Source organism: Streptomyces sp. NPDC046349, from assembly GCF_055587885.1.
In genome coordinates, this window is the sequence record NZ_JBVJFK010000013.1 from 57,672 (window position 1) to 115,342 (window position 57,671).

The 57,671-nt window shown below is 68.7% G+C and carries 35 protein-coding genes and 1 pseudogene (2 of these 36 cut by a window edge); 11 read left to right on the forward strand and 25 right to left on the reverse strand.

Going from position 1 to position 57,671, the window contains the following annotated elements; translation table 11 throughout:
* The 11 genes from ACZ6JS_RS28130 to ACZ6JS_RS28180 all read right to left on the reverse strand — a co-directional run.
* Window positions 1–981: the 5' portion of a type IV secretory system conjugative DNA transfer family protein gene (locus ACZ6JS_RS28130; RefSeq protein WP_469302005.1), read on the reverse strand. 753 nt of this gene lie to the left of the window's left edge; the window shows 981 of its 1,734 coding nt (coding positions 1–981); the start codon lies at window positions 979–981; its stop codon lies beyond the left edge, outside the window.
* A 2-nt stretch (window positions 982–983) separates the two neighbouring features.
* Window positions 984–1,817, reverse strand: a complete 834-nt coding sequence (locus tag ACZ6JS_RS28135) for a hypothetical protein (protein ID WP_469302007.1) — start codon at window positions 1,815–1,817, stop codon at window positions 984–986.
* Window positions 1,818–1,821: 4 nt separating this feature from the next.
* The gene (locus ACZ6JS_RS28140) at window positions 1,822–2,991 is read right to left on the reverse strand and encodes a C40 family peptidase (protein WP_469302008.1); all 1,170 of its coding nucleotides are present in this window, start codon (window positions 2,989–2,991) and stop codon (window positions 1,822–1,824) included.
* Window positions 2,991–3,770, reverse strand: a complete 780-nt coding sequence (locus tag ACZ6JS_RS28145; RefSeq protein ID WP_469302010.1) for a YqhG/Tai3 family protein — start codon at window positions 3,768–3,770, stop codon at window positions 2,991–2,993. The genes ACZ6JS_RS28140 and ACZ6JS_RS28145 overlap by 1 nt, the downstream gene beginning before the upstream one ends.
* A complete protein-coding gene (locus tag ACZ6JS_RS28150) occupies window positions 3,767–5,725 on the reverse strand; it encodes a hypothetical protein (protein ID WP_469302011.1) in 1,959 nt (652 codons plus the stop codon). The genes ACZ6JS_RS28145 and ACZ6JS_RS28150 overlap by 4 nt, the downstream gene beginning before the upstream one ends.
* Window positions 5,726–5,758: 33 nt before the next feature.
* On the reverse strand, window positions 5,759–6,322 hold the full coding sequence (locus ACZ6JS_RS28155) for a hypothetical protein (RefSeq protein WP_469302012.1): 564 nt from the start codon (window positions 6,320–6,322) through the stop codon (window positions 5,759–5,761).
* On the reverse strand, window positions 6,319–8,871 hold the full coding sequence (locus tag ACZ6JS_RS28160) for an ATP-binding protein (RefSeq protein ID WP_469302014.1): 2,553 nt from the start codon (window positions 8,869–8,871) through the stop codon (window positions 6,319–6,321). The genes ACZ6JS_RS28155 and ACZ6JS_RS28160 overlap by 4 nt, the downstream gene beginning before the upstream one ends.
* The gene (locus ACZ6JS_RS28165; protein WP_356811663.1) at window positions 8,868–9,437 is read right to left on the reverse strand and encodes a hypothetical protein; all 570 of its coding nucleotides are present in this window, start codon (window positions 9,435–9,437) and stop codon (window positions 8,868–8,870) included. Before ACZ6JS_RS28165 ends, ACZ6JS_RS28160 begins: the two co-directional genes overlap by 4 nt.
* Window positions 9,437–9,691 (reverse strand): TcpD family membrane protein, encoded by a 255-nt coding sequence (locus ACZ6JS_RS28170; RefSeq protein WP_030650654.1) that lies wholly within the window; start codon window positions 9,689–9,691, stop codon window positions 9,437–9,439. The genes ACZ6JS_RS28165 and ACZ6JS_RS28170 overlap by 1 nt, the downstream gene beginning before the upstream one ends.
* A gap of 85 nt (window positions 9,692–9,776) precedes the next feature.
* Complete coding sequence (locus ACZ6JS_RS28175; protein ID WP_469302233.1) at window positions 9,777–10,889, reverse strand: conjugal transfer protein; 1,113 nt, start codon at window positions 10,887–10,889, stop codon at window positions 9,777–9,779.
* 1,540 nt (window positions 10,890–12,429) lie between these two features.
* Window positions 12,430–14,838 (reverse strand): CHAT domain-containing protein, encoded by a 2,409-nt coding sequence (locus tag ACZ6JS_RS28180; protein WP_469302015.1) that lies wholly within the window; start codon window positions 14,836–14,838, stop codon window positions 12,430–12,432.
* Between the two features lie 590 nt (window positions 14,839–15,428).
* On the opposite strand from ACZ6JS_RS28180, the gene ACZ6JS_RS28185 reads away from it, so the two are divergent.
* Both ACZ6JS_RS28185 and ACZ6JS_RS28190 read left to right on the forward strand, forming a co-directional pair.
* Complete coding sequence (locus tag ACZ6JS_RS28185; RefSeq protein ID WP_469302016.1) at window positions 15,429–16,190, forward strand: DUF6338 family protein; 762 nt, start codon at window positions 15,429–15,431, stop codon at window positions 16,188–16,190.
* Between the two features lie 448 nt (window positions 16,191–16,638).
* Window positions 16,639–18,530: pseudogene (locus tag ACZ6JS_RS28190) on the forward strand (DNA/RNA helicase domain-containing protein).
* Window positions 18,531–18,709: 179 nt separating this feature from the next.
* On the opposite strand, the gene ACZ6JS_RS28195 reads toward ACZ6JS_RS28190, so the two are convergent.
* From ACZ6JS_RS28195 to ACZ6JS_RS28210, 4 genes are read right to left on the reverse strand one after another with little or no spacing between them, the layout of a single operon-like run.
* Window positions 18,710–20,839, reverse strand: coding sequence for a DEAD/DEAH box helicase (locus ACZ6JS_RS28195; RefSeq protein WP_469302018.1), 2,130 nt, complete (start codon window positions 20,837–20,839; stop codon window positions 18,710–18,712).
* A complete protein-coding gene (gene brxD / locus ACZ6JS_RS28200) occupies window positions 20,836–22,170 on the reverse strand; it encodes a BREX system ATP-binding protein BrxD (protein WP_469302019.1) in 1,335 nt (444 codons plus the stop codon). Before brxD ends, ACZ6JS_RS28195 begins: the two co-directional genes overlap by 4 nt.
* A complete protein-coding gene (gene pglZ / locus ACZ6JS_RS28205) occupies window positions 22,167–24,962 on the reverse strand; it encodes a BREX-2 system phosphatase PglZ (RefSeq protein WP_469302021.1) in 2,796 nt (931 codons plus the stop codon). The genes brxD and pglZ overlap by 4 nt, the downstream gene beginning before the upstream one ends.
* Window positions 24,962–28,921 carry a BREX-2 system ATPase PglY family protein gene (locus ACZ6JS_RS28210; protein ID WP_469302022.1) on the reverse strand — a complete coding sequence of 1,320 codons (3,960 nt, stop codon included), beginning with the start codon at window positions 28,919–28,921 and terminating at the stop codon, window positions 24,962–24,964. The genes pglZ and ACZ6JS_RS28210 overlap by 1 nt, the downstream gene beginning before the upstream one ends.
* 231 nt (window positions 28,922–29,152) lie before the next feature.
* On the opposite strand from ACZ6JS_RS28210, the gene ACZ6JS_RS28215 reads away from it, so the two are divergent.
* Entirely contained in the window at window positions 29,153–32,446 is a 3,294-nt protein-coding gene (locus ACZ6JS_RS28215; protein ID WP_469302024.1) for an AAA domain-containing protein, read from the forward strand.
* Window positions 32,447–32,458: 12 nt separating this feature from the next.
* On the opposite strand, the gene ACZ6JS_RS28220 is transcribed toward ACZ6JS_RS28215, so the two are convergent.
* Window positions 32,459–32,902 (reverse strand): ATP-binding protein, encoded by a 444-nt coding sequence (locus tag ACZ6JS_RS28220; protein ID WP_469302026.1) that lies wholly within the window; start codon window positions 32,900–32,902, stop codon window positions 32,459–32,461.
* 155 nt (window positions 32,903–33,057) lie between these two features.
* Here ACZ6JS_RS28220 and ACZ6JS_RS28225 point away from each other — a divergent pair, with 155 nt between their 5' ends.
* Entirely contained in the window at window positions 33,058–33,903 is an 846-nt protein-coding gene (locus ACZ6JS_RS28225; RefSeq protein WP_469302027.1) for a helix-turn-helix domain-containing protein, read from the forward strand.
* Window positions 33,900–34,085, forward strand: coding sequence for a DUF397 domain-containing protein (locus tag ACZ6JS_RS28230; protein ID WP_469302029.1), 186 nt, complete (start codon window positions 33,900–33,902; stop codon window positions 34,083–34,085). The genes ACZ6JS_RS28225 and ACZ6JS_RS28230 overlap by 4 nt, the downstream gene beginning before the upstream one ends.
* A 61-nt stretch (window positions 34,086–34,146) precedes the next feature.
* On the opposite strand, the gene pglX is transcribed toward ACZ6JS_RS28230, so the two are convergent.
* Entirely contained in the window at window positions 34,147–37,884 is a 3,738-nt protein-coding gene (gene pglX, locus ACZ6JS_RS28235) for a BREX-2 system adenine-specific DNA-methyltransferase PglX (protein WP_469302030.1), read from the reverse strand.
* Window positions 37,885–38,032: 148 nt separating this feature from the next.
* Here pglX and ACZ6JS_RS28240 point away from each other — a divergent pair, with 148 nt between their 5' ends.
* The 3 genes from ACZ6JS_RS28240 to ACZ6JS_RS28250 are packed head-to-tail and all read left to right on the forward strand — an operon-like array spanning window position 38,033 to window position 41,381.
* Entirely contained in the window at window positions 38,033–38,563 is a 531-nt protein-coding gene (locus tag ACZ6JS_RS28240) for a hypothetical protein (protein ID WP_469302031.1), read from the forward strand.
* Window positions 38,560–39,930 carry a KGGVGR-motif variant AAA ATPase gene (locus ACZ6JS_RS28245; RefSeq protein WP_469302033.1) on the forward strand — a complete coding sequence of 457 codons (1,371 nt, stop codon included), beginning with the start codon at window positions 38,560–38,562 and terminating at the stop codon, window positions 39,928–39,930. The genes ACZ6JS_RS28240 and ACZ6JS_RS28245 overlap by 4 nt, the downstream gene beginning before the upstream one ends.
* The gene (locus ACZ6JS_RS28250; RefSeq protein ID WP_469302035.1) at window positions 39,927–41,381 is read left to right on the forward strand and encodes a hypothetical protein; all 1,455 of its coding nucleotides are present in this window, start codon (window positions 39,927–39,929) and stop codon (window positions 41,379–41,381) included. The genes ACZ6JS_RS28245 and ACZ6JS_RS28250 overlap by 4 nt, the downstream gene beginning before the upstream one ends.
* Window positions 41,382–41,448: 67 nt before the next feature.
* Here the strand turns inward: ACZ6JS_RS28250 and pglW are convergent, their stop codons facing one another.
* Both pglW and ACZ6JS_RS28260 read right to left on the reverse strand, forming a co-directional pair.
* Window positions 41,449–45,870, reverse strand: coding sequence for a BREX system serine/threonine kinase PglW (pglW, locus tag ACZ6JS_RS28255; RefSeq protein WP_469302037.1), 4,422 nt, complete (start codon window positions 45,868–45,870; stop codon window positions 41,449–41,451).
* 111 nt (window positions 45,871–45,981) lie between these two features.
* Window positions 45,982–47,103, reverse strand: a complete 1,122-nt coding sequence (locus ACZ6JS_RS28260) for a hypothetical protein (protein WP_469302039.1) — start codon at window positions 47,101–47,103, stop codon at window positions 45,982–45,984.
* Window positions 47,104–48,247: 1,144 nt separating this feature from the next.
* Between ACZ6JS_RS28260 and ACZ6JS_RS28265 the strand changes: the two genes are divergently transcribed.
* Window positions 48,248–48,853 (forward strand): hypothetical protein, encoded by a 606-nt coding sequence (locus ACZ6JS_RS28265; RefSeq protein ID WP_469302040.1) that lies wholly within the window; start codon window positions 48,248–48,250, stop codon window positions 48,851–48,853.
* 263 nt (window positions 48,854–49,116) lie between these two features.
* Here ACZ6JS_RS28265 and ACZ6JS_RS28270 read toward each other — a convergent pair whose 3' ends face one another.
* Entirely contained in the window at window positions 49,117–50,448 is a 1,332-nt protein-coding gene (locus ACZ6JS_RS28270; protein ID WP_469302042.1) for a class I SAM-dependent RNA methyltransferase, read from the reverse strand.
* 114 nt (window positions 50,449–50,562) lie between these two features.
* Window positions 50,563–52,617, reverse strand: a complete 2,055-nt coding sequence (locus ACZ6JS_RS28275; RefSeq protein ID WP_469302043.1) for an APC family permease — start codon at window positions 52,615–52,617, stop codon at window positions 50,563–50,565.
* A gap of 273 nt (window positions 52,618–52,890) precedes the next feature.
* Here ACZ6JS_RS28275 and ACZ6JS_RS28280 point away from each other — a divergent pair, with 273 nt between their 5' ends.
* Both ACZ6JS_RS28280 and ACZ6JS_RS28285 read left to right on the forward strand, forming a co-directional pair.
* Complete coding sequence (locus tag ACZ6JS_RS28280; RefSeq protein ID WP_469302235.1) at window positions 52,891–53,559, forward strand: potassium channel family protein; 669 nt, start codon at window positions 52,891–52,893, stop codon at window positions 53,557–53,559.
* Window positions 53,556–54,218 carry a potassium channel family protein gene (locus tag ACZ6JS_RS28285; RefSeq protein ID WP_030650639.1) on the forward strand — a complete coding sequence of 221 codons (663 nt, stop codon included), beginning with the start codon at window positions 53,556–53,558 and terminating at the stop codon, window positions 54,216–54,218. The genes ACZ6JS_RS28280 and ACZ6JS_RS28285 overlap by 4 nt, the downstream gene beginning before the upstream one ends.
* A 511-nt stretch (window positions 54,219–54,729) precedes the next feature.
* Here the strand turns inward: ACZ6JS_RS28285 and ACZ6JS_RS28290 are convergent.
* The 4 genes in view from ACZ6JS_RS28290 to ACZ6JS_RS28305 are tightly spaced (at most 25 nt apart) and all read right to left on the reverse strand, a layout consistent with a single transcriptional unit that may run on beyond the window.
* On the reverse strand, window positions 54,730–55,461 hold the full coding sequence (locus tag ACZ6JS_RS28290; RefSeq protein ID WP_469302045.1) for a DUF3159 domain-containing protein: 732 nt from the start codon (window positions 55,459–55,461) through the stop codon (window positions 54,730–54,732).
* A 6-nt stretch (window positions 55,462–55,467) separates the two neighbouring features.
* The gene (locus ACZ6JS_RS28295) at window positions 55,468–55,887 is read right to left on the reverse strand and encodes an OB-fold nucleic acid binding domain-containing protein (protein WP_136229447.1); all 420 of its coding nucleotides are present in this window, start codon (window positions 55,885–55,887) and stop codon (window positions 55,468–55,470) included.
* Window positions 55,888–55,912: 25 nt separating this feature from the next.
* Complete coding sequence (locus ACZ6JS_RS28300; protein WP_469302047.1) at window positions 55,913–56,599, reverse strand: response regulator; 687 nt, start codon at window positions 56,597–56,599, stop codon at window positions 55,913–55,915.
* A protein-coding gene (locus tag ACZ6JS_RS28305; RefSeq protein ID WP_469302048.1) for a DUF4118 domain-containing protein crosses the window boundary here: on the reverse strand, window positions 56,596–57,671 show its 3' end. It continues 1,639 nt past the right edge of the window; only the last 1,076 of its 2,715 coding nucleotides appear in the window; the start codon falls outside the window, past its right edge — the gene reads right to left on this strand; it ends in the stop codon at window positions 56,596–56,598. Before ACZ6JS_RS28305 ends, ACZ6JS_RS28300 begins: the two co-directional genes overlap by 4 nt.

The window sequence follows — 57,671 nt, forward strand, 5'->3', positions numbered from 1 at the left end:
GTAGATGCCGCCGCGCTGCTTGTCCGGCGCGGTGATCACTCCGAACAGGGCGTCCGCCGGCATGTGGTGCCCCGCGCCGCGCAGGATGCGCTCCGGGCTGTCGTCCTTCGGGTTGGCGAGCCAGCGGTAGACCTGATTGATTGGTGCCTTGGCGGTCGCGGCGGCGAGCAGGAGGTGGGCGAGCAGGTCCCGGCCGGCGGGGTCGAAGTACGCGTCGGTGGAGGCGTCGGCGTCGCGGGAGCCCGAGGCGAAGTGCTCGGCCAGCTTGCGGGCCCGCGCCACGTCCGTCACGTAGGAGAGGGGGTTCCACCACCAGGTGGGCGCCTCCTGTGCCACCTGCTGCGGGTCGAAGACCCAGACGGTGCCCCGCGCGCCGCGCGGTCCGCGGGTGGCGTCGACGATGTCCCGCTTGTTGGAGGTGACGAGCACCGCGCCGGGGGCGTCGAGGATCGCGGGGATGGCGCGCCGGGTGGTCTTACCGGTGCGCGGTCCCCAGATGTCGACGTGCATGTCCTCGAAGGAGCCGTACAGGGGCTGCCGTCCGCGCACCGAACGGCCGATGAGGACACCGGGCACACGGCTTCGCACACCGAGGCGCGCGGCGGTCGCGGCGGCGCCCTTGGCGCTGAGGCGGCCGAGTTCCTCACCCTGCGCGAGGTGCTGGGCGGCGTCGTCGACGTCGGGCGTGCGGCGTCGGCGCAGGCGGATCCGGTACACGGCGACCGCCGCCGCCGCGAGCACCAGCAGCTCGCCCGCCGCGTAGGCGTTCGCAGTGCCGCCGGGCCAGGTGTACGCGCCCGTGGCCAGCCCCACGGTGAAGGAGACCAGGCTGCCGGGGTCCGGGCCGTCGTCGGCGGAGGCACCGAGGCCGGCGGCGATCCAGGCCCCGCATGCGACGACCAGGAGCGCGGCGGCGATCAGCGCGGCCTCCTTGGCCCATGCGTCGCCGGGGCGGGGCTCCTTCTGCGGTTCGGTGGTCATCGTCATGTTCTCCCTTCCGGGGAGGCGGGGTCTTCCGGGAGGGTGAGCCGACGTGTGGCCTCCTCCACCCGGCGGGCGACGTCCTGGGCGCGGCCGGGCCACCCGAGTTCCCCGAGCATGTCGGTCAGCGGTCCGCTCAGTTCCAAGGCTTGTCGCGGGTCCGTCGCGGCCAACGAGCGCCACGCGGCATGAGCGTTGCGCGCCACCTGCGCGGTCTCGCTCCTCGGCTCCGCTCCGGCCCGGCGGCGGCGCAGAGCGGTCCGGACGAGCAGCCGCACGGTGGCGGACAAGTCGTCGCGTCGGCCCAGTACGAGCCAGGCCCGCGCGCTCAGGACCTGCACGGTGTAGGGGTGCAGGGGCCCGTACTCGGCCTCCAGTGCGGCCTCGGTCCGCTCCGCCTGGGCGATCGCGGTGGCGGTGTCCCCCGCCCCGTGCGCCGTCAGGAGCCGCGCCCAGGACTCCTGGTGGGCGGCCGGCAGCGGCGCTCCCCACGTCACGGCCGGTTCGGGCCGGGCAGGCACGGCTGACGGGCCGGAGCCCTCGGCGGGCCGGGCCGGCGCGGGCACGACGGGGTGCGGCACGGACAGCGTCGTCACGTGGCCGTCGGGGTCGACGACGAGGGGCCAGGCCGAGCCGTCCGGCTCCTTGGCCGTGACCCGGACGGGCCGGCCCCGTAGCGCTGCGCGGACACGGATCTCCGCGAGCGCGGCCAGCCGGGCGGCCGGGAGGTCGCCGGAGGCGACGCCGACCGGCTCCCCGTCGATGCTGACTCCGGAGCCGGTGAGGGTGATGGTGTAGAGCGGGGTGGCCGGCACCTGGCCGGCGTCGGTGGTCACTGCGTCATCCGCCCTTGGGGAAGTAGGGGGGCGCCCATCCGAGGTAGGTGGCGCCCCACTTCGACTCGATCTCCGTCGCCGGGACGACGTCGATGTACCCGGGCCTGCGGATGTCGTTGCTCGCGATCTGGCCGTCCCCGAGGTAGACGGCGACGTGGCCGGCCCGCTGACCGGTGTCCCAGTACATCAGCGCCCCCGGGGGCGGGGTCCTGTCCTTGTCGTGCTTCATGCTGGTGGGCATTTCCCGGTAGTGGTCGATGGCGTAGGGGACACCGGAGAAGGACCATCCGTACGTGACGGCCGTGAAGGCGAGGCACATCTGGTACCACTTCTTGGGACCGCTGCGCGCCTCTTCGCGGGCCGCCGCGATGGCCTCCTTCGTGCTCCGCGGATTCTTGACCTCGGGCGGCCAGCCTGCGGCGCCGTCGTGGAAGGGCTGGCCCGGTTCACCGGGCTTGCCCCCGTCGTCCCCACAGCCCTTGTCCCGGGGCTTCTCCGACTCGCCCCCATCCGGAGGGCTTCCGTCCGTGCCGCGCCGGTTCAGGTCGATCTTGGCCTCGCCCGCGAGCTTGCGGGCGTAGTCCTCGTGCTGGTCGTAGAGGTCGGGGTATGCGCTGCGCTGGACCGCCTGGGCGGCGGCGCCGTACTTCATGGACTCCCAGCCGCGGATGTCGGTGAGCCCCGGCGGGTCGCCGTCGTCCCCGCCCCAGAAGAACATCTTGGCGGCGTACTTGGGCCGCATGATCTGTTCCTTGGTGCCCCAGCCCGCGACGGGGCGCTGCTGGAACAGGCCGACCGAGTCGCGGTCGCCGTAGTCCAGGTTGAGGAGCGTGCTCTCCTGCAGCGCCGTCATCAGGGCGATCAGGGTGGCCCGTCCGGACAGTCCGCCCTCCTTGGCGACGGTATCGATGATCTCCGCGTTCGCGAGCTGTGCCTTGCGCATGCCCTCGCCGGGCCGCTGCGCCCCGCCGCCGCCCTCTGAGTCCCCCGGGTCCACTCCTGGACGGCCCCGGCCGCCGCAGCCGACGGCCGAGGCGTCGCCGCCCATGGCGGCGACCAGCCCGAGCAACAGCAGGCAGAAGACCATGACGACGGACAGCAGGGCCGCCGCCTTGAGCTTGAAGACGATCCCCTTGGCATCGAGCAGGAGACCCGCCGCATCACGGGCCCGCACTAGACGCCCAGGATTCGCGTGATGTGCCACTTCCCGCCGGAGGTCATCAACTCCAGTTGCAGGACGGTGGTCTCGCTGTAGTCGGTGTAGCCGTCGACGGCCACGACGGTGGTCGCCTGGCGCCAGACCCGCAGCGGGGTGTCCCCGGGCAGATCCTTGCCCGCGGGGGTCACCGCGACGGAGCTCACCGTGGAGATGCCGCCCTGGCTGACGAGCTTGTCCCAGGCCGGGTCGGTGTGTTCGGAGAGGTTCGCGGCCAGGGCCGGCGCCAGGAAGGGGCGCACCCGCTCCACCACCGTCCTGTGCGTCTGGTCCTGAGGGGGGTTGCGGGTGAGGTAGACGCGCGCGAACTGCTCGGCGACCCGGTCGGGGTTGTCCAGGCCGGCCGGCGACGGCAGCGCCGCGGGCGTCGCCGAGGGCGCGCCGGGAGAGGCGGAGGCCGCCGGGACCTCCGCCGCACCGTCCCCGCGCGCCGGTGCCGCGGGGGCCGGGCCGGCTGTGGCGGCGGGCTGCTTCTCGCCGAGCAGGCCCGGCCACACCCAACGGGTGCCCACTCCGAGCGCCAGCAGCACGACGACGATGATCGCGGCGCCGGTGGGGCGGATCGGGTCGCTGCGGCGCTGTTCGCGCACCCACTCGTGGGACCGGCGCCGCATCTGCTGGTGGTGCACCGCCTTCGCACGGCGACGCGCCCGGCGGCTGTCCGCCTTCCGGACCTCCTCCGGGTGACGGATGTCGGCCAGGATCTCGCGCCACTCCTGTGGCGTTCGGTGACTCATGCTTGCCTGACCGGGGGGCGGAAGGAATGGGGCGAGGTGCTCGCGGACCTGCGCGGGGGCCGGTTGGGCGTACTGCGGATGACGGTCGCCGAGATGAGGCGGGGCTCGCCCGGCGACTGCGGTACCGGGGCCTGGCGGAAGGCGAAGTTCGGCCGGCTGCCGGACTCCGGGCGCATGGTCGGCGAAGCCGGGCTGCCGGAAGGCACGTTCGCGCTGCCGGGGCCTCGGTCGCCTGGAGCGGTGGCCACGCTCGAGGGGCCCGGGGGCAGGGCCGGACGCGACTGCGGGGCCTGTACGGCGGGCGTCGGGCGCGGTCCCGGCCCGGAGATCGCTGCGGCGCCGGTCTTCGTGCCACCGGTCGTCCCTGCGGCGGATCCGCCGACGGCTTCGGCGGACCTTCCCGGCGGGAGTGCGATCTTGGGGCGGTGGCCGGCCGGCAGGGGCGCCGGGGCGGGCGGACGCGCCGGGGGAACGCGGGTGACCGTGACGTCGCCGCCGTCACCCGAACCGCCGGAACCCGTGGGAAGCCTCGGGCGGTTCCTCCCCCCGCCTCCGCCGCCACCGCCGCTCCGGCCCGGCAGGGTCTCCACGGGACGGTGGTTGTAGCCGGAACCGGCGCCCTTCCCGCCGCCCTTGCCGACGGCGCTGAGGGCGCGGGAGGCGAGCATGCCGGCGATCGATCCGCCCGTCGTGCCGCGCACGCCGAAGATCTGGGCGAGCACGGACCGGAACTGGAAGGCCACGACGGACAGGGCGATGGACAGGCCCATGGTGGGCAGCCATCCGTACTTCCCGAACATCTGCATCGTCGCGGTCTGCGCCGAGAGCACGGCGCCGAGCACCAGCGTCGCGATGAAGCTCTCCAGGGTCCGCGCGAGGAGCTGGTCGAACCAGGCGAGCCCCCACTGCCGCGGCCGTCCGGGAATGACCCAGAGGCAGGCGAAGAAGACGCCGGTCAGGAGGAGCAGCAGCGAGCCGAGGAAGGCCGCCAGGGATGTGAACGCGAGAACCAGGAGCAGGATCGCGAACATCAGGGCCACGATGATCGAGGGAATCAGCACCATGAGGCGGCCGACCGGGGTGTCTCCCTTCACCCAGTCGACGGAGGCATCGCCGACATTGCTCCCCTTCAGGTTCTTGTCGATGTACTTCTCGCGGGTGTCGGCATTCGATCCCTGGTCGAGGACCTGTCTTCCGTACTTCTCGCAGACCTCCAAACTCCCGAATTCGGCGATGCACCACGGGGTGGCCACAAACCCGCGCCAGATGGAGTCCTGGGACTTCCGCAGCAGGGTGTCACGGCCGTTGTTCGTGAACTTCGGCTGGTTCTTGAGCGCGAACGGGTAGTCGCTGGAGCCGTTGCCCAGGCCTTCCGCGGTGGCGGACATGGTGACGCTGGCACCGACCTGCCGTGCCGAATCGATCCCGCTCACCCAGGACTGGGGGCTCGTCAGGAGGGATACGGACACCACGCCCGAGATCAGGACCCAGGCGATTTGTGACAGCCCGCCTCCGCCTCCGCCCTTGCGGTGCTGCACGAAGGCGATGAAGCCACCGACGACGAGGCAACTCGGGAGGATAAACTCCATCAGGCTCTGGGACGCACCGCCGATCATGCCCGAGATGGAGTTCTCCATCTCGGGGATCGACGTGAAGCGGAACACCCAGCCCACGATCACTGTCATGGCGAGGCCGATGATGACCAGAACTCCCATGAGGATCGAGCAGATGAGGTACGCGGTTCCGTCGACCATCTCGAAATCCCAGAGATCGGCATCGAGGAACCAGCGCCCGGGGTCGTACAGCTCGTACATCGTTTCCCCGCCGTCGGGGACGTTCGCGTCACTCGGCGACCAGAAGAGGTCGCCGATCCCGACCGGGTCGATGGTCTCGGCATGTGCCTGACCAGCGAAAACCATCACGGAGGTGGCGGCGAAGAGCGCGGGAATGGCCATGCTTCTCAGCCGCGGCGCGCGTATGGGCATCCGCTACTTCCCTCCTGCGGTGAGCAGGGCGCGGACCAGCGACGGCATGTCGGGCTCGGCCGCCATGTCCTTCGGGCGCACCCGCTCGCGCTGGTCGACGTGCCAGGAACCGCCCTGCTCGACCAGACGCAGTGCCACCCGGTCGGTCTCGGTGGGTTTGCCGGGCCACGTGTAGGTGTAGGTGACCAGGACGCCGTACCCGGCGGGATGCTTCCCCACGGCGGCGAGTTCGACGGCGTCCGAGGCTTTGAACTCCCCGGGCTCCGCACGGTCCGGTCCACTGCCGGCGGACGGGGTTGGCGTGTCGCCCTCCGAGTTGGTGGCGACGCAGTTCTCGACCGTTCCTGACAGGTATCCCTGGGACTCGAGCGGGCAGGCCGTCTTCCAGTCGCCGTGTTCGGCCGCGTCCATGTAGCTGCGGGCCACCGCCATCGCGGCCGCTTTCGGGTCCTTCGGCGCGGGGAGGCCCCCCGCGTCGCCACCGTCCTCCCCGGACGAGGAACAGCCGGCCGCCAGTAGCGAGGCGGCCAGGGTCAGGGCGGCGACGTGGGTCGTGCGACGGGTCATGCGGGCACCTTTTCGGAGTCGTCGGAGTCCGCGGCCTGGCGAGCGGCCTTGGGCGAGGTGTCGAGGAGTTCGAGGAGTTCGAGGCTGGGGACGTCCCACTGGACGGTGGCGCAGTTGAAGCGGCGGTCGCGAATGATGCAGTGGCCGTGGCGGATCTCGCCGTCGGGCAGCAGCCCGACGGAACGGATGAGGGCGCGGGTGTGGTCGTCCTTGGGCAGGCCCAGGAGTTCCGCGAGACCGTCCTGCTGCCCCTTGGTGGTGAGCTGGAACCCGGCGACGGTGGTGAGCTGTTCGGTGATGCCGACGAGTTCGACGAGGCTTTCCGGATCCTGGGTGTCCAGGAGCAGGGAGGTTCCCAGGGCGCGGCCGACCCGGGCGATGTACTGGAGGAAGTTGGCGCCCTCGCGGGTCGCGGTCAGGACGTGGACCTCGGGGACGCAGACGCTCTTGCGCAGGTGGCGCAGGTCGCGGCGGCCCGCGGTGGTGATGCCGTAGGCGAGCATGCTGTGCATCAGGGCCACCGACAGCCGCTGCGTCGGGGTCCACTCGTGACGGCCCGCCTCGACTCCGGGCAGGCTCAGGCCCGGCATCTGCACCACCCAGATGCCCGGTCCCGGGCTGATGAGGGGCGCGTCCCCGGTCGGGCGCCCCATGAAGGGGGCGCCCAGGGAGGACTGGGCCAGCTCGTACAGGGCCTCTCCGGTCTCACGGGCGAGCGGGTCCTCCATCATGCGGAGGTACTCGATCACCTTCCACGTCGCCGGCTCCCCCGCCTTGACCACGGAGTTGACGGCGTGGGTGATGGGAGTTTCGGCGCCGCGCTGGCGCAGGTGCTCGGGGGCGGCGATGCTCAGCTGAGCGGGGACCTCACCGCGGGCGGCGTCGATGCCGTCGGCGGCCAGCAGGGTGAACAGGTCGCAGGAGCCCGCGAAGCGCGGACCGGTCTCCACCAGATGGGCGTTCAGCCCGTAGCGGCGGGCCGCGTTGACCACTCCGCCGAGGTCCCCCTTGAAGTCCAGGGCGATCTCGTGCGCGCCGCGGAACGCCGCGTCCAGCATCGACAGCATCATCGCCATGGTCTTGCCGCGCCCCGAACGGCCCACGTAGGCCGTGGTCGTGGCGTCACCGCGGTCCGAACCCGAGGTCACGTCGTTGCGGAAGACCCCCGGCGTGGAGCCCGTCAGGTAGCCGACGATCGGCCCCGTGTCGTCACCGACCTGGGCCCCGCCCCACCACCACGATCCCGCCAGCGCGGTCACGTCCCGTACGTGCCCCAGGTCGGGCACGCGCAGCTGGTCGCCGGGCTGGGTCTCGATGAACAGCTCCCTCTGCTCCTCCTCGCCGACGACCACCTCGATGCCGATGCCGCCGTAGTGGGTGATGACGGCGTCCACCCGGTCGCGCAGGTCACCGAGCGAAATCGTGCTGGTGACGACGAGCCGCGGGTGGTCCTCGACCAGGGTGAGGTCCTCACGCCGCATGTCACGCGTGAGGCCGGCCATCACCTGCTCGGTCTCCTCGATCTCGCGCCCCGGGTCCTCCGCGGACTGACGGGCCGCCGAACGCCTCTGCTCCTTGGCCAGCCGCCGCGCCTCGTCGACCAGCTTGAGCGCGTCCCTCTTCGGCTGGACGCGGAAACGGACGCTCGCCTCCGGGGAGACCGGCAGGATCAGCGCGGTGGGGTCGGTGCCCGGGTCGAGGTCGTCCTCGTCCACGTCCGGCACGTAGTTGATCTCGGAGAGGACCCGCAGCCACTCGCCGTTGCCGGGGCTCTGCATCTCCTCCGGGAAGCCCGTCATGGTCAGCACGGCCGTCCAGGCGCACACTTCGCCGTCCGCGTCCACCACCCGCAGGTGGTCGGGATGGGGCAGGATCCGGCCCCGTGTGAGCGCGGCCAGCTTGGCACCCGCGATCACACCCGCGTTGGCCGCCGGCAGCGGCGCCGCACGATGCTGCTCCCGGGAGATCATCCACGCCAGCGTCTCGACCGCGGCGGGTCGTGCCTTCCACGGGCTGGCCTCCAGCCTGCGGCCGAGGCGGCGCATCTGCGCGTCGAGCTTGCTGAGTTCGCGCGTCGAGACCGTCGTCGAGGTGAGGCCGAGCCCCTCCTGCACCCCTCGCTTGCCTGCCGTACGGACCGTGCCCGCGCGCTCGGTCATGCGTACGCCGAGCAGCAGGTGCCGGGTGGGCAGGCCGATCTGTTCGAGCCGGCGCACGCGCAGATCGGCCCACTCCTGCCATGCGCCGTGGCTGAACGTTCCGGCGGCCTCGGCGACGTAGTCCTCGGCGTGCAGGGGCGACCACAGCACGCGCAGGTGGCAGTCGAACCCGGCGAGCGTACGGGCGAGGGCCGCCGAGGCGGCGTCGAGCTCGGTGTCGCGCGCGCCCTCGCTCATGAGGTCGGTGTTCGAGGAGGCGAGGGTGAACCAGGCCTCCGTGTGGCTGTCCGTGATGATCAGGCCGTCGGCGAGGGCGACGTACCGCGGGGCGTCCGCGGACCGGTCGCCCCCGATCCCGAGGAACGTGCCCACTCTCTGCAAGATCTTCAAGACGCTTTCCCCTCCTGGTGCTGAAGTGCTTTACGGCCGTGGGCGCGGGCCACGGCGTCAGGGCCGTAGAGACGGGGCCGCGCGGCGAGGCGGATCGGCGCCCCGGTACCGGCCGGCACCGCCTCCTCGGCCCCGAGCCACCGCTCCAACAGCCCCCCGAGAGGGCTTTCGAGGAAGATCTCGGTCCTCCCGGACCAGCGGGCGCGACGGCTGATCCACTCGCCGCGGGTGGCGGCTCGGCGGCCGCCGGAGATGATCGGCCGGTGGCCGAGCACCAGGTAGCGGGCCCCGATGGACCAACGGGTCACGTTCCACCGCCGGTCCACGGCCCGGCTCTTCTGCGTGCCGTAGACCACGGTGAGGAGCGGGGGCAGGAAGTAGAACGTGAACGTGACCTTGGACGGGAAGCCGAACAGCAGCAGGAGCGGCCCGGCCCACACGAGGTACAGCACCAGTCCCATGACGAGCGCGCGGCGGGGCACGCCTTCGCCGAGGTCCATGCCGAGGAGTTCGTGCTGTTTGGTCTCCAGGTTGAGGTGACTGGTGTAGGTGTGACCGACTCTCATCAGGCCCCCGCGACCTTCTTCCAGACATCGCCGAGGAGCGTCTTGACGCCGTCCGGGAACCACACGATTCCGGCGACGAACACGGCCGCGACGAAAAGCGTCAGCATCTCGCCCCACTCCTTCTTCAGGAAGTGGCCCAGGGCCCTGACCCCCAGGAAGGCGGCGAAGAGGTTGCCGACCACGGCGAGGATCCAACCCTTGAGGTCGGCGCCCGTGGTGAGCGCGAGCGTCTCGGTGGCGGTTTGGTGCAGCACAGGATTCCCCCGTTGTCGTGTTGACTGTCTTGCTGGTGCGACTCCGTGACGACGGCTCATCCGGGTGAGCGGCGGCAGCGGAGGTTCAGAGAGCGCCGCCGCGGATGTCCGCGACCTGCCAGCGCTGGGCGTCCGAGCTGGACACCCGGGTGAGCTTCACGCGGTAGGCGACCTCGACGGTGGTGCCGCCCATGGCCCAAGCGACCCGGGCGGATCCCCAGCGGTCGCCCGCGCCGGCGGCGTCGACGGACCAGGCGAGGAGTCCCTTGAACTCGATGCCCTGCGGCAGGGCCGGCAGTCGCGCGCCGGGGGCCGAGACGCTCTCCGTGTCGCCGCCCGCGTAGGCGGCGAAGAACTTCTCGATGGTGCTCTTCGTCTGGCCGGTGAGCTCGGCGTCCGTCTGGGCGGCCGGCGTGTCGGGCAGCTGGGGGCCCGTGGCCGGCACGCCCACCAGGGCGGGACGTCCGGTGACGGAGAACCGCCCACCGGCCTGGAACACCGGGACGTCGAGCCCCACCCAGCGGGCACCCGACTCCGCCCGGGGTGTGGTTCCCCCCTGACCGGCGGAGGCGGAGGGGCTGGCGGAGGGTTCGGCCGGTCCCGCGGCGCGGATCAGGACGTCGACGCGCACGAGCGCACGACCGGCCTCGGCCGGGGTGACCGTGCCGGGCTGGACGGCCAGCACCTCCTGGCGGCCCTTGCCGTCCCAGCCCATGGTGCTGTCCGCCCCGGCCGGCAGTGCGGAAGCGAGGAGCGCGGCGCGCTCCTCCTTCCTGGACTCGTCCCAACCGAGGTAGGCGCGGGCGAAGCGGGCCGCCGCCGCCTGGGCTTCGGCGGCCGGGTACGCCGGCGCCGCCTGGGCCGGAGCGGTGGCGGTGGCCGGGGCCTTGGGCGGAACCACCCACGCACGGACGCCGGTGACGGCCGCGAGGGCCACTACGGCCCACAGCAGGCCGCGACCGAGCCTGCGGGCGAACACCACACCCGAGCTTTCGTCCTGGGGCACCCACGGAGTGGCGGGCGCCACGGCCTGACGGGTCGTCTCGTCAGGCACTGCGGTGGGACGTTCACGCGCCGCCAGCTCGGCGCCCGCCGCCTCCCACGGATTCACCGCCCGAGCGCCCGGCTTCTCCTCCTGGCGGGACAGCCCCGCCGTGAGTCCTCGCTTGCTCTGGTCCACCGGTTCCGGAAGGCCCATCACCTTCCGGGCAATTCTGGCAAACGAGCCCATTCCCCCACGCCTTTCCCGCTGTACCGACGCACGCCCCTCACGCCGACACGCGCGCCCCCCCCGATGCCATGTGTTGGCACATGCAGCAGCGGCAAACCATAAAAGACATGTGATCATCAGTCAAAAAATTTCAACTGGCGCTAAGTCGACAAGAACACCTCGGGCCAGAGGCCCAGAACCGTCTCACATATCGATCGGTCGACGGACTCTGCGCACACCCACGACCCGCGACGCCGGGCGCGCTCGAGTTCCGCCCGCAGGACGACTGTCGGATCCGGGGCCGCTTCGCCCACCCCCCTGCCGACCAACGGGGTGATGTCAAGCCCTATATCGGCAGGTGAGAGACTTACGGGGGCTCACCGCACCCCGCAATGCCGCTGCGGCAGCACGACCCTGGGACGCGCCCACCCGATCCGGCCAAGAAATCCGGGACGCCCACAAGTGGAGCCTGCTCAGCGCACCCACGGGAATGCGGTGACCTGATTTCGCCGATGCCCCTCGGGCGACCGGGCATCCTTCGCACCCTGACCGCATGCCGAGCGGCAGTGCCGGAAACCCCGCCCAGCAGAAACGCCCCAATCCCCCCGCATTCGCTTCAGCGAATATTCCGGAGGTGGGTGCAAAGGCGCGCTCGGACCCTACGGGCGCGGCCCGGTTCTCGCCGCATACACGCGGAGTGCGGTTCCTCCGGTTGCGCGGCCCGTCTGTGGCCTCGCCCACAGTGCCACCGGGCGGCCGAGGCCCGTCGTCGGGACGGCGGCAGGGTCGGCCCGGCTACCGACGGCCGTCCACGCGCACGGCACGGAGGCCGTCCCGGCCGCCGGGGTCGACAGCGTTGAGCGCTGTCCGGACGGGCCGGAACGGGTCTGCGCACGGGAGCGTGGCCCGAACGGCGACAGCTCCTCCTGTGACGGAGCGACGGCAATGACCCCGGACGAGGGTCAACCGGGGTCAAGGCACGGAACGATCTGGCGGAACGACAGCCGACCCGACACTTCGGCCACCCGAACCGCAGGTGAGGATCCCTACTTCGCGATGGGCTCCAGGATCGCGACGCACTCGACATGATGGGTCATCGGAATAAGGTGCAACGAAAACAGGTCAGAGAAAACTGCAGGTCAACGCCCTGCGTGACGCAAATCGGACAGCCTGCCGGTGTGCGTTAGGTGCGGAGTGGGCGGTATGGGCAGCAACTGACGCTGCCTGCCGCCCCTTGGCCGGGAGAAAAGGACCCCCACACCAACCGGGAAGAGGATCACGCACGGGTAGGGCACCCAGGCCTGATCTGCACAACGTGGGCTCCGCGACCGTCAGCGCCGGCCTGCTGGAGGCGGCGCTCCTGCCGCCAGGGAAGAGGCTCAACAACAACGGCGCGCGCCTCTTCAGCCCGGCGACCTGGCCATCCTCATCACCTACACCTCGCTCTCCGACGACGAGGCTCGCGAACTCACCAACAGCCTGCACACTGAGTGGACGTGCGTCGAATGACAGATGACCACAGATGCGCTCAAACAGCACCAGTGATCTTGAAACCGGCCCAGAAGAGCGGGTTCTCGGCTGCCTGCCGGTCGAGGTCGATGCGCCAGCGGGAATGCAGGCTGCTGAGAAGTGACTCCGCGATAGCCACAGGTTCCTGCCGCGGGAGCGTACGCCACTCGTGCCCACGGAGGTAACGGACCGTGTCACGGAACGCTGTGCCAGGGTCCGCGCCGGCGCTGATAAGTGCGTGCAGAATGGCGGAGAAGACGATACTCAGGAGATCGGTGATCTCCCACAGCGTGGCAATGACCGCGCTTGCTCCTCGCGCGAGAAACGCCGCCTCAAGCGTACGCAAGGTCTGTACGGCCCGCGCAATGCTTTCGTGAGCCCCAGTCCTGCAGGCGTTTAGGACGACCAGGTCGACACACGAGAAATCGCCCTCGGCGAGGATCATGCTCGTGGTAAGGGTGGCCTCCCCCAGCGACCTCCCCTGCAACGCCAGTCCGGCGGCCCATCGGTCGGTATGCGTCAAGCCATGGGATGCCACGTGGATGATGCGAGCCCCGGACATAGACCGCAGCGCCTGAGTCGGATGCGCTTCTTCCTCTGCGAGAACTTTCGCGCCATCGTAAAGAGAGGAGAGCAGCTGAGCTTCGAAAATCGGTCCGCCGATAGGGTCGATGCCCTCGATGCAAGCCCCACTGTGTGCCACCACCAACACCTCGGCTGCCGCTCCGTGTCGCCTAGTAGGCCCTTCAAGGGCCGACGCGAGACGCGCAGTGGGGGCATATGAGATTTGATCGAAGACATCATTGAGGGTCGCCGTGTGCTCAATGTCCAGCGGGGCCGCATGAAGAGGCAGCAGTTCCATCGGTGAGGTGGGGCTGAGAATCAACCGGTTGAGCCCCTGCCGGGTAGCCAACTCGACGAGAGAATGAGCCATCCCCGCGCATGCACCGAGAAGTTGATCCAGGTATTCCCCCCACTGCCCCGCTTCCGAGTGGTGCCCCCATTCGCCTACTGCTTCACTCAGAGCATCGAGCAGGACCTCCTCGCACGAGATGAGCTCGAAGCGTGGCCCGTCCGGACTATCCCAGCGCGCCGCGAGCTGGAGCCTTCCGAAACGGTTGATCAGGTGTACGAATACCGTTCCAGCGTCGAACCGGTGTAAGTCCCGACTGTGCTGCGCCCCCTCCTGCCCGTGTGGCCAGTTCGAAGTCGCACGGAGGAGCTCGAGGGCGCGCCCTCGCGCCTCGACGGCTTCCCGGACATCCGCTTCGGCCTCGGAGACGTCCTCTCCGTCGAGGAGGAGTGCCGAGCGCCGAGCTCGCGCGCGAGCCAGACTTCGGGTGGCTCCCACGAAGTCCTGGTGCTCGACCGCTCCGGGAATCAGCGCAATTTCGTCAAGAATTTCCTCAGCCTTGGCATTCTCGCAGCTCCGGAAAGCGATCTCCGCCGATTGACCGAGACCCTCGAGGGCAATGCGCTGCACTATTTCCCCAGTCTCATCACCGACGAGACGTCGAAGTGCCTCTACTCCTTTGCACCTCAACCTGGCACATAGCTCCTCTGGAATCGGGAGAAAAATGCTACCGATGGATGTCAGTTCACCATCACCCACGAGGCGAACGACGGCGAGACGGATATATCCGACGGACGCAAGGTGAAGCAGTTCCCAGGAATGTTCAATCCAGGACAAGGAGTACGTGTATGGGGCCCGGATCGCGGGACCTTGATCACCGGGAGGGGAAGGGAATTGCAGCCACAGCCTCACGCCGTCAGCCGTTTCCTCCATCCCAACCCTGCACTCCGCACCCTGCTCCCTGAGCTCGTGCACGGCACGGAGGTGCGCATCGCTCTCAACCGTAGCCAGCCAAACGGGGTGGGGTCCTACGCGTACGTGAAAGAATCGCGTCCCGCAGGTGACGATCTCCTCCACCATCCACTCTGGCACGGAACCCATCAGTTCATCAGGGGCCGAGTCCCACAACAGGTCGTCATCCGCCAATAGTCGGGGCTGGTGAATCTTCTGCCCCTCCAGAAGGCAACGCTCACCGTACAATTCGTCTCCTGCCGGAGCTTCCATCAATGCCAACTCGTATGCCGTCAGACCAAATATAAAGTCTCGCATCTGAGCATCCCAAGCATTGAGATCATGAAGGAGTCCCTCTTTCACCTCGGGCGGAACATTGCGCCCGTAGCGATGCACAGCATGCTCAAGATCGTTTCGGTGACACCAACGCCGAACAGCTGCCGCGAGGTCGGGCCTGTCGGCCAACCCTGGGCGCTCACCGAGGATCTCTTCGCCCAAGCTGGTCTTAACGGCACCCTTCGAGACAAAGTACTGCATAAGACTCATTGCCACGCCTGTCGCCGATGCGAACAGGAGGTCCTCGGGGAGGCACGAGAAGGGGTCGGATCGATTTTTGATCGCCATGTCGAGTAGGTCATCGGGCACCCGCCACAAGGTCGTTAATTCTTGGCGGACCGTCTCCGGAGGCCGACGCAGCAGCTGACGCCCCGTCCACAACTCGACCAGAAGTACACCAAGTCCCCGCACGTCCCACCAGCGCTCCCATGGCGCCCCGTTCCGGCGGACTGTGCGCAACACGGGCAGGACCAGATCCCTGGCCACCGCCTGGACAGGTGTATCGGAAACGACGAAGCCCGCGGATCGAAGGTGCCGGCCGATGGTCTGGGGGGAACTTCCCCTGATGTCCTCGGTAGCAATGCTCCCCAGCATTGTTGCGAGCGTGAGTTGATCGCTCGCGACCCAGGGAGCCAGCATCTCCATCCGGCACGTTCGGGGGTTGATGCCATGACAGACCCGGGCTGCAAGACTGTCCGTCCACGTGCCGCGTATCCGGTTCAGGTCATTTCGCATCAGCGTCTCCGTCCCTCCCACATGGGCAGGCGTGTGTCACAGCAAGGCCGCGCATCACCCTCAACTCCAGGAGACACTAAGGGACATCAGGTCTCTTAGTGCCGAGACTCTTCGCATGCCCTGTCCGGGGAGGACTCACGTCGATGCCACAAGTACCCACAACCGTCGTCCAGGTCGCAGTCATTCTTCTCCTGGTGCTCCCTGGCGTCGTCTACCAGTTCGTCCATGAACGTGCCCACGGCTTGGTTCCCGGCCACAGGGATCTCGGCGAGCGTGTACTCCGCGCAGTGACGGCTGGCATCGTGCTCGACACGTCATATGTCCTCCTCGTCGGCCCCTGGCTCATACGACTCCTGCGTGATCAGCGTCGCGGTTGGCTGAGCGGAGCGGCCGACCATCCGCGCACCGCGGCGCTGGCCGCGATGCTCCTCCTCATCGCGCTGCCAGCTGGTGCCGCTTGGCTCGTCTCCCGGCTGCGCCTGCGAGGAAACCGTTCATCCTACGAGCGGACCCCCACAGCTTGGGACAGTGCCTTCCGCCAACGAGGCCACTGCCTGGTCCGTGCACGGCTGAAGAGTGGCGCTTGGGTGGGCGGCTGGTACGGCGAGGGGTCTTATGCCTCGAGTTACCCGGAGGCGGCCGATCTGTATCTGCAGAGAGCGTGGGCCGTGTCACGGACGGGATGGCTCGAACGCCCCCTGGAACACTCCGGCGGGATCTACATTCGCATGGATGACGTGGAGTTCCTCGACTTCGTCGAGGTTCCTCCCCCAGCTGACGACGGAGACACAACCGGTGAACGACGCCCGACCGCAATTCGACCCCAACGGGAAGAGGGGCTACAAGCCCGTAGGCCAGAGGCCCGAGCCGACGCAGGCTCCCCCCGCGCCCCCTCCGATACCTGAACCTGAGACGGACACCTCAGACAGCACTTGACCCATCGCACCCAATCAAGCATTTCTCCGAGGCGGTCCGGCGGGCGGAGGTTGGGGCGGGCTCAGGGGGATGCACAGCCCGCGTTCAACGGCGCGAGGAGCAAGAAGGAGCTTGTGGGGGCCTGTGCCAAATACCTCGCCGCCCTCCGCCGCCACGCACAGACCCTGTCGACTGGACCTGAAAGGGACGGAGCCGCGGCTTGGATCACCTGGGCCGCCGATGCGGCATGCGCCGGAAAAGCGGCATCAGTCCTCACACATGGAAGTGCTGCCCAGCTCTGGGGACATGATCCACGTCCTGTTCTAGGATTGCGATGACCATCTCAGCGGCCCGCCGGGCTTCCGCTCCACTTCCGTGGAACTGAAGGACATGCCCCCCACCCGCACGAGCTACTTCGTGCTGCCTGGGGGCATTTTCTTGCTGTTCCGTGAGTCCGCGGCGTCGTTGGCCACCCGCACCCATCTTGAAGGACGGCTGGCACAGCTCCTGAGCGAGAACTTCCTGCACAAGCACCGCCACAGGCCCCACCCATCCGAGGTGCGCTCCTGGGAACGCAGCATCCCGGCGCTCACCAACGCGCTGGTCGAAGCAGGGCTCGGCGACGTGGAAATGCTGCTGGAGTACGGCCTGCCCCTGACCAGTATGCGCGCGGACGTCATACTGGCCGGCGTGCATCCGGCCACCGGTGGACCGTCGTACGTGGTGGTTGAGCTCAAGCAGTGGAGCAACGCCTACCCGGAGGACGGCGACCCGCTGCGGTACCGCATCGACGCGTACCCAGGACCCGTCCTCAACCCGATCGAACAAGTCCGTGGCTACTGCGACTACCTGGTGTCGCTCAACGGGGCATTTGAACAGGCACCGGAGTCGATCGCAGGGGTCGCGTACCTCCACAACGCGACCGAGTTCGGGGTGGCGGGTCTGCGAGGCGTCACAGAAGACCGTCGAGGCCGGATGTTCACCGGTGAGCAACGCGGCGCCTTCCTCGACTATCTGCGCTCGATGCTGGCGCCCAAGCCCGGCGCCGAGGCGGCTGACGCCCTGGTCCAGGGCAAGGTAAAGCCGTCCAAGCAACTGATGGCGGTCGCCGCCGAAGAAGTTCGCAACCGAGAGCAGTTCGTGCTGCTGGGTGAGCAGCGACTCGCCTACGAGACGGTGATGTCCGCGGTCCGCAAAGCTCGGAGGTCCAACCACAAGCAGGTGGTCGTGGTGGCTGGCGGTCCGGGCTCCGGCAAGAGCGTGATCGCCCTGTCGCTGCTGGGCGATCTCTACCGGCGCGGGGTGCCCGCCTTGCACGCCACCGGATCACAGTCGTTCACCAAGACCATGCGCAGGGTCGCGGGAGAGCCCGCAAGCCTGAGGTCCAGAAGCTCTTCCGCTATTTCAACAGCTTCATGGAAGCCGAGCCCAACGACCTGGACGTGCTCGTCTGTGACGAGGCACACCGCCTCCGTAAGACTTCGGCCAACCGCTACACCAGGGCCGCCCTGCGCACCGGCCGCGCGCAGGTGGCGGAACTGATCGACGCCGCCCGGGTCCCCGTGTTCCTCCTGGACCAACACCAGGTGGTACGTCCGGGCGAGATGGGGACGGTGGAAGAGATCAGGGAGGCAGCCGCCAAGCAGGGGCTGGAATGCACAGTGGTCGAGCTGGACAGCCAGTTCCGCTGCGGCGGCAGCGACGCCTATCTCCGCTGGGTGGTTGACCTACTGGGCCTCGAGGGGAACGCACCCACCGCGTGGGATCCGGACGGCAAGGTGTGCCTGCTGACGGCTGACACTCCGCAGGAGTTGGAGGATTTCCTTTCCACGCAGCGGACTCAAGGCTACGAGGCCCGTATGTCTGCGGGCTACTGCTGGAAGTGGACGACCAAAATCACTCCGAGCATGACCTCGCTGCCGGAGGACGTCACTGTCGGCGACTGGGCGAAACCTTGGAACCTGTACGGGGACCGCTCCCTGCTCGGCGCTCCTCCGGCGCCGCTCTGGGCCACCGACCCCGCGGGCTTCGGACAGGTCGGCTGCGTCTACACAGCGCAGGGCTTCGAGTACGACTGGTCCGGTGTGATCATGGGCTCGGACCTCGTCTGGCGGACCGACCGCTGGGTGGTGGACCGTACGGCGTCCAAGGACCCATCCTTCACCAAGGCCACCCCCGATGAGGATGTCGATCGACTCGTTCGCAACACCTACAAGGTGCTGCTGACCCGGGGCATGATCGGAACGATCATCTACTCGACCGACCCAGAGACCCGCGAGAAGCTCCGGTCGCTGGTCACCGACACCGCAGAGGTGCGGCCCTCAGGGTGAGCCTGGAAGAACGCGCACAGGCCGGCCGTACGGGCCATGCCCTGACGAGGCGCACGCGCCGAGCTACGCCTCGGACCCTGCTCACCAGGTTGGTCACCGGTCCTGATGTCTCCTCTCTTGGCTCGCCTTCCTACTGAGCCAAGAAGGCAGCCATCATGCGCCGCACCGATCCCTGCTGTTCAGACTGCAACGAATCGCACAGGCTCGCCCAGCACAACTGCGGCCTGCTCCACGTTCGCCAAGCGGGCCGAGAGTGTTGCCTCCGCCAACCTTGGAGGCAAGGCCTCGGCAAACTTGAGCCCCCGCACAGCGCGCTCGTCCACCGCGGGAAGACACAGCTTGGCAGCAGCGCCGTCGGTCCGCGCCTTCCAGACCACCGGGCTGACATCCTCACGCAACCGGATCCAGTGGTCGTTGATGCGCTGCCCCGGCACCGTCAATTCGTCGAGCGTGGCCGCCAGAGTCGCATTGGCCCGGTGTCCGGCCCACGTCCACCAGCGCATGCGGCCATCCGTATCCCTGATGATGAGGGTGCCACCCGGGTGCACGCGTTCCAGGAAGTGGTCACGAGCCTGACTCAGAGACCCCGTCGCTCTAGGCGTCAGCTTCACGGGCGGGTCGGTCCCCAGAAGCACTTCACGCACGGCTCGCGACACCTCGAAGGATGACCCCATTCCGAATCCGGCGCCGCTCCACTTCGCTTTCCCCCCACCATCCACGGGCTCCACGAAACAGCGCTTGCGCTTCCAATCGATGTAGGTGACGAGCCAGCTCCGGCCTCCCAGCAGCAGCCGTCGGGGCCCGTCAACCCGCTCTGTCAGCAGGCTGGGATCAGTTCGGCCGATCTCCGACCGGCCGTACAGCACGGTGAACTGAGGAGGCGCGGTGAACACCGCAGTGAGGTTCATGAAGTGGCGTTGCCCGAAGCGCCGTTCGGCTTCGGGGCCGATGAACAGCAGACCGCCGTCACGGTCGAGATAGCCCTCATCAACCAGGTGACGCACGATCGGCTCGGCCCCGCCCCCGAAGGGGCCGAGACCGCCCCACCACTCTTGCCATAGGTTCTCGCCGACCCTGTGCTCCTGAAGACAAAGCGCCAGCAGTTGTTGCGCAACGATGTGCCGTGGTTCCGGTGGAGCGGTCACCGGCTCCACCCAGCCTCGCGACCACTGGAGCAGTAGCCCCGCCGCCTCCAACAGACCAGGCTCGTCCAAGGCCAGGAACAGGCAATTGCGGGAGGTTCCCGGTCTCCGCCCCGTCCGACCCAGCCTCTGTAGGAAGGACGCGACCGAGGAAGGGGCGTCGATCTGAATCACCCTGTCGAGATCCCCCACATCGATGCCGAGTTCGAGCGTGCTCGTGGAGACGATGACGCAGTCGCGTTCCTCCGCAAACGCCGCCTCCGCCCGCCTGCGTTCGTCGAGTGACAGGGAGGCGTGGGAGAGGAAGGTGGTAATGCCCTTCGCTCGAAGCTTCTCGCCGATTTCCTCGACGAAGCGCCTCGACTCGCAGAACACCAGACGCTTCTCCCCCTTGTGCAACGCGGCAATGACAGTGGCCGCGTTGTCTAGGGAGCCCACGTAGTCGAGTTGAATGTCGCCAGGGGGAATGGGTGCAGCGGCTTTGCCTGCCAACAGGGCCGACTCCCTCAGGTGTGGGGCCACAACTCTGGCCGGGCGCTTCCCTGCGCCTGAACCCTGGAGCCAGGACAGCAGCTCCTCAGGATTGCCCACCGTTGCAGACAACCCCACCCTTTGGAGCGGTCGCCCCACGACCCGCTGCATCCGTTCCAGCACGGACAGCAGATGCCAGCCGCGGTCGTCGCCGGCGAAGGCATGCACCTCATCGACCACCACGGCCCTCAGCCCGGAGAAGAACGCTGCATGGTCGACGTTCGCACTGACCAGCATGGCCTCCAGGGATTCCGGCGTCGTGAGCAGCACGTCGGGACGGGCCGCCAAGATCCCTTTCCGTGCACCGGCGGTGGTGTCACCGTGCCAGAGGGCTGCGCTGCGCCCAAGCCAGGACGCGTAGGTCTCAAGCCGTGGAAGGAGGTTGTTGAGCAGTGCCTTGAGCGGGCAGACGTAAAGAACCGAGGTGCCGGTCCAGCGGTTTTTCGCCATCCGGGATAGCAGAGGAAAGCAGGCGGCTTCCGTCTTGCCACCTGCGGTGGGGGCGAGGAGGACCGCATCGTCACCCGCGATCAGCGGGGAAATCGCCTCCTGTTGGAGGGGCCGCAACCCACTCCAGCCGAGCGTGTTGACGACGTGGTGGGCCAGGACGGGTTCCAGCTCGTCGAAGGCGCTCATGGCAGTTCCAGGTGGACGTCGCCCGCGTCTCCCGCTGCCGCGTTGCGTTCGGTCTCGGTGAGCTCGGAAGCCTTCAGAGTGAGCGCGTAGTGCTTCCGGGGGTCGAAGTCGGAGAAATCATCGACGCGGTCAAGCACATCGGCGACCAGCTTGCGCAGGAAGACGCGGGGTGCCACACCGACCTTGCCCCCGAGGCCTCCGGTGACGGCCGCGGCGAGCTCGTCCACGTACGCGTCGTCCACCCGCTCCAGGACGCGCTCCGGGTGGCGGGCCTCATCCCGGTACAGCCCCCGTACCTTGCGCCCCAACTCTCCAAGGTGAGGCAGGTCGAAGCCTGGGAGACGGAGCTGGACCGCGCGAGGCGAGTCGAAGCGGGAGTCAGTGGTGAAATCGGTCGAGAGCCGCTGGGCGAGCGGGGCCAGCCGCTGCGCGCCCTGCTGGCCGTCGTAAAAGGCGGGCGTGCCGGTGATGACGAGGAACAGTCCGGGGAAGCGTCCAGCATCGATCTCGTCGAGCAGCTGCCGCAGGGCGTTGAGCCCCTTCTCGCGTACGTCGCCTCTCACCCGCTGAAGAGTTTCGATCTCGTCTAGGACGAGGAGCAGCCCGGGATGCCCACAGTCCCGTAGCACGGTGAGCAATCCCTGAAGGAATCCGAGCGCGGCAAAGTGGTCGAGATCCCCGCGAACGCCCGCCGCCTTACGAGCGGAGGCAGCCACGGATTTCTGTCCGCCTAGCCACGCGATCAGTGCTTCGGCAGTCGCTCCATCTCCGGCCGAGACAGCCGCGCGGTAGCCACGAAGAGCTGCGGCGAAGGCCGGCGTGGTCCGGGCGACGTCGGCCAACCGTCGCTCCATGAGCGTGTCGACTGCAGCGCCAAGTGCCATCTCATCGTCCTCGTCGACCTCACCCGCGTCGAGAACTTCCTCTTCAAGGGTGTAGAACCACGAGTCGACCACCGCCCGCAGCGCACTCGGCTGGTGCGTCGCCGTGGTCAGTCTTTCCGTCAGCCTGCGGTAAACGGTCTCCAGCCGATGCAGTGGTGTTTCTGTCTCGGAGATCTGTACCTCAGCCACGGCCAATCCGGCCCGCTTCGCCCGTTCAGCCAGCCACCGGGCGAAGAAAGTCTTGCCCGACCCGTACTCGCCGCGGATGGCGTGAAAGGCCGCACCGCCACGCGCCACGGTCGAAAGGTCGTCGTCGAGCGCCTCCTCGAAGCGCCCGAGCCCGACGGCGAGGAGGTCGAGGCCTGCCTGAGGAACAGTGCCGCGCCGGAGCGCGTCCATCACCTCGCGTCGGCGGACCGCACTCCCAGCGGCCGGGACGGCGGTCACCGGGCATTCCGTTCGGCCGGGAGGAACTGCGCACGCAGCAGTGCCTCGTCGAGTTTCACCGTGTGCCCTCCGTCGATAAAGCCGAGGACGGCGTATCCCTCGACGTTCAGCAGTCGCTGAAGGGTGGCGACGAAGCCCTCAATATTGCGCCGCACCCGACCTGTTGCCGAGATCGCCGCGGCCAGAGCAGCCGGGGACATGGTGCCGCCGGACCCGACCAGCTCGTTGATGACCGCAGCCACGACTGCAGCTTCCGGCGCCTTTCGGACGTACGCCTTCTGCGCCTCGTAGACCTCGCTCACCACCACGCGGTCGCCGAGGCTGTCCCCCGCAGCAACAGAATGCGGACCACCGAGCTTCTCCGATGTCACGACGTCGGCGTCGGTGAAGAGTTCCTCGGACTGCTGTCGCGGCTTGGTTGCCTTGGTCCTCGCCTTCGCGGCAGTTTCCGCCGAAGCCGTAGCGAGGAGCACCTCTTCCGTCGATGCTGTGCACGTCGCACGCCACCATGAAGGTGCCGATTGCTCCCTGGGCAGCAGGTCCCAGTCATCAGGCACCTCGCCCACCGAGGGTACGAGGGCCAGAACCGGCACGGTGACTTCGGCGAGGGCCGCGCCGCCGTGGTAGCCGGCCCGTCGGCCGGAGTACCGGATGTTCTCACGCCAGGGCACGGTGATCGATCCGTTTCCAGCCAGGACTCGGGGGCCCTGCAGGGATACCTCGCCAGCTCCCGCATCCGTGCCGGTCCGCCAACGCGCGGACTCAACAGGACCCGCCACTTCCGCCGCGGCCCTCCCGGGCTCGCGATCGAGTACATGACCGTGGTCGGAGACCAGCACCACGGGCCGACCGTAGCTACGGGCCGCGGCCAGCAGTTCGCGCAGGTACGTCACATCGTGCAGGGACCAGGCAGTGCGTTGGCCCTGCTGGCCCGAGTCCAGGGCGTCGTCGATGGTGTTGAGGACGACTCCGACAACTGCGTCCGAGGCGAGAGCAAGCAGCAGCTCCGGGGCGAGAAAGTGGCCCGCCTCCCCTCCGATGGACGCCTTGTGGAACAACCGGGCGTCCTTTCGCTTCTTACGCCAGAACGCCTTGAAGCCTGCCTCCTCAACCGACTGACCGCCAGAGGTGGCCGCTCCGGTCAGCAAAGAGGCACGGCTCGTCTGGGTCACTGAGGGAAATGCCGAGACCGCAGCAAGCCGTCGCGGCCCTGCGCCGGGCCTGGGGCGCGGCACGACCTCCCGCCAGCCCTCGCGTTCCACGTCCTCGCCGAGCTGTGCGGCAACCGCGCTGCTCATGCCGTCGAGCACGATCAGCAGAGGGGACGCTCCTGCCGACAGGGGACGCGCGACGGTCTCCATGACCTTCTCTACGACCAGGCAGTCACCCGGCTGCTGGGCCGTGGCATGGACTGCCCAGTCCGCCAGGTGCCTGGCGAAGGCCGCATCCAGCGCTTCGCGACGGGCCCGGCCGTCCTCGTACAGCGCCCTCAGGTGCCGTGCCGCCTCCGGATCGCCCCCGGGGTCGCCGGCCCAGAGCACCGTCAGCGCCCGGTCCACCCATCCCCAGTCAGCGGCATGCTCGGCCACGCCACCGGCCACGCTCGGGACGGTGGGGGTCGGCAGGCGCAGCCAGCGGGCGAGGCGGACGGCCATCTCGGCCACCCGCACCCGGTCGGGGTAGAGAGCGACCAGCGCATGCCCGGTCAGCTCGGCCAGTTCAGCTTCGCCGCCGTCCGGTGCCTGCCGGGCCGCCTCGATCGTTGCACTCAGGTGCGCCGCGAAGCCGGCGGGAAGGAATCGGCTGGTGGCCAGGGCAGCTGTCAGTCCCGCGTCACGAGCCAGTTCATCAGCCCGGTCGAGGATGGCGAACACACGCTGCCTGGCGCTGTCATTGCCACGCACTTCGGCGATCCAGCGGAGCATGGACCCTTCCACCGCGTCGGTGAAAGCCGTCAGTTCGGCCCGACGCGGCCGCGCCTGCCCAAAGAGGCCGCCAACAGCAAGGACCGTGTCCGGGCTGACAGCTGGATCACGCAAGGTCGCGCCGAGCAGTCCAAGTGCCATGGCATCCGCGCCACGGCCCGCCTCGGCCAGCGCGAGCAAGACGGGTACGGCCGGACCCGCGACCTCACCCAGCCACTTCTTCAGCTCCGAGCGCTCGGTCTCGCCCAGTTCGGCGAAGCGCTGAGGCCCCGCGCCCGTACGGGACCAGGCCAGCAGCGAGTCGGGGTCGAGCGCTGCCTCTCTGCCGGGGGCCGTGACGCCTTCGCGGTACAGGCCGAGACGTTCGACGACGAGTGCGCGCACCGCCGTGTCGCGGGTGAGCACTCCGGCAGTCCGCGGCCAGCCGCGGTCTGCGGGTTCGGCATCGACGAGTGCATCCAGCAGCCAGTCCTCGCGGTACATCCGCATGTCGAGCCCGGCAGCGCCGAACCGCTGCAGGACGATCTCGGCCTTGTTGACCGTGAGCGTGCGCCTGCGGATGGCGTGGCCGCGCAGGTCCCAGCCGAGCTGTGCGTCGTCGACTCCCGTGGTGAGAACGAGCAGACCGCCGGGGACCCCCTGGGCGCGGTGCTCGCGCCATGCATCGAGCAGCCCGAGCACCGACGACTCGTCGCGGACCCTGACCCTGCGCGGCTGCCCTGCCACGGTGGCCGTGAACTCGGCGGCCGCCCCCTTCGCGTACGTGCCGTGGACCAGCACCAGCGAACGCTCACGCAAGGCAGAGGCGTTCCGTTCCAGCAGCGCTTCGATGGTGCGCCGTCCGACCTGTGGCAGGGATGGAGCCATCAGTGCTGGGTCTCCTCGGTGTCGGCCCCGCGGGACCCGGCCTCGACGACCCGCCAGGAAATCTGGACCTGGGCACCGGGGTGGTCTGCGAGATAGGTCCGCAGATCGGCGCTGAGGTCCGCGACGGTAGCCGCGAGGCTGGCTTCCAGCCGGGTCGGCTCGACCAGGTAGCTGGCCCCGGCGAGGTGTTCCTGCGGACTGGTGGGCCGCGCGGGTACAGAGCTGGGTCCGTCCGTCTGGCGAGCCCCGCTCTGCTGCTCAACAGCGGGGACAGACGGGTTGCCGTGGGTCGTGAGCCGAACGTCTTCTGCGGTCGGCTCCGCGGGGCTCGGCGGCATGGTGGCGGGCGGCTGGGGCGCGGCCGGCTGCGCCGCCTGCGCGAGGCGGGTGGCCTCCCGCATGAGGAGCATGGCCGAGCTCTGGATGCCGCCGAGAACCGGCGCCAGCGGCTCGTCCGCGGTCTCGTGGCGGTTGGCCGTCTGCTGAACGGTGGCCACCAGGGCGCGGGCCCGGTCACCGACGGAGTCGTCACGGGTCGCCAGCTCGTGCACGGTGTCGAGCAGCGGCGGCCATTCCCCATCGGCAAGGGCATCCCGGACCGCGGGAGCCTGCTTGAGGGCGGCGCCGATCTCCTCATCGGCCACCGTGTACGTGGCTCGCGCGAGGTCCTGGAGCACGAGGGTCGGGTCGCTGCCGGGGCGCGCCACGCGCGCGATCAGGTCGGCCGCCGCCTTCAGGGACTGCATGCGGGGCGCCTCTGCACCACCCGGGCCGGCCAAACCCAGCCGGCCGGCATGCCGCTGCAGCAGATCGCGGGCGTCTGCCACGGCCTTGCTGTGCCCTTCGGCGACCTCGCGGATCTGGGTGGCGAGCTGAGCGACGTTCCGGGCGAAGAGGACCGGCGGCACCTGCTTGCCGAAGATGACCGCGGCCCGCCGCAACGCCGTGTCGAAGGTCTCCTCGTCCGGCAGCACGACCGCCCGCAGCCCATAGCCTGCGCCGATCTTGTCGAGGTCCGGCGCCTTGGGGAGGGTGGAGGTCTGGTAGATCCAGGTGCGGTCGTCGAGCAGCGCGTACGTGGCGATGAGCAGGTTGGCGACGTGGCGGTCGAGCCCCTCGAAGCCCATGTCGTCGATCCAGCCGCGGATGGTCTCCACCGCAAGGTCGTCACTGGGGTCCTGGGTCTCGGCGGCGCGCTTGTTGATGCGCAGCCGCCAGTCGTTGCTGACGTTGAGCGGCCCGTCGTGGACCTCGCCGAGGCGGAGCCCGTGGACGATCTTGCGAACCCGCTTGATGTGGTGGCTGTCGACCACCACACGGCGCGAGCCGTCCGCCATGGCCCGGGTGATCCACTCGAGAGTGATCTTCAGATCGCCGAGGGTGATGGCCTCTCGCTTGCCCAGCGGATCGAATTCGGGGTGCTTGGGGAAGCGCGCCGCGTACATCTCGTCTGCGAGCACGAAGAGGTTCTGCTCGAAACCGACCGCCGGCTCCGGCTTGGTCCGCTCGAAACCTCGCTGGAGCGAGACCAGGTGCTGCCCCTCGTGCACCTGGGCACCGACGACTCCCGGCTCGGCCTTGTTGATCCCGTACAGCTGGAGGAGCGCCTCGGTGAGGCGTTCGGTGAGACTGTCCCTGGACGCCTTGAGCTGATTGCGGATTTGAACGCGCTCCTCGGCGGGCCGGGTGGCCGTGTGGTCCTCCAGTCGGTCCCGCTCCAGCAAATAGTTGATCTTCAGCAGCCGGCCGAGCTGCCGTCCCGTCTGCTCAGAGAAGAAGTCCGGTACCCAGACGAGAACGGGCTCGTTGCGTCCCGCCCGCAGGAGCTTGTCGACGCGGTCGAGATCGTCGTTCGGCCCGTGCTCGCCGTCATCGAAGGGGTAGTCGAAGATGAAGCGGATGTGGGCCCTCTGCTCGGGGCTGAACTCCTCGTCCGGCAGGTGTCGGTCGCGCACGTTGCCGAAGACGAACTCCACCGTCCGCTTGGTGCCGCGCCAGACGATCTCCCGCTCGCAGACGAACGCCTGGGTGTCCTGGATGCCGAGCGCCCGCCACAGCTGATCCTTGATCCACTGACGGCGGTATCCGAGCTGGTCGGCGACTCCCTGCACCTCTTCGAGGAGCGGTTCCACATCCAGGTCGGACAGGTGGAGGTGGAAGACGGGGTCGCCACTGTCGCCCTCGCTCCGCAGCTCGCCGTCGTAGTCGACCTGCAGGTCCCTCAGCCGCTTGACCGCGACCGATCCGGCGTCACCGACGCGGGTGCGGATCTCACCGTGGTTGAGGGCTGCGAGCCGCCCACCGGTGAGCCGGGTCAGCGCCGGAACGTGGGGGGCGAGGGCAGCCAGCAGCAGCGTCTTGACGAGCCGGTCGTCGGTCTTGAAACGCTTGTCGTCCGTGGACTTGTACTTCTCCAGCAGGGTGTCACGCACGCGCTGGTGGAAGCGGTGTGCGATCTCCGACTCGCGGCGCAGTTTCGGCGTGAAGGCCGCGCCGGTACGGTCCGCGATGACGTCGTAGAGGTCGCCGAGCGGGATCAGCTCGCCCAGCTTGAGGTCCTCGCGGCGCCGCCGCAGCAGTTCCTGCACCAGCTTGAGTCCGGTGCGCTCGCGCTGCAGGGCACCCGACAGGTCGACGAGCACGTTCAGCAGGGCCGGCGAGAGCGGGTAGAGCTCACGGAAGTCGTCCCAGGTCGCCTCCGTGCGGCCCTGGGCGTCCAGCAGCACCTGGCGCACCTCGTCATTGGACGACTCGACAATCTTGAAGGCGTCGTCACGTACGGACTCCATGCCCGGCTTGGGCGCGAGGACGCGGTGCTTGATGATCTCGACGAGGTTGCTGTCCTCAAGGTCGACCACGTCGAACCGCTCGGCGAGGTACTCGATCTGCTGCTCGAGGTTCTCGACGTCGGCGCCCGCGACGTCAGTGCCGATGAGCTGGGACAGGTCGCGCTGGCGGGAGATGAACGACACGATCGGCACCGGGCGTCCGCTGTCCCCGGACTCGATCAGCTTGACCAGCTGCTGCACCTGGCTCCGGACGAAGTCGTGCCGACCCATGTTCGCCTGGAGCCACAGCACCAGCTCGTCAAGGAAAAGGACCACGCCGGTGTAGCCGAGCGACTGCGCGTGCTCGGAAATGATCTTGAGGCCGTTCTCCAGGGGCACGAAAGCCCCAGCCTCGCCGCGGACGCCTTGTGCGTACGAGGCCATGGGCCCCGCCAGCAACGCGGAGACCAGCTTCTTCCGGTCTGGGTCGTCCACGTCCGTCGCATTGAACGCCCGGTCGAAGTCCGCGCTGGTCCAGCCTCCGCCGGCCGGGGCAGCCCCCGCCCCGGCGTCGAAGGCGGGAATGTCGTCGGGATCTGCCTCCGCCGGTACCGCGTCGGTGGCGCCGAGCGCTACGGCGCCCTTCCCGAGCCACTGGAGGAACTTCGCGTCGTCGCCCAGGAATTTCCGCTGGGTCTGGGCATCGGCGAGCAGCGCGTCGGCCCGGTAGACCGGCGGCAGCGGCTCGTCGGAGTGCAGCTCGCGCACCGTGTGCACGTAACCGCCCAGCAGAGCCGAATCGAGGTCGGTGGAGCCCACCAGGTGGTACGGGACCATCAGGAACTTGCTGCGGTCCAACCAGCCCTTGTGGGGCGCGACGACCTCCATCAGGCGCGGCTTGCTCTTGACCGCCTCGTGGTTGTTGAGCACTGCGTGCAGGACGGACAGGAAGTGGCTCTTACCCGCACCGAAGGAGCCGTGCAGGTATGCGGCGTGCGAATTACCCGTGCGGACCGCATTCGAGACGATGCTCAGGGCATGCCGGAAGGCACCCTGGAGCTGCTCGGTGACGACGTACTCGCTGACCCGCGCGTCGGTCTCGCTGAATCCCTGGGAGAGCTCGATCTTGAAGTCGCCGGCGTGGACGTCTTCCTTGATGTCGATGACATCCTTCAGAAAGAGCTCGCTCATGGGCATCAGGCGATCAGTCCCTCGGTCGGTGGCGGCACGGTCGGATGGTGTGCGCCGTTTGGCGCACCTCAATCTTGCCAGGTCGTCGGCGCCCTGAACCCGGCTCCGACAAGATCCACGCCATCCCCGTCCCCGCACACGCGGTCACACCCTCTTGCCTGTGTGTCACTTCATGGCGGTGGGTAGATTTGCCGCTCCGGATGCGGGGGCCGCAGACAGGGGGACGCGTACGTGGGGTGGCGCGAGGAGATCGTCACGGCGCTCGGCGAGTGGATCAGCGTCGAAGGCGGCGCGGGCAAACAGCCCCGCTGGCAGCGCGTCGGCCGGGCGGCCCGCACCGGCGAGCCCGGCCAATACGCGGTCGACCTCCGCGGTTCCGACATCGGGCCGGACCAGCTCGACAACCTGCGGCTCGCCGGTCCGGAAAGCGACAACATCGAGGCGGGCGGTTTCGCGGTCTCGGAGACGGTACAGAATGGCTCCCTGCTGACGTTACGGGTGGCCGAGTTCGCAGACGTCCCCGACCCGCACCTGTGGATCCTCAAGCAGCCGCCCACCTTCCTGATCGAGGCGCTGCGCGACGGCATCTCCGCCTTGGGCGAGCACCCGCTGGCCGCAGCGCTGGCGGCCGGGAGCATCGGCGGACCCCCGGCCAGGGCTGCGGACCCGCCCGGTTTCCACCCCGCGCAAGGGGACGCCTACCGGGCCTGCCTCGGCGAGGGCGTGCACGTGGTGTGGGGACCTCCGGGCACGGGGAAAACCACAGTCCTCAAACGAGCCATCGGCGACCTGATCGCCCGGGGCGACCGGGTACTGCTGGTCTCGGCCACCAACATCGCCGTGGACAACGCCCTGCTCGGGGTGGTGCGGGAGAAGCGGCACAGCCCTGGTGACATCGTCCGGGTGGGCCCACCGCACCTGCGGGAGGTGGCCGAGGACCCCACGGTGTCCCTGCCGCTGATGGTCAAGACGCGGCTGGCGGATGCCGCCGCCCGACGCAGCGCAGTCGAAGCCGAGCTCGTCGCGGTCAAGAACCGGGCGGAGCAGCTCGCCGCCCTGGACAGCATTTTGGCTGGTTTCGACTCCTCCTCCTACTTCGCGGCGCTGAAACTGCTGCGCACCCCCGGCGAAGATCTCGTGTCGGCGCGGTCGCGAGCGGAGGAGGCCCGTCGGCGGCTGGCCGAGGCCGTTCAGCGGTACCAGGACGCGGTGGCGGAAGCCAGGACGGCCATCGCACGCCACAAGGCAGCGGATTCCTCCCGAGCTCAGTGGCGCCAGGTGGACCAACTGTCCGAGGAGGTCGTCCAGGTACGGAAGGCAGCGGAGGTCCGCGAGGCGGCGGCGCTGCTGGCGGAGGGTCGCTGTCATCCACTGCGCGAGGAGCTCGGGGAACTCGAGACCAAGGGCGCAATGGCGAAGTGGCGCCAGCGCGAAAAGATCGTCAACCTCCAGCAGCGGCTGATAGACGCCGAGCGATCTGCCGCATCGGCCAAGCAAGCAGCGCTGGATGCACGCTCCACTGCCACCATCCACATCGCGACGCTCGGCGCCCAGATCACGGCTCTGGTGGACACCATCCCGCTCACCCGGGAGCAGACAGACAGCCTCGAAGCTGACGCGCGCGCCCTCCTGGCAGCGGCGAAACAGGAAGAGCGGCACTGCGCCGCATGCGAGCAAGAGACGACCCGCACCTCTGAGGCCGCGGAACGGGCCCGGCAGGCTGACGACCTGACTCAGCGCGCCGAGAAGAAGGGCTGGCCCGCCCAATACGACCTGGCCCGCCGCCTACGCCCGGCCGTCACCTCCGACACCGCCCGCCGCCCCGCCCTGGAGAAGCAGTACCAAGAGGTCCAGGAGGAGTACGAGCGCCTGGCCCGCGACGCCCAGAGCGAGATCATCAAGGGTGCCAAGCTGGTCGCCACCACCCTGGCGCGGTTCCGGACGAACCGTGCGGTCTTCGAGGGCCCCTACGACGTCGTACTCGTGGACGAGGCCGGCGCCGCCACCCTGCCCGAGGTACTGCTCGCCACCGGAAAGGCCGGCCGGGCCGCCGTCCTGCTCGGGGACTTCATGCAGCTGGGAGCAGTCGTCCCGCGCGAGCTCAAGGATCAGAAACGCCCGGACATCACACGCTGGCTGCTCCCGGACGTCTTCCAGCACGTAGGGATCGCCGAACCCGCCGACGCCCAGGCGCACCCGGCCTGCGTCAGCCTCACCGAGCAGCACCGCTTCGGCCCGGCCGTGATGCGGCTGGCGAATGACCTCGCGTACGGCGGCGTGCTCACTGGAGGCAGCCAGACGCTCGCAGGACGCCCGGCCGACGATCCCGAGATCGTACTGATCGACACGGACGGGCTTCACGAACTGGCCAGGGCCCACCTGACCGGCCGCCGCAGCGGCTGGTGGCCGGCGGGCTCGCTGATCGCGCGGGCCCTGGTGGAGCTGCACCGTGAGCAGGGCGAGACGACCGGCATCGTGACGCCCTACCGGGTCCAGTCCGACGCCACCCTGGAGGCCCTGCGGGACGCCGAAGGACCGGGAGGGCGCGCGCTGGCCGAGGTCGGCACGGCGCACAAGTTCCAGGGCCGGGAATTCGACATCGTCGTCTTCGACACGGTGGAGGGCGACAGCGGCAACCGCGAGCTGTGGATGGCCAACGCCCATCGCCAGCCAGCTGCCAGTAGCTGGCCACGCGACGGCCTCCGCCTCTTCAACGTCGCCGTCACCCGGGTCAAGACACGGCTCTACGTCATCGCCAGCGGAGAACGCGTCAAGAACGCAAAGCCGGGGACCGCCCTGGCCCAGCTCGCCGCGCTCATCGGCACCACGGGCGTGCGGGTCTTGCACGCCAAGACGCTGATCACTCCGCCGCACGCGCCTACGACCTTCCGGGGCGAATTCGGCCAAGCGCTCGCCGAGGTACTGAGCCGGCACGTCGAGGTGACGGAGATCGACGACGAACGCGACTTCTACCGCACGTTCACCGGGGAGATCCGCCAGGCGCGGCAGTCCCTGTGGCTGTGGGCCCCCTGGGTCGCGAAGCGAGTCAGCTCCCTCCTGCCCGAGCTGCGGGCCGCAGCCGACCGGGGCGTGCGGATCACGGTCTTCATCCGCGACAACACGGACCAGCTCCAGAAGAAGTCGGCCAACCAAGCCCTGATCGCCGACCTACGCGCCGTGGCCCACACGGTCGTGCCGATGAACGTCATACACCAGAAGATCGCGGTGATCGACGAACGGACGGTGATGCTCGGCAGCCTCAACGCCCTCTCCCAGAGCTGGACCCGGGAGGTCATGCTGACGATGCGGGGCGCGCACTTCGCCCGGAAGCTGCTGGAGCACCAGCACGCGGCGACCTTCGCGGCCCCGCCGAAGTGCGGACGCTGCAACGGTTCGGAAATCGAGATCCGGCGCAGGCAGAACGACACCTGGTTCTGGCGCTGCTACGCCACCGCCTGCAAAACCACGCCGAAAGGCGGGACGAACGCCTGGACGCAGAACATCAACCTGGGGCGGGGGCGCTGAGCAAGCCGCTCCTCAGCGGCGGCGCACCGGGCACTCCGCCCAGATGGTCTTCCCCGGGCCGCCCCGGTCCCGTACTCCCCACCGGGTGGCGAGCGCCTCGACGAGCACCAGGCCCCGGCCGCCGTCGGCATCGCAGGCGGCGGCCGGGGCATCCGGTGCGGGCCGTCGGGGGTGGGTGTCGGACACCTCGATCCGTACCTGAGAGGCCTCGGCATCGAGAAGCAGCCTCAACTCGAAGTCGCGGCCGGGTACTCGCCCGTGAAGTGCAGCGTTGGCGCTGAGTTCGCCGACGACGAGCGCGAGCGCGTCAAAGGCCGCAGAGCCTCGCGGAATGCCCCAGTCGGCAGCCTGTTGCGAAGCGAGCAGCCGGGCGAGGCGCGCGCCGCGCCGGGTGGCGGAGAAGCGCTGGGTGAACGTACGTACGGTGACGGGCACTTGGGTGGCGGAATGCGTCATGGAAGTCAGCGTTCCGGGCGCGGGTACTGGTCGGCAGGGCCGACACTGGTACAGATCACCCTGTACTGGTTCACGCACTGGACTGGGTGTGTCACTGGCCGTGACCATGGGGTGTCGGGTGGGTGGGTGGCGTGCGTGCGGAGGGCGGCTGTGTCATGACCGTGGACAACGGCGGCGGTGCCAACGGTGAACCAGAACTCTCGGACAGCCTTAAGACCTTCGGGGCTGTCTTGAAGGCCCTGCGAGACGAAGCGGGACTGACACAGGAAGAGTTCGCACCTCGGGTGAGGTACTCGGCGCATTACATCGCCAAGATTGAGCAGGGTAAGCGGTTCCCGCCAGGCGACTTGTCGCAGCGGGCGGAGGAGGCGTTGGGGGTGGCAGCGGCGCGGGTGCTGGGGGCGGCGGCGCGGAGTCTGACCCGGAAGGCGGGGTTGGCATCGCGCTTCCACCAGTGGGCAGGGATCGAGGAAGAGGCGGTGTCGCTGTACGCATACGAGTGCCGAGTGATTCCTGGGCTGTTGCAGCCGGAGCCGTACATTCGGGCCGTCTTCCAACGGCACCTGCCGCCACTGACGGAGGACCAGTTCGACCGCCAGGTCACAGCCCGCCTCGCCAGGCAGCAGCTCTTGGTCGAGCGCCCGAACACGACTTTCTGCTTCATGATCGAGCAGGCCTTGCTTGAGCGGCGCTTCGGAGGCGCCGACGTGACGCGGATGGTCCTGGACAACCTGCTGGAGCAAGGCCGTCGACGCAACGTTGAGGTGCTTGTCATGCCGTTGCGGCAGGAGGACCACTCCGGGGCCGAGGGGTCGATGTACCTGGCGGAAACAGCCCGCAACCAGTGGCTCGGCTATGTCGAGGGACACGACAGCAGCACTGTGATCAGTGACCCCAAAGCCGTCAGCCCGATGCTTCACCGCTATGGCAAGATGCGCTCACAGGCTCTGAGCCGTCAGGCCACCGCGAGCCTGTTGGAGCGGATGCGAGGAGCGCTATGAGCACCACTGAACTTGCATGGTTCAAGAGCAGCTACAGCGGTGGCGGCGGCGACAACTGTGTCGAGGTCGCTGTGTGCCCCGAGACCATCCTGGTAAGGGACTCCAAGGACGTCGAGCTGCGGCCACTCGCGGTGTCTCGCGAATCGTGGTCGGCCTTCACCGCGCACGCGCGCATCTCCTGAAGACACTTCACCGGGGCGAGGAGCGCCCAGGCGGCGCCTCCCCACCCCGCCCCCGCGGAATCTATTCGTCGAGCGAGGCCTGGCGCACGGTCCTCCGCCCACCAGCCTTCTTCACCGGCCGCCAGGCGATCAACTCGGCCTCGCTCACCTGGTGCTTGCGCATCTGCCTGTCGTACTCCGCCGTGAGCTCCTCGGCCGGCGAGGCGCCCCACTCCTCGTCCTCCTCGCTGTGCCACTGGACGACCCACGGCATGACCTCGCGCAGGCCCGCCAGCAGCGGGACGAGACGCTCGGTGTCCCAGGCGTCCCGGACGTCACGCGCCTTGAGCAGGTCGAACAGAGCCTCCGCCTGATCCTTGTGATCCCATCCGGCCCAGCCGAGCATCAGCGTCGAGTCAGCGTCCGGACCGGCCTCGGGGTACGAGATGAACCGCTCCTTGGGCACGTCGAGCTTGCCGCGGTTTGACCAGTAGGACGCCTTGAGGAAGTCGGAGGACTTGTACTTGACCGGCGGCTCGATGTCGAGACGCTGCCCGGTCCGGTCCTCCTTGCGCTGCAACTCCCAGACGTCCTCCCACTCCTTGCGCGTGCGCAGACCGGAGTCCTTGTAGCGCATGGCGGCGAGGTACGGCACGTGCTCGTCAGCGACAACCTCGGACAGCACCTGCGTGAGCGGCAGGTCCGGCTTCTTGAGGTGATCGCGGGCATAGAGGGCGGCAACGGAGGTGAAGTCCTCGTCCGTGCTGAGCCGGTCGGCCAGGTTGTTGACGGTCATGGGCCGCGGCCGACGCAGCCCATCACGCACCTCGTACCAGAGGTCGGCGCTCTCCATCCGGTCAAGCAGCCACGTCCGGAGTGCGGCCCGCTCCTTCTTCTCCCACGACTCGGCAGACCAACGCCGCTTGTGCTCGGGGCGCTCGACGAGGCCGATGCCCTTGGGGTTGCGGTTGATGAGGTCGATGCGAGCCTGGACGATCTCGCGGTACCAGTCGGGCCAGTGGGCCGGAATCTCCGTGATGGGTGTCGACCCATGCCGCGCGAACCACACGGTTTCGGTCTCCCCAGCCGCAACCTTGCGCGCAAGCATGATCTCAAAGGCCCGCTCGCCTAGTTGGACCCCGGGAACCTCGTCGCGCTTGACCGCGGGCACAGTCGTCCGCACCATCTCAGCCTCACCAAGCAGCCCATACAGGCCGTACACCTGCCAGTCCAGCTCCTCCTGCATCGCAATCATCTGCTGGCGAACGCTGGAGTACTGGGCGCATGCCTCGTCGAGGGAAGGGCGTGTGAGCATCGCAGACTCCGCAGCTCTATAGAGCTCCTTGCTAGCAAGCTGCTTGGCTAGCGCGTCGAGCCGACATCCAAGCTCAAGGGGCAGCTTCTCCGGAATGGGGAACTCTTGAAGCTTCGTCCCCGTGAACTCGTACCGCTCTTCCCACCCCTCGTCCTGAAGGCCACGTCCCAGACCACTGCCGCCCTTCGCCTGGCTGACCTGCTTCAGCCAGAAGCAAGCCGTCGATGAGTTGAGAACGCCCAGCAGCTCCAGGTGGCCATCCTCTCCAGCGCCAGCCGGAAGCTTGACCACTGGCGCGGACCTGTTAAAAACTCGCCCGCCTCGGTCTAGCACAAAATGATTGTGCGTAGCCACGAACGCAAAGGAAATCGAGAGTGGCGTCCTGAGCTTACTGCGCGTAAGGCGGCCGTACTCCGACCACTTAAGGCCACCCTCAACCTTCGTTTGTCGCCCGAACAGAAAATTGTTCGACACAGTAGTTCGGCAAGGCCACATCAGACGTAGGAGTGGCGGTACCTCCTCAACATCTACCGATTCGAGGTCCAGTCCATACGGAAACAGCGAATGATCGAAATCTCCCGCCCCCCAGTCCCGCAATAGATCTCCCGTGACCATCGGACGCGTCCATGGCTCCCCGATCCCGTGGCGCCTTGCACTACGCTCAGGCAGCATATAGAGATCATCCTCCAGCGTGAAGCTGGTGATTCCCAGGGATTCAGCGCCACCCAGGAGGCGCATTTTTGCCGCACCCTCGACACGCGCAAGCAACGCCCCCGCGCCGCCGCCGCTGAGCGACCACGGATGGCTGACAAGGCCCCGGGACTCCATATCCTCAACAGAGATCCAGTCGGACTCGCTACCAGGTCTTGCGACCTGCTCGACGATTGCACGCCACACCGATCCCTGCGCCGCATCCTCGGGCTGAGTGGGCTCCCCCCTCACACCCAGAACAGCACGAACAATCCGATCAGGACTCGGAATCCTGTTCCGCCCCACGAGGATGACAGTAGGCGTTCCATGTCCCGGAATATAGGCGCCAGACGAGTCAATTACGTGCGAGAGCTCAACACGCCCAGCAAAGAAGTTCTCAATGAGTCTCTTTCCGAACTCACGCTTCATGAAGGAGTTGGCGGTGATCTGACCGACGAACCCACCACCGCCCCTCACACCGCCCGCTCCCTTCACGGCCAGCTCAAACAGCCTCTGCGCGAACGGAACAGACAGTGCATATTTCCCGGAGCACGCGTCGTACGACAGTCGGTAGTTCTCGTTCTCCTGCTTGTCCTTCACAGTGATGTAAGGCGGGTTCCCCACCACTACGTGGTACGATCCCCGCCCCAGCAGGTCGACCTTCTTCGCGTAGCCCCAGACATCCTCGGTCGAGTACGCGAACGCCCCATCCTCACGCCCTTCCGACATCTCTGCGAACAACGTGTCCAGGTCCGTCTGGATACCCGCCGCATCGCGCCCGTGTAGCAGCGAGTCCCCCACAGCCACGTTGATCGGGAACGGAGGCGCGTCCGCCAAGCGCCGCTCGCCAGCCGCCCTCATCGCCGCGACCAACAGCCGGAACCGGGCAATGCTCACCGCGAACGGGTTCTTGTCGCAGCCGTGGACCGACTCCAGGGAGCGGCGGACCAGGGTCCACACCGGGGTGCCCGGTTCGGCGACACGCCACTTGTCCATCAGACGATGGAAGATGCCCAGCAGGAAGTGGCCCGAGCCGCACGCCGGGTCGATGGTCCGCAGGCCCCTGCGCTCCTCGCCATCCGGACCCGTCCACACCGGGTCGAGGCCGAACTCGTGGTCCGCAACCGCCGGCTCCAGCGTGAGGTCGAGGATGAACTCCTCCACGAACTCCGGAGTCTGGAGCAGCGCGTACGTCTTACGTGCGTGCTCGCTGAGGTCCTGGTACAGGTCGCCCAGGAAACGGGTGTCCCACTCGGGGTCGGTGAAGTCGTAGCGGATCTCGCCGTCCGCGCCCCACCGGCGCCAGAAGGACAGCAGCTCCGTAGCCGCTTCGTACCCCGGGGTGATGTCCCACAGCGGGTTGTGCGCGGGGTCGAACAGACCTGCCGTCGTCTTATTCGTCCTCGCCAGGTGATCGAAGGCCTCAAACAGCCAGTCTCGGTTGTTCTTCTCCGGGTGCTCGCGGAAGTACGCCTCGTGCCGCGCCTCCGCCAGCGCCAGCCGCTCCCCCGGGCCGGCGATGAACGGATCGTCGATCAGGCCGTTGTCCTCGCAGAAGCGGACGAACACACACGCCAGCACCCACGCCGCTGCGGACTGAGTGACCCGCTCGTCACGCCAGGACTCGTACCGGGCCGCGGTACGCCGAGACTCCAGCGCCTGCTGGTACTCGGCCTTCAGCCGCCCCCGGATCTCGGACTCGGACTCGGTGCACTCCCGCAGGTCGTCTTCAAGGCCCACGACCAGCCGCTTCAGATCCTTGACGAGATCCTTCAGGCGCTCCGCCCGATCCACACTGGCCGCGATATCCGTCACTGTCCGCTTCCTTCTCGCCCCACTGCGTCACCCAGTCGCATGGCCTGCGCTGGGGATACCAATCCTGCCAGCCTACGGCCCGCCTCCAGGGCCCACGCTCACCGCGAAACTCCCCCACCCCGTTGATCACGTAGATAAGGTGATCAACGTGACGGCTGCCACCTCTACGCCCCCGCGCCCTCCCGCATTCCTCGCGGCCAGCAGGCACCACTTCGACACGGCGAAACTCGCCAGCGACAAGCAGCTCCGGATATCCGCCGATCACTTGGCAGGGATCGCGGCAGAGTGCGCGATCAAGGCCATCCTCGTGGACTACCTGGGATCCGTGATCAAGCAGTCCGGCAAGGCATACCACCCGGAACTGAAGGCCGACGCGAAGAAGCGGATGGAGAGCGAAGGCCTGGAAAAGATGCCTGAGAAGGACTACTGGCATGGCCACCTGCCTGATGTATGGGGCCACTTCACCTCCGTGATCCAGCGACGTCACGCCCGAAGCGCCGGTCCGGATTTCAGCACACTGCTCGGCCAGAACCCGTTCGACGGCTGGGACGTTGCGCACCGGTACTGCGATGATGCCGAGATCACCGAGACACTCCTCGCCCAGCACCTCCAGGCGGCCCGCATCCTCATCGCCGCCCACGAACAAGCCCGCAAACTAGGAACCGGCAGAATCGCATGAGCACACCAGCCAACCGCTTCGACACCGCGTGGCAGGCAGCGCTCGCGTATGCCGCCCAGATGGCGGCTGAGCACGACAGGGACGTGGTCCTCACCCGTGACCTGCTGGGCCGGGCCTCGCTCCTGATCGACGACCGTGAAGCACCCCTCGCAGCCGACGCTCCCTGGCTCGCAGAGGCAGCGACAGCCTTCAGCGAGGCCACCCACCCCTTCACCGGTCTCGACCCGCTCCAGACCGCCAGTGAGCTGTTCGCCCCGGAGCTGTTCTTCGACGTTCCCGATCTCGTCGAAGTGACCGCTCCGCACGAGGGCTCAGGACGCGTCTCCACCCTGGAGCGGACGGTCGTCGGCGGCGACTGGGCCACGGTCACGGGCACCGAGTCCGAGCCGCCCCAGACCCGCCAGACTCGTCGTATCGCCCTCTACGGATTCAAAGGCGGCGTCGGACGCTCCACCGCCACCACCGTGCTCGCGCGCAGTCTGGCCGAGCGCGGCCTGTGCGTACTCGTCGTGGACCTGGACCTGGAATCCCCCGGTGTGTCGAACCTGCTCGCCGAACCTGGCGCCACTCCCGCGTACGGCATCGTGGATCATCTGGTGGAGTCTGCCGTCGGCAACGCGGAGGACCTGGAGCTCGTGGCACGGGCCTCCCTCGACTCCCCCAAGCTCGGCAACGGCGACATCTGGCTCGCTCCGGCCGCCGGTACCACGCGGCCCGGGTACGACTACCTCGCCAAGCTCAACCGCATCTACACCGACCTACCCGCAGCCGTCCTGGGCGGAACGCCAACGCCCTTCGCCGCCCGCCTTGAGCATGCGATCGCCGCCTGCGAGGCGCAGGTGGAGGAGAAGGCACGGCGCCCCGATGTCGTCCTGCTCGACAGCCGGGCCGGCATCCACGACATCGCAGCAGTCACCTTGACCAGGCTCTGCGACCAGGCACTGCTCTTCGCCGTGGACAACCCCTCCACCTGGGAGGGCTACCGGATGCTCTTCGAGCAGTGGCGGCGCCAACCCGCACAGGCCCGCCTGCTGCGCGACCGTATCCGGATCGTGGCGGCGATGTTCCACTCCGCTGGCGACATAGATCGCCTGAGCACCCTGCGCCGCAACGCCTACGACATCTTCATGAAGACGCTCTACAACCTGCCCGGCGACGAGGACGAGGAGCCCTTCCTCCCCACTAAGGGCGACGTCGACGACAAGCCGTACGCCCCGATCCCTATCCTCTTCGGCAATGACCTGGTCGGCCTCGACCCGCTGCGCAGTAGGAAGTGGCCTGAGCTGCCGTTCGTGCGTGCCGCGTACCGCGAGTTCGTCGACACGGTGGAGATCATGGTGCAGGACATGTACAAGGAACAGTCATGAACGATCCCGCTGTCCAGGCGACCCGGAACCTGCTGAAGGAGGCCCTGGCGCCCGCGCCCGATGCGGACACCAGCACGCCGGACCTACGCACCATGTTCACGCCGTCCTCGCACCGTCTCGCGCTGGACCCTGACGTGACCGTTGTCCGTGGTGCACGCGGCACCGGCAAGACGTACTGGGCGAAAGCCCTCACGGATCCCGACCTGCGCAAGGTCGCCGCTAAGTCGTACATGATGCCACGCCTGGAACGCACCGACGTGATCACGGCGTTCGGAGGCAACGATCCGGTACTCGGCGGCAAGCGGACCATCGCCGACCTCGTCAAGGCCGGTGTCGAACCCCGCGACTTGTGGTCCGCCGTTGTCCTCATGGCGCTCGGCCAGCCCGAGGTCCAGGGACTGGAGACGTGGACCGAGCGCATCGAATGGACGCGACACAACGGTGAGAAGTACGAAGCGGCGCTGCGCCGAGCGGACCGCGAGACACGTGACCAGAAGCAGACCCTGATCCTGCTGTTCGACACGCTCGATCACCTGCACCACGACCGCCGACAGCTCGATCTCTTGCTGGCGGGACTGTTCGAGGTCGCCCTGGAGCTGCGGCTGACGCCGGGCGCCTTGCGTGCGAAGATCTTCGTACGGCCCGACATGTACGAGAGCGCGCCGCGAGACTTCGCAGACGCTTCGAAGCTGGGTGCCAATGCGACCGACCTGAGCTGGAGCCGGGAAAACCTGTACGGGCTGCTTTTCCACCGGCTCGGCAACCACACCAGCAAGCAGGCGGAGGAATTCCGTCGCGACACCGGCACCTGGAGCGTCGAGGGGCCCGGTCGGTATGTCGCGCCCGTTGACGTAATCGCTGACCAGAAGCGCCAGGAACAGGAGTTCATCAAGCTGGCCGGCCAGTTCATGGGGACCGACCGCCGCAAGGGCCATACCTACACCTGGGTCCCGAACCACCTCCAGGACGGCCTGGGACGGGTCAGCCCGCGGACCTGGCTACTCACCCTGTTTCGGTCCGCGGAGCTCACTGCCGAGAGGTGGGCCAGTCACCCGACCCCGCTGCACTACGACGCCATACGCGAGAGCCTCAGCAACTCGGCATCCCTCCGGGTGGACGAGCTGAAGGACGACATCGGTTGGGCAGCGGCCGCTGTCGAAGCTCTCTCCGGAACTCAAGTGCCGATGGAGCGCTCCGCCGTTCGGTTTGCCTGGGACAGCAAAGGGCTGCGGACGGCAATCAGCCAGTTGGTGTCCGATGGCGAACGCGGTAGTGGTCCCCGAGGGCGCGATAGCGAAGGGGCACTCGTCCATGCTGAGGTCATCCGTGAACTCCTGGACCTTGGCGTTATGACCGAGCGAACCAACGGGGCGATCGATCTGCCGGACATCTACCGGCTCGCCTTCAACATCGGCCGCAAGGGCGGCGTGGCCCGCAAGCCTGTCATCTGACCGGCCGGATGCAGAACGACGGAGGTCCTCTCCCTGGCCGATGGCCGTGGAGAGGACCTCTCTCATCTCACACGCTGCCCAGCGCCTCCAGCAACGCCCCGTCCAGATAAGCCAGTTCCCCGTCGCCGGGGATCACCTCCACCGTGCGCCCGTCCAGCAGCGGCTGCTGCGCACGGGCCTCCATCGGGCAAAGCAGCCACAGACCGTGCGGGCTCTCCGCCGGTCGGCGGGCGGCGCCCTGCAGGGCGACGAGGAAGGCTCGGCCGCCCTCGTCCCAGTAGCGCGCGATCAGACCGGCGTCGTGCAGGAACAGGACCGTACGCGGCGCCGCACAGCGGGTGCGCAGTTCCTCGGCGACGCGCTGCCAGACGACGCGGACGAAGCTGGCCAGGCCAGGCTTGATGCGGCCCGGTTCCGAGGCTCCGTCGGCGCGCAGTACGGCCTGCCAGTCGAAGCCCTTCTCCGCGACCAGCCGCTGGAACTCGGCCAGGAAGACCTCGCCGAGGTCCACCGCCAGGACGGGGAAGACCGCGGCCACTGCCTCAGCCGTACCGGGCAGCCGTACACCCTTGACGGTCAGCGCGAGGAAGCCGCCTCGCCGGGCCCGCTCCTCGAGCCGTTCGCGCACCGCGCCATGCGGATCTTCTCGGTCCGCGCGGGTGGCACGCGGCGGCGGCAGCAAGCTGGTGAGTCCACCCGAGCCGGTCGACGTGTGCGCGGTCCGGGCTGCGGGCAGCCGGAACGTGTCGGTGTCCAGGTCGTAGCGCAGCTCGAACCGGGCGGCGCGCAGGGCGTCCTCCAGCTCGACGTGCGTGGGCTCGCGGCCCCCGGCCAGGGCCTGGAGCTCGGGGAACCGGGCCCTGATCCGGGCCACAAGCTCCGCCGGGCTGATCCCGCGTTCGGCCCGCACCCCTGCGCCGGCCTGGGAGATGCGCAGGGCGCGCTCCAGTCCCAGCTCACGCGGGTACAGCTCAAGGCGCTGGGTGATCGCGACGGCCGGAGCCATGGCGGCGGCGAGGGTGACGAGGCGGGTGTCGGCGAGGGGCACGAACCCTTCCGGCGGCGGAACTGCCCGGAGTTCCCTGACCACTTCGGCATGGCCGGGCAGCGGCTCCTGTACCGCAAGCTTCTCTGCCGCGTCGCCGAGCGCGGAGGCGTAGTCGGCCAGTTCACGCGGGCTGGGGTCGTCGGTGCCGGGCAAGGACTCGGCAGCGATCAGGACTGTGTCGCCGCGGCGGTGGACGGCGAGCCGCGGCTCGTGCCCCTCGGCCTCGTCACCGGTCTCCGCCTCCACCGCGGCGCGTACGACGGCCAGGGCACGGGCCATCGTCCGAGGCGGGGTGTCGTCGGCGGCTCCGTGGCGCGCTCGCAGCTCGGCCGCCGCTTCGGTGGCGGTCATCACCCGCCCGCCCGGCGACGCGATGATCTCCGCGAGTTCGGTGCGTACGGCCTTGAGCCATTCCGCGTCGGCCCACTGCTTGATCTCGATGCGATGGTGTCGGGAGACCGGCGGCTGCTTGATCCCCAGGTGCTCGGCGACGCGTGCCTGCACGGGCCAGGAGCCCAACGGGGACAGCCCGCCCTCCTCGGGAGGAAGGCCGAGAGTGAGCCGGATGACGGGCTCTCGGTTCGACCCCTTGCGCCCGGGACCAGGGGCCAGCAGGGCTGCCATGTCGTCTATCGACAGGAGGCGCAGTCCTTCCGCGCCGGCGTTGTCCGCGCCACTCTGAGCTGCCTCGGCTCCAACGACCGGCGCGGCCTGGCGGCCTGCCGGTGTCCCGCTGCTCGGCTTGGTCCGCAAGGCGGTGGCCCACTGCTTGCGCCGCCGGTTCAGCTCCTTGCGCACCAGGGCGCCGGCGCCCCGGGCTTTGGAGATCGCATACGGCTGGACGCTGAGCAGCTGTCCGACCGTCGTGGCGCCGAGACCGTTCGCCACGGAGACCGCCCGGGGTGAGAGCCCGGCGGCTTCCAGCAAGGTGTCTTCGTCCGCCGCTTCGGCCGCACCGTCGCGCGCCTCCTCCGTGTGCTCGGCCGTGCTGCCGACCGTCGACGGAGTGGTGGTGGGGCGGGTGGCGTCGGCGGCCCGGAAGATGTCCTGCCAGGCGTCCTTCATCTGGCGCAGCGTGTCGAAGCGCCGCTCGATCTCCCTGTGTAGCGCCCGCTCGAAGAAGGACCGCAGGCCGTCCCGGAGAGCCGGCTCGAAAAGGTCGTCGGCGATGTGGAGTTCAGCGGAGTCGTTGGTGGCCGGATCGACCTGGCCGTCTCCCCACAGAGGCCGTTCTCCGCCGGCCATCTCGTGCAGGGTGACGGCGGCCGCGTAGTACTCGGCATGGTCGTCGTAGTGGGGTCGGCGCACCGAACCGAGGAACGGGTCGAGGTAGCCGCGCGTGCCCGCTTTCACGTCCCGGTCAGAGGCGTCGGTCAGGGAGAAGTCGAACAGCTTCAGCTGCCAGGTGCGGTCCTTGCGGCGGTGGATACCGAGGTTGTCGGGCTTGATGTCCCGGTGGCGCACTCCGTGACCCGCGAGCTGGTCGAGTGCCTGGAAGAGGTCCTCTCCGAAGCGTTCCAGTTCATGGTAGGTGAGCCGACCCTGGCCGCGTAGGCGTGCTCCGAGGGACTGTTCTCCTGCGTACTCCAGCTCCAGGACCGTCCGGCCGCCGATCTCGCGCAGCTCCTGTCCGCGCAGTTGGACCACGGCTCCGCCGCCGACGAGTTTCAACGCGCGGGCCTCGGCGCGCAGCCGTTCTGCTTTCTCCTCGTCGAGGGCGACCTTGAAGACGTGTTCGTCGATCCGGACCTCGCCGTCCTCGTCCTCGACCGCACGCTCCACGAGCAGGGCTCGGGCGGTGGCGCCGGTACCGAGGACCCGTCGGACCGACCATTCCTCGTCGAGGGCCTGGCCCGGCATGGCCTCCAGCGGATCCGCGGCAGCGGTATCCACGGAGTCGGGCAGGACACCAACCCGTTCCGCTTCGTCCAGCAGGTCGAGAAATGCCTCTGCCGAGCTCAGCCGGTCGTTCACGTCGGAGCGGGTGGCCTGGAAGATCAGGTTGTCCAGGGCCTCGGACACGCCGTCCGCAACGGCGAACAGACGCAGGCCGGAGTCGACGCGGAGGCGCTCGACGAGAACGCTGCGCTGTGGCGCGGGGGCCTGCCCGGACAAGACGAGGTGAGCCACCGCGCCCAGGCCGAAGATGTCGAGATCGGCCGGGTCGGCGTAGGGCTGGTCGGTCTCGGGGGCAAGGTAGACGAGTGCCTCGTCCTCGATCAGGGCCGCGTCGAGGGCCGAGCCGCCGATCGAGCGAAAGAAGGTGGCGTTGCTGTCGAAGTCGCGGGCGGCCGTCTGCCAGTCCGTGATCCGTAGCTCGGGGGCAGCCCCGTCGCCCCTGAAGGAAACGTAGATGGAACGCGCGGCGAGAGCACGGTGGTACAGGGAGCGGTTGTGGGCGTAACGGACGGCCTCGGCGAGCTGACGTACCAGGTCGAGACGCGTCTCGGGGGTGAGTCTGGCGCCGTAGGTGTCCAGGTACTGGTCCAGGCGCAAGTCCGTTTTGCGGTGACGGAAGAGGATCGCCGGGCCCGCCTCGTGCTCACGGAACTCGACGGCGTCGACGATGCCGCGGTGGGTGATGCCTTGGAGGACCTGATACTCGCGCCGAGCGGCACGCTCGGTGGACTTCCGGGCGGCTTCGGTCGCGCCCTGGCTGACCAGGTAGATACGGACCCGCCCCTCCTCCTGCACGAGGCCGTCGTCGCGGACGGCGAGACGGTCCTCCCAGGTGGTCCCGGCGTCCAGGGGGTGCGGGCGCAGCTTCCAGGCTTCGCCGAAGCGCAGGTGTCCGGTGGACTGCCGGATACCGATGGCTCGCAACAGCCTCGGCAGAGTGTTCTTCGAGAATTCGGGGGTGATCCGGCGGTCGGCACGGTCCGGGGGGAGCCCGAGGAAGTCCTGCCAGACGCGGCCCAGCCCGCTGGCGCCATCATCGCGCCCGTAGACCCGGATGCGCTGGATCTCGTCCAGATGGCTGACCAGTTCAGGGGACGACAGGAAGACCGCGGGCTCGATCCGTGGCACCTCCCGTTCGTCAATCTTGAGTTTGCGTGCGGCCCAGCGCAGTTGGCTGCGAAGTTCCTTCGACTTGACGTCGTTGAAGTGCAGCGGGTTGTTGAGCGTCCGGGTCCGGTCGGTGCCCCGGAAGCTCCAAGTGGAGCCGGTGTTGTGCAGCTCGCCCGGGTGGCTCTTGATCTCGATCAGGAACAGACCGGCCGGCACCGCGACGAGGAGGTCGCACTCATTGATGCGGCCGGACTGCGCAGTGAAAGAGAACGTGGCCCAAGCCCGGTAGGGCTCGGCGGCAGGCAGCAAACGCCGGACGTGGTCCAGGGCGTCCTGCTCCCAGGCGTACGGTGAAGGCCGCTCCTGGAACCACTGCTGTGCGGGTTTCGGCGGAGCAGGCTTCGGTGCGGGCTTTCCCCCTGCTGCTGTCACGCTCAAGCCTCCATCACGCCCCGTACCCGTCCCGCAAAAACCACCTGGTAGACCCTACCGCTCACGGCCGCGGACCGATGCGGTTGGCGCAGGAGGGCGGCCGGTCAGCCCTCACCGCCGCCCATCAGCCGCTCCACGGCTGCGCACACCTGTCGCAGGGCTTCCGGCTGCTTGGACAACGCGGACAGCGGCACGGACCCGCCAGCCAGTGAAGCCCTTCCCCCGCTGGACTGCGAGTTTCTGTGCGAGTCCGCCGACATCCGGGAGGGCATCGGCGAATGCGGATGCCGCGTCGCGGCCCAAATGGTGGATGATCGATTGGAAGCTGAAGGCAAGATCGTCCTTCCCCGGACTGTCGCGCAGGGACAGCGTCCAGACCGGCACCTGCTTCCCTGCGGCCGGGAAGTACACCGAGATGCTGGGATACGCAGCTTTGTTGGCCACCGGTCGTCCCAAAGCGTCCGCGTGCTCGAGCAGGGCGAGGCCCGCTTGTCGATCCTCGGAATTGCGGCTCTCCAAGGCTGCGTCCACGTCCGCCCGCGTCCACTTCTGGCCGGCCCCAACGGACCGGGATCGTGCCTTTGTCGCCGTAGCCACCTCACCATGAACCCTCGGGACGAGCACACGGTGATCACCCCTCCCCCGGTACTGAGTGAGCTCAACCGCGTACACGTCCACTTGACGCATCTGCCGGTTCAGGAACTCGACGACGGCCCTCAGTTCCACCGGTATCCAGTCGGCTACGAACAGCAGGCGCATTCGGCCCGCCTCCAGCCGTTCCTCCACCGTCGCCCAGAACTCATCGGGCGACTGGCCGTCCAACAGCTCCTCATAAACGTCCGAGACGATGCCGCCGCCCTCGGCGCACGTCTCTTCAAAGGTTCGCTGGAGCAGCGCGCGGGGCCAGTAGCGTGCCCCGTTGGCCGCGTAGTCGAGCATCTGACCCACGACCTCCCTGCGTATGCGGGTATCACTGGCCCGCTTCACCTCCACCAGGGTAGGTACGCCATCGGCGTCCACAAACAGGTGGTCGAGCCAGAAGGCAGACGTGCTCTCGCCATCGTTAGGCGCCTTCATCTCCCGGGCCACCAGAAAGAGCCGTAGCGGTCGGCCGTCCGCCAGCGTCCCGAAATCCAGGATCCGCGGGTGCCGTGCCAGCAGATCCTGGAATTCGGCTTCGGTGTCGAACGCTGCGGGCTCCAGCACGTTCAGCTCCTCGTCCAGCAGAAACACAGGCTGCACACTCATCCCCATCCCCAGCAGTGATCGCGGGCCGGTCACCACCACCCACAGATCTACCAAGCAGCACTGACAACCACGCCCACGGGTCACGCAAGGTCGCGAGACGTCCAACCGCCGGTCCGCCCCGGGGCCACCTCCGCCGATCGAGAAGCGATCAGCCGTCGTCACACGCGGGTAAGCAAGCGCCTACGACAGTGCCCAACGGCTGCCTTCGGGCGGCGTAACCACGACAAGCACTCTTGGGTAAGGCAATGGTTGAGAGCATGCCGTGGACGCGTTCGCAGGGTTGGGGGTTCAGATGTCGCGACAGCTAAACGAGCGTCAGCTACAGGTGCTTCATTGGGTTGGCCAAGGATGCCCCGAGGGCATTTGGGAAGGAACCACGCACAAGCTCAGCTGCCAAGCACTACAGAGCCGGGGGCTGGTCAAAGTCTCCAAGCGCCAGGGCCAGTGGTCCGCCACTCTCACCGACGCCGGCCAGCACTACCTGGACCACAGCGCCTATCCACCCGCTCAACCTAGCCGCGGACATACAGCACCCGGACAACGAAGCGGATCCCAACCGTCTACTGCGAGAGGTGGCCAAAGGGCCGGTGCGCAAGCAGCCAGGACCGCCCCTCCGCAGCTCACCACCTCTTTGCCACGGAAGAGAACCAAGACGGTCACGGAGCAGCTTCTGGAAGAGCTCACCGAAGCAGGCGGCTGGATCGTCAAGCGCGAAACCAGTGGCCGGGAGACCGAGAAGTGGCCCATCCGCGTCGCCGCAGCCCGCAGATCGGGGAAGATCCCCGAAACCAAAGAACTGCATGCGGGCTGGTGCCGTGACGGCTACGAAATTCGGCTCGTCGACACCCCTGCCTGGCGTTTGGCCTCGCTGCCACCGGTTCCCGTACCAGCACGGCTCATCAGTCCACACCCGCTGGTCAAAACTCTGCAAGGGCACCCTGAGCCCCTGGGGTTGACCAAGTCTGTGCAGGGGCGAGCCTTACGCCTCGTCCACGCGCTGCTTACCGCCACGCAAGCACTGGGGTATGTCAGCGCACTCGGCACGGGCCGGGGCGCACCACACCGCCGGCGAAATGGCCCTCCACACTTCACCATCACAGCGCAGGGGCAGACGTGCGATTTCATCGTCTTGCAGGAACAGGACCGCGCTGAACACGTCCCCCCGAAGAAAGAGCTTGCGGATGCCGAGAGGCACTCCTGGGTCAGGATCCCTCGATACGACTACTCCCCCGCTGAACGGCTGAGGATTTGCGTCACTGGCGGGGTGACACACCGGGCCAGCGAGTGGGCCGACACAGCCGCTCGCTCACTTGAAGAGCAACTCGCCGAGATCGTGCAGGAAGTCGGGCTCCGAGGGGAAGCCGCCGAACGCAAGAGGCTGGCCGAACTGGAGGCAGCCCGGCAGAAGCGGCTCCAGTGGGAAGCCGCAATGCAGCGGGCAAGGATCGACTACGCAGAGGAAGTCCGGGTCCGGCTCCTCGAAGCGCAAGAGGAGGCGTGGCGTCTCGCAGCGGGCATGACTGAATACGTCGACGCTCTCCGCCTCCACGCAGCGACCCTTCCCTGCGGACCGGAGAGGGACGGTGCCGAGGCCTGGATCGCTTGGGCCGACGGCCATGTACGACGCCTGAACCCGCTCAACGGGACACTCGGCCTACCGGACATCCCTGAACCTCGCGCCGATGATCTGAAGCCGTTCCTCCGCGGCTTGAGCCCCTACGGCCCCGGTTACTGACAGTGGCCATCTGCGCCTACTTCCGCGGTAGCAGCAGTTCCCAAGGGCAGCCGTCGCTGCTCTTGGGCGGTCGCCCAAGGGCAGTAAACAGCCAAGACTTCGCAAAGCGGGACCTCGGAAGGCAGACCTGAAACTGCCCGTGACCTGCACGATCAATGAGCTGATGACCCATCAGAACCAGCGTCAAATGAGCGTCGCGAGCGTCATTTCAGCGTCAAGATATCGCCCGTAACGCCCACAATGCACACCGGGAAACCTGCAGGTCAGGCGGCCTTCGCGATGGGCTCCAGGATCGCGACGCACTCCACGTGGTGGGTCATCGGGAAGAGGTCGAAGACGCGCAGGGTGCGGGGCTTGTAGCCGGCTTCCGCGAAGTAGGCCAGGTCGCGGGCCAGGGCCGCCGGGTCGCAGGCCACGTAGGCGATGCGGCGGGCCGAGAGGCCGGCCACGTGGCGGACCGTCTGCTTGCCGGCGCCCGCGCGCGGGGGGTCCAGGACGACCAGGTCGCACTCCGTGATGCCGGTCTTCGGGAGGACCGTCTCGACCTTGCCCTGTTCGATGCGGACCCGGGGGAAGTCCGCCAGGTTGTGCCGGGCGTCCTCCACCGCGCGCTTCGTCGACTCGATGCCCAGCACGGCGCCCGTCTCGCCGAGGCGCTCGGCCAGGGCTCCCGCGAAGATGCCGACCCCGCAGTACAGGTCGAGGGCCATCTCGCCCTTGCGCGGCATCAGGCCCTGCATGACAGCCTTGATCAGGGTGTCCGCGGCCTGCGGGTGGACCTGCCAGAAGCCGCCCATGCCCACGCGGTACGTACGGCCGTCCGCGCGCTCCCGGACGAAGGGGCGGCCGTGGACGCGGTGGACGCCGCCGTCCTTCTCCTCCACGCGCAGGACGGAGACGGGCTTGTCGAGCTCGACCAGCGGGAGGCGGCCGCCGGGGCGCGGGGTGAGGACGACCTGGCGGTCGCCCGAGCCGGACGCGGCAATGGCCTCGACCGTGGCCATCTGGGGCCAGTCCTGCTTCTCGATGCCGAGCTCGCTGACGCCCGGCGCCGCGATCATGCAGTGGTCGATCGGCTCGATGTCGTGCGAGCGGTGCTTGCGCAGGCCCACGGTGCCGTCCTCGTCGACCGCGTACTGCACGCGTGTGCGCCACTGCGGCACCTGTCCGGCCGGCAGCTTGTCGCCCTCGGCGGGCATCACGGTGCCGTCCCAGCCGGCCTCCTCCGCGGTGAGCCCGGCGAGCCGCTTCAGCTGCTCGGCGACGACCTCGCCCTTGAGCCGGCGCTGCGCGCCCGGCTTGGCGTGCTGCCAGTCGCAGCCGCCGCACTTGCCGGGGCCGGCGTACGGGCAGGGGGCCTCGACGCGGTCCTTGGAGGCGTCGAGCACGGTGATCGCGTCGGCGCGCAGGAAGCGGGAGTCGACGTCGCCCTCGGTGACCTTGGCGACGACCTTCTCACCGGGCAGGGTGTGGCGGACGAACAGGACGCGCCCCTCGGCGGTCCGGGCGATGCAGTGGCCGCCGTGCGCGACGGGACCGACCTCGACCTCGTATTCCTCCCCGACCAGTGACTGCTTCTCGTTCTGCTCCGTCATGGCGGGGAGGCTCCAAGGCTAAGAAAGACCAAAAAAAGTGAAACGGCCGGACGACCGACCCACCAGTTTACGTGGATCTCGTCCGGCCGTTCACCAACCCGTTCTCCGACCCGTTCAGCCCTTGCCGGTCGGTGCCTTGGGCGGCCGGGGCGTGTCCACCGGACCGCGGCGGACCGAACCGGGGGCGTTCCAGTCCTGGCGCTTCTTCGCCCGCCGCTTGGCGAGCTCCGAGGATTCGAGCTGGTAGGGCACCGAGGTGACCATCACACCGGGGGTGAAGAGCAGCCGGCCCTTGAGGCGCAGCGCGCTCTGGTTGTGCAGCAGGTGCTCCCACCAGCGGCCGACGACGTACTCGGGGATGTACACGCTGACCGCGTCGCGCGGGTTCTCGCTGCGCAGGCCCTTGACGTACTCGACCACGGGGCGGGTGATCTCGCGGTAGGGCGAGTCGAGGATCTTGAGCGGGACGTTGATCCCGCGCCGGTCCCACTCCTCGCGCAGGGCCTTGGTCTCGGCATGGTCGACGCTGATGCTGACCGCTTCCAGGGTGTCCGAGCGGGTGAGCTTGGCGAAGGCCAGGGCGCGCAGCGTGGGCTTGTGCACCTTGGATACCAGGACGATCGAGTGGACCCGGGAGGGGCGCACGCTGTCGTCGCTGGGGCCCTCCGCGGCGGCGATCTCGGCGGAGACCCGGTCGTAGTGCTTGCGGATCGCGGTCATCGTGCCGTAGAAGATCACCATTCCGAGCAGGGCGACCCAGGCGCCGTGGGTGAACTTGGTGGCCAGGACGACGACCAGGACCATGCCGGTGAAGAAGGCGCCGAAGGTGTTGATCGCGCGGGAGCGGTGCATGTGCCGGCGGGCGGCGGCGTCGCGCTCCGTCTTCAGGTGCCGGTTCCAGTGCCGGACCATGCCGATCTGGCTCAGCGTGAAGGACACGAAGACGCCGACGATGTAGAGCTGGATCAGCTTCGTCGAGTCCGCGTCGTAGATCCAGACGAGCAGTATGGCGGCGCCGGCGAGGAGCACGATGCCGTTGGAGAAGGCGAGCCGGTCGCCGCGCGTGTGCAGCTGGCGGGGCAGGTAGCGGTCCTGGGCGAGGATCGAGCCGAGCAGCGGGAAGCCGTTGTACGCCGTGTTCGCGGCCAGGAACAGCACCAGCGCGGTGGCCGTGGCCAGCAGGATGAAGAGGATGCTGCCGCCACCGAAGACGGCCTCGCCGACCTGGGAGATCACCGGGTCCTGGACGTACTCGGGGCCGACGGGGACGCCGTTGTCCAGCAGGTCCACGGCGGGGTTCTCGGCCATCCGCACATCGGTGGCCATGGCCAGGCCGATGATCCCGCAGAACATGGTGACCGCCAGGCCGCCCATGAGGGCGAGGGTGGTCGCGGCGTTCTTGCTCTTGGGCTTGCGGAAGGCGGGGACGCCGTTGCTGATCGCCTCGACGCCGGTCAGTGCGGCACAGCCCGAGGAGAAGGCGCGCAGCAGCAGGAAGACCATGGCGAAGCCGGCCAGGCCCTTCTGCTCGGGTTCGATCTCGAAGTCGGCCGTCGGCGCCGACATGGTCTCCCCGAGGACGATGCCCTTCCAGGCTCCCCAGCCGATCATGACGAAGACCGCGGCGACGAAGACGTACGTCGGGATCGCGAAGAGCTTGCCGGACTCCTTCACGCCGCGCAGATTCATCAGCGTGAGCAGAAGGATCATGACGATCGCCGAGAGCACCTTGTGCTCGATGACGAAATGCACGGCGGAGCCGAGATTCTCCACTCCTGAGGAAATCGACACCGCGACGGTCAGGACGTAGTCGACGAGCAGGGCGCTCGCGACGGTCAGGCCGGCCCGGGGTCCGAGGTTGGTGTTGGCCACCTCGTAGTCGCCGCCGCCGCTGGGGTAGGCGTGGACGTTCTGCCGGTAGGAGGCGACCACCGTGAACATCAGCACCACGACCGCGAGGGCGATCCAGGGGCTGTACTGGTAGGCGGAGACGCCCGCGATCGACAGGACCAGCAGGACCTCGCCCGGGGCGTAGGCCACGGAGGAGAGAGGGTCGGACGCGAAGACGGGAAGGGCGATCCGCTTGGGAAGGAGCGTTTCCCCGAGGCGGTCGCTGTGCAGCGCCCGGCCGATCAGGATCCGTTTGGGCACGTCGGTCAGTTTGGACACGCAGAGGATCGTAAGCGTTCGAAATCAGACTGACGAACCCCCACCCCCTCATACCGCAATCCCGTTGCATTTCCTCCCCGACCGCACCACGACCACACCACGAGTGCGCCTCCGGACGCGCCTCGGACGCGTCCGGAGAAGCCCCAAGAGGCCCCAAGCGGCCCCACCCGTGACCGCCCGTGTGTAGCTTGGGGCGTGGTCTGAGACCCTGTTAAACCAGAGCATGCAATGAGGCTGGGAACCAGCGAGTCGCTGACAGCCGGAAGGACGGCCGTGCACATCGTCATCATGGGTTGCGGAAGAGTGGGCTCCGCCCTCGCGCAAACCCTGGAACAGCAGGGTCATACGGTCGCAGTCGTCGACCAGGACCCCACCGCATTCCGCCGGCTCGGCGCCGGTTTCGGCGGCCGCCGCGTCACCGGGGTCGGCTTCGACCAGGACACCCTGCGGGAGGCGGGAATCGAGGACGCGGGCGCGTTCGCGGCCGTCAGCAGTGGTGACAATTCCAACATCATCGCCGCCCGGGTGGCCCGCGAGATGTTCGGCGTCGAGAACGTCGCCGCGCGCATCTACGACCCCAAGCGCGCCGAGGTCTACCAGCGCCTGGGCATCCCCACCGTCGCCACCGTGCGGTGGACCGCGGACCAGATGCTGCGCCGGCTGCTGCCGTCGGGCGCCGAGCCGCTGTGGCGGGACCCGAGCGGTGGCGTGCAGCTCGCCGAGGTGCACACCTCCCCCACCTGGATCGGCCACAAGGTCAGCAGGATCCAGGAGGAGACCGGCGTCCGTGTCGCCTTCCTCACCCGGCTGGGCGAGGCCATGCTGCCGACGTCGCAGACGGTGTTGCAGGAGGGCGACCTCGTCCACGTGATGATGCGCACGGACGAGATCGACAAGGTCGAGGCGGCTTTCGCCGAGGGGCCTGAGGAGGCACACGCATGAGGGTCGCTATCGCCGGGGCGGGCGCGGTGGGCCGCTCCATCGCGGGCGAACTGCTGGAGAACGGCCATGAGGTGCTCCTCGTCGACAAGGCGCCGACGGCCATCTCGGTGGAGCGGGTGCCGCAGGCCGAGTGGCTGCTGGCCGACGCCTGCGAGATCACCTCGCTGGACGAGGCGGCGCTGCAGCGCTGCAACGTGGTCATCGCGGCGACCGGCGACGACAAGGTCAACCTCGTCGTCTCGCTGCTCGCGAAGACCGAGTACGGGGTGCCGCGGGTGGTGGCCCGCGTCAACAACCCGAAGAACGAGTGGCTCTTCAACGAGTCCTGGGGCGTGGACGTCGCGGTCTCCACGCCGCGCCTGATGTCCGCCCTGGTCGAGGAGGCCGTGAGCGTCGGCGACCTGGTACGGCTGCTGCGCTTCAGCCACGGCGACGCGAACCTCGTCGAGCTGACCCTGCCGGCCGACTCCTCGGTGGCGGGCACCCAGATCAGCGAGATCAGCTGGCCCGAGGACACCTCGCTGGTCACGATCATCCGGGGCAACCGGGTGCTGACGCCGCACGGCGAGGAGACCCTGGAGCCGGGCGACGAACTGCTCTTCGTGGCCGCCCAGGCCCGTGAGGAGCAGCTGGAGGATCTCCTCCAGGCCCGCCGCTAGCGCGTCGGCCCTTGCGGGCACGCTCGACGGACGAAGGGGGCGCACCCGGCCGGGTGCGCCCCCTTCGCGCTTCCCCGCCCGGGCGGGGAGTTCCCGCGAAGCCGGGGCCCGGGCTCGGGCTCGGGGGCCGTGGTGTGCGGTGGGGGCGGCCCCGGGCGTGAGCTCGGGGCCGTGGTGTGCGGTGGGGCGGCGCCCCGGGGTGGTGCCTGCTCGGCTCGCGCCTGCGGGCACCGCTTCGTCTGCGGGGGCGGTGGTTGCGCGCCCGTCCTGCGGGGACACTCCCCGTGTGCCCGCCCCGCGGTGGCCCGCAGGCGCCGAGCCGGGGCACCAGGACACGCCCCGAACAGCCGGAGGGGACGGGCACGGGCCGCTTCGGACGCCGCCCCGCCGCCCCGGCCGGGCCCGTACCGCGGCGGGCGGGGCGGCGCGTGCCGGCAGGGGGACGACGCAGGGGCGGGCCCGGCCTTGATGGCCGGGCCCGCCCCTGCGTCGTTCGTCGTGTGCCGGCCGGTCAGGCCTTCCGGTGGGACGTCGCCTTGCGGGCCTCCTCGGCGGCCTCCCTGGCCTCCCACTCCGCGATCACGTCGATCGGCGGCGGCGCCTTCGCCAGGAAGACCCAGGTGAAGTAGACCGCGAGCACCATCGGCGGGAGCTTCAGCGCGATCAGCACCCAGCCCAGCTGCGTCGCGTCGCCCCACCAGTACAGCGGGAAGAGGATCGCGTACTTGGCGAGGAAGATCAGCCCCCAGGCCAGGCTGGCCTTGGTGTACGCCTTCTTGCGCCCCGGGTTGCGGGTGCGCCAGGACAGGTTCTCCTTGAAGACCGGTCCGAGGATCACGCCCAGCAGCGGGAAGCCCACCAGCGCCGAGACCGTGAAGGCCAGGCCCAGGCCGACTCCGTAGATCATGCCCGGCAGGTAGAAGCCCTTGGCGCTTCCCGTGAACAGGGCGAAGGCGACACCGACGCCCACGCCGAACACCCCGCTGAAGGCGTGCTTGACGGTGTCCTTGCGCAGCAGTCGCACGATCACCAGCAGTACGGCGACCGCGCCCGCCGCGATGGCGGACATCTTCACGTCCTTGTTGACCGTGTAGATCATCACGAAGAGCAGCCCGGGGAGCATCGTCTCGATGGTGCCCCGGACACCTCCGAACGCGTCGAACAGCGCCGCCTGCGTCACGGCCTTCTGGTCCTCGGACGGCTCGGCGCCGGGCTCCGGGTTGGTCGGTTTGTCGAGTGACATCGCCGGTTACTGCTCCTGTCCGAGCGGTCGGAGTTCGTACTTCGGGTTGAACAGCACCCGACGGCCGTGACTCAGGGAGATGCGCCCGGAGGCGATCATGCGTCGCCCGGGCTCGATTCCCACGATCGAGCGACGTCCGAGCCAGACCACGTCCAGTGCGCCGGAGCCGTCGAAGAGCTCGGCCTCCAGAGCGGGGACGCCGGCCCGCGGCCGCAGGGTGACCGTGCGGAGGGTGCCGGTCACCTTGACTATCTGACGGTCGTCGCAGTCGCAGATGCGCGTGCACCCTGCGGCTTCTGCGTCCTCCTGCAGCTCCGCGGAGTGCAGGTCCTCCTGCGAGGTCGACAGCCGCTCGATCATCCGGCGGAACCGGCCCGCCGGCCTGGCCGGCTTCGCGGGCTTCTCGGGACGCGGTTCAGCACTCATACAGGAAAGCCTACCGGCGCGCCCACTACCTCTCGAAGCGGTATCCCATGCCCGGTTCGGTGATGAAGTGCCGCGGGTGCGAGGGGTTCGCCTCCAGCTTGCGCCGCAACTGGGCCATGTAGACCCGCAGGTAGTTCGTCTCGGTGCCGTACGAGGGCCCCCAGACCTCCTGGAGCAGCTGCTTCTGGCTGACCAGTTTGCCGCCGTTGCGGACCAGCACCTCCAGCAGGTGCCACTCGGTGGGGGTCAGCCGTACGTCGCGCCCCTCGCGGACCGCCTTCTTGGCTGCCAGGTCCACCGTGAAGTTCTCGGTGGCCACGACCACCTCGTCCTCGCCGGCCCCGGGGGAGGGTTCGGCGCGGCGGACTGCGGCCCGCAGCCTGGCCAGCAGCTCGTCCATGCCGAAGGGCTTGGTGACGTAGTCGTCGGCGCCCGCGTCCAGGGCCTCGACCTTCTCGTCGGAGCTGTGCCGGGCGGAGAGGACCAGGATCGGCACACGGGTCCAGCCGCGCAGCCCTTTGATCACCTCCACCCCGTCCATGTCCGGCAGGCCGAGGTCGAGGACGACCACGTCGGGGTGGCGGGCCGCCGCGAGCTCCAGTGCGCTCGCGCCGTCGGCGGCGGCGTCCACCTCGTACTTGCGTGCCTTCAGGTTGATCACGAGGGCTCGGACGATCTGCGGCTCGTCGTCCACCACGAGCACCCGGGTCATTGAGGTCCTGCCTTCTGTCGCGTCCTCCGGTCACGGTCGTGACCGGTTTCGAGTGGGCGGCCCGTACCGGCGCGGTCCGCGCCGGGGGCTTTGGGGGCGTCTCCCCCGCCGTGCCCGGGGGCGTCTCCCCCGCCGTGCCCGGGGGTCTCTCCCCCGTCGCGTCCGCCGCCGTGTCCGGCGTCCACGGTGCCATGCGCCGATTCGGGGCCGCGGGGCACCGCGCGCAGGGTCAGCACCATGGTCAGCCCGCCGCCGGGGGTGTCCTCCGCCGCGAGCGTGCCGTCCATGGACTCGGTGAAGCCGCGGGCGACGGCCAGGCCGAGGCCCACTCCGGCGCCGCGCGGGGCGTCACCGTACCGCTGGAAGGGGGCGAAGATCCGGTCCTTGGCCTCGTCGGGAACTCCCGGCCCGCGGTCGACGACCCGCACCTCGACCCGGTCGTCGAGGCAGCTGGCCGCCACCAGTACCGGTTCGCCGGCCGGGCTGTACTTGACGGCGTTCTCCACGACGTTGGCCACGGCCCGCTCCAGCAGCCCGGGGTCCACCGCCACCATCGGCAGCGACTCGGGGACGTCCAGCAGCACGCTGTCCTCCGGTACGCCGCCCAGCGCCATCGGGACCACCTCGTCGAGGTCGATCTCCCGGATCAGCGGGGTGACGGTCCCGGTCTGCAGCCGCGACATGTCCAGCAGGTTGCCCACGAGGTGGTCGAGGCGGTCGGCGCCGTCCTCGATGCCCTCCAGGAGCACGGCGCGGTCCTCCTCGGACCAGTCCACGTCGTCGGAGCGCAGTGAGGTCACGGAGGCCTTGATGGAGGCGAGCGGCGTCCGCAGGTCGTGGCTGACGGCGGCCAGCAGGGCGGTCCGGATCCGGTTGCCCTCGGACTGCCGGCGGGCCTCCTCGGCCTCACCGACCAGCCGCTGGCGGTCCAGGACCACGGCCGCCTGGGCGGCGAAGGCGCCGAGCACCCGGCGGTCCTCGGCGGGCAGGACCCGCCCGGACAGGGCCAGCGCCATGTGGTCGCCTATGGGCATGTCCACATCGGCGTCCTCGGGCCGGGCGGCCGGGGCGG

Excerpts from the sequence above, each read along its gene's own strand:
- ACZ6JS_RS28145 (WP_469302010.1), bottom strand. The coding sequence starts at position 3,770 with ATGAGTCACCGAACGCCACAGGAGTGGCGCGAGATCCTGGCCGACATC.
- ACZ6JS_RS28150 (WP_469302011.1), bottom strand. The coding sequence starts at position 5,725 with ATGGCCATTCCCGCGCTCTTCGCCGCCACCTCCGTGATGGTTTTCGCT.
- ACZ6JS_RS28155 (WP_469302012.1), bottom strand. The coding sequence starts at position 6,322 with ATGACCCGTCGCACGACCCACGTCGCCGCCCTGACCCTGGCCGCCTCG.
- ACZ6JS_RS28165 (WP_356811663.1), bottom strand. The coding sequence starts at position 9,437 with ATGAGAGTCGGTCACACCTACACCAGTCACCTCAACCTGGAGACCAAA.
- ACZ6JS_RS28175 (WP_469302233.1), bottom strand. The coding sequence starts at position 10,889 with ATGGGCCTTCCGGAACCGGTGGACCAGAGCAAGCGAGGACTCACGGCG.
- ACZ6JS_RS28180 (WP_469302015.1), bottom strand. The coding sequence starts at position 14,838 with ATGGCGATCAAAAATCGATCCGACCCCTTCTCGTGCCTCCCCGAGGAC.
- ACZ6JS_RS28185 (WP_469302016.1), top strand. The coding sequence starts at position 15,429 with ATGCCACAAGTACCCACAACCGTCGTCCAGGTCGCAGTCATTCTTCTC.
- ACZ6JS_RS28195 (WP_469302018.1), bottom strand. The coding sequence starts at position 20,839 with ATGAGCGCCTTCGACGAGCTGGAACCCGTCCTGGCCCACCACGTCGTC.
- pglZ (WP_469302021.1), bottom strand. The coding sequence starts at position 24,962 with ATGGCTCCATCCCTGCCACAGGTCGGACGGCGCACCATCGAAGCGCTG.
- ACZ6JS_RS28210 (WP_469302022.1), bottom strand. The coding sequence starts at position 28,921 with ATGAGCGAGCTCTTTCTGAAGGATGTCATCGACATCAAGGAAGACGTC.
- ACZ6JS_RS28220 (WP_469302026.1), bottom strand. The coding sequence starts at position 32,902 with ATGACGCATTCCGCCACCCAAGTGCCCGTCACCGTACGTACGTTCACC.
- ACZ6JS_RS28225 (WP_469302027.1), top strand. The coding sequence starts at position 33,058 with ATGACCGTGGACAACGGCGGCGGTGCCAACGGTGAACCAGAACTCTCG.
- ACZ6JS_RS28230 (WP_469302029.1), top strand. The coding sequence starts at position 33,900 with ATGAGCACCACTGAACTTGCATGGTTCAAGAGCAGCTACAGCGGTGGC.
- ACZ6JS_RS28245 (WP_469302033.1), top strand. The coding sequence starts at position 38,560 with ATGAGCACACCAGCCAACCGCTTCGACACCGCGTGGCAGGCAGCGCTC.
- ACZ6JS_RS28250 (WP_469302035.1), top strand. The coding sequence starts at position 39,927 with ATGAACGATCCCGCTGTCCAGGCGACCCGGAACCTGCTGAAGGAGGCC.
- ACZ6JS_RS28270 (WP_469302042.1), bottom strand. The coding sequence starts at position 50,448 with ATGACGGAGCAGAACGAGAAGCAGTCACTGGTCGGGGAGGAATACGAG.
- ACZ6JS_RS28285 (WP_030650639.1), top strand. The coding sequence starts at position 53,556 with ATGAGGGTCGCTATCGCCGGGGCGGGCGCGGTGGGCCGCTCCATCGCG.
- ACZ6JS_RS28290 (WP_469302045.1), bottom strand. The coding sequence starts at position 55,461 with ATGTCACTCGACAAACCGACCAACCCGGAGCCCGGCGCCGAGCCGTCC.
- ACZ6JS_RS28295 (WP_136229447.1), bottom strand. The coding sequence starts at position 55,887 with ATGAGTGCTGAACCGCGTCCCGAGAAGCCCGCGAAGCCGGCCAGGCCG.
- ACZ6JS_RS28300 (WP_469302047.1), bottom strand. The coding sequence starts at position 56,599 with ATGACCCGGGTGCTCGTGGTGGACGACGAGCCGCAGATCGTCCGAGCC.